The 57,671-nt window shown below is 72.4% G+C and carries 44 protein-coding genes and 2 pseudogenes (1 of these 46 running past the window's edge); 11 read left to right on the forward strand and 35 right to left on the reverse strand.

The genetic code is table 11. The annotated features are described in order from the left end of the window. From C2142_RS13175 to C2142_RS13185, 3 genes and pseudogenes are all read left to right on the forward strand, one after another. Positions 1 to 237 (forward strand): annotated as a pseudogene (locus C2142_RS13175) (roadblock/LC7 domain-containing protein); the annotation flags it as partial. 161 nt (positions 238 to 398) lie between these two features. After that, the gene (locus C2142_RS13180; protein ID WP_148642812.1) at positions 399 to 1,103 is read left to right on the forward strand and encodes a DUF742 domain-containing protein; all 705 of its coding nucleotides are present in this window, start codon (positions 399 to 401) and stop codon (positions 1,101 to 1,103) included. Then, on the forward strand, positions 1,084 to 1,668 hold the full coding sequence (locus C2142_RS13185) for an ATP/GTP-binding protein (protein WP_148642813.1): 585 nt from the start codon (positions 1,084 to 1,086) through the stop codon (positions 1,666 to 1,668). Before C2142_RS13180 ends, C2142_RS13185 begins: the two co-directional genes overlap by 20 nt. A gap of 131 nt (positions 1,669 to 1,799) precedes the next feature. On the opposite strand, the gene cimA is transcribed toward C2142_RS13185, so the two are convergent. The 5 genes from cimA to C2142_RS13210 form a co-directional block, all read right to left on the reverse strand. Continuing rightward, positions 1,800 to 3,419, reverse strand: a complete 1,620-nt coding sequence (cimA, locus tag C2142_RS13190; protein WP_148642814.1) for a citramalate synthase — start codon at positions 3,417 to 3,419, stop codon at positions 1,800 to 1,802. Between the two features lie 321 nt (positions 3,420 to 3,740). Beyond that, the gene (locus tag C2142_RS13195; RefSeq protein WP_148642815.1) at positions 3,741 to 4,310 is read right to left on the reverse strand and encodes a Uma2 family endonuclease; all 570 of its coding nucleotides are present in this window, start codon (positions 4,308 to 4,310) and stop codon (positions 3,741 to 3,743) included. A gap of 103 nt (positions 4,311 to 4,413) precedes the next feature. Next, positions 4,414 to 5,526: a branched-chain amino acid aminotransferase gene (locus C2142_RS13200; RefSeq protein WP_148642816.1), complete on the reverse strand. Its 1,113-nt coding sequence runs from the start codon at positions 5,524 to 5,526 to the stop codon at positions 4,414 to 4,416. A gap of 238 nt (positions 5,527 to 5,764) precedes the next feature. Continuing rightward, positions 5,765 to 6,802 (reverse strand): 3-isopropylmalate dehydrogenase, encoded by a 1,038-nt coding sequence (locus C2142_RS13205; RefSeq protein WP_148642817.1) that lies wholly within the window; start codon positions 6,800 to 6,802, stop codon positions 5,765 to 5,767. Between the two features lie 62 nt (positions 6,803 to 6,864). Next, entirely contained in the window at positions 6,865 to 7,431 is a 567-nt protein-coding gene (locus tag C2142_RS13210) for a Uma2 family endonuclease (RefSeq protein ID WP_241002554.1), read from the reverse strand. A gap of 165 nt (positions 7,432 to 7,596) precedes the next feature. On the opposite strand from C2142_RS13210, the gene C2142_RS41545 reads away from it, so the two are divergent. Then, positions 7,597 to 10,122: a YfhO family protein gene (locus tag C2142_RS41545; RefSeq protein ID WP_162002464.1), complete on the forward strand. Its 2,526-nt coding sequence runs from the start codon at positions 7,597 to 7,599 to the stop codon at positions 10,120 to 10,122. A gap of 87 nt (positions 10,123 to 10,209) precedes the next feature. Here C2142_RS41545 and C2142_RS13220 read toward each other — a convergent pair whose 3' ends face one another. The 25 genes and pseudogenes from C2142_RS13220 to C2142_RS13340 form a co-directional block, all read right to left on the reverse strand. After that, entirely contained in the window at positions 10,210 to 13,599 is a 3,390-nt protein-coding gene (locus C2142_RS13220; protein WP_148642820.1) for a S8 family serine peptidase, read from the reverse strand. Between the two features lie 244 nt (positions 13,600 to 13,843). Further along, complete coding sequence (locus C2142_RS13225; protein ID WP_153882777.1) at positions 13,844 to 14,005, reverse strand: hypothetical protein; 162 nt, start codon at positions 14,003 to 14,005, stop codon at positions 13,844 to 13,846. Positions 14,006 to 14,312: 307 nt separating this feature from the next. Then, positions 14,313 to 15,899 carry a phosphoglycerate dehydrogenase gene (serA, locus tag C2142_RS13230; RefSeq protein ID WP_148644757.1) on the reverse strand — a complete coding sequence of 529 codons (1,587 nt, stop codon included), beginning with the start codon at positions 15,897 to 15,899 and terminating at the stop codon, positions 14,313 to 14,315. Between the two features lie 253 nt (positions 15,900 to 16,152). Beyond that, positions 16,153 to 17,151 carry a ketol-acid reductoisomerase gene (gene ilvC, locus C2142_RS13235; protein ID WP_148642821.1) on the reverse strand — a complete coding sequence of 333 codons (999 nt, stop codon included), beginning with the start codon at positions 17,149 to 17,151 and terminating at the stop codon, positions 16,153 to 16,155. A 181-nt stretch (positions 17,152 to 17,332) separates the two neighbouring features. Next, positions 17,333 to 17,857, reverse strand: a complete 525-nt coding sequence (gene ilvN, locus C2142_RS13240) for an acetolactate synthase small subunit (RefSeq protein ID WP_148642822.1) — start codon at positions 17,855 to 17,857, stop codon at positions 17,333 to 17,335. A gap of 34 nt (positions 17,858 to 17,891) precedes the next feature. Next, positions 17,892 to 19,745 (reverse strand): acetolactate synthase large subunit, encoded by a 1,854-nt coding sequence (locus tag C2142_RS13245; protein WP_148642823.1) that lies wholly within the window; start codon positions 19,743 to 19,745, stop codon positions 17,892 to 17,894. A gap of 330 nt (positions 19,746 to 20,075) precedes the next feature. Then, entirely contained in the window at positions 20,076 to 23,006 is a 2,931-nt protein-coding gene (locus C2142_RS13250) for an EAL domain-containing protein (RefSeq protein WP_148644758.1), read from the reverse strand. A 470-nt stretch (positions 23,007 to 23,476) separates the two neighbouring features. Continuing rightward, positions 23,477 to 26,530, reverse strand: coding sequence for a helix-turn-helix transcriptional regulator (locus C2142_RS41550; protein WP_277347254.1), 3,054 nt, complete (start codon positions 26,528 to 26,530; stop codon positions 23,477 to 23,479). Between the two features lie 131 nt (positions 26,531 to 26,661). Further along, a complete protein-coding gene (locus tag C2142_RS13260) occupies positions 26,662 to 26,817 on the reverse strand; it encodes a hypothetical protein (RefSeq protein ID WP_153882778.1) in 156 nt (51 codons plus the stop codon). Positions 26,818 to 27,119: 302 nt separating this feature from the next. Beyond that, a complete protein-coding gene (gene gatB / locus C2142_RS13265; protein ID WP_148642825.1) occupies positions 27,120 to 28,631 on the reverse strand; it encodes an Asp-tRNA(Asn)/Glu-tRNA(Gln) amidotransferase subunit GatB in 1,512 nt (503 codons plus the stop codon). Positions 28,632 to 28,706: 75 nt separating this feature from the next. Beyond that, a complete protein-coding gene (locus C2142_RS13270; RefSeq protein WP_241002555.1) occupies positions 28,707 to 28,964 on the reverse strand; it encodes a hypothetical protein in 258 nt (85 codons plus the stop codon). Beyond that, positions 28,961 to 30,454: an Asp-tRNA(Asn)/Glu-tRNA(Gln) amidotransferase subunit GatA gene (gatA, locus tag C2142_RS13275; RefSeq protein ID WP_148642826.1), complete on the reverse strand. Its 1,494-nt coding sequence runs from the start codon at positions 30,452 to 30,454 to the stop codon at positions 28,961 to 28,963. Before gatA ends, C2142_RS13270 begins: the two co-directional genes overlap by 4 nt. A 5-nt stretch (positions 30,455 to 30,459) precedes the next feature. Continuing rightward, on the reverse strand, positions 30,460 to 30,756 hold the full coding sequence (gatC, locus tag C2142_RS13280; protein ID WP_148642827.1) for an Asp-tRNA(Asn)/Glu-tRNA(Gln) amidotransferase subunit GatC: 297 nt from the start codon (positions 30,754 to 30,756) through the stop codon (positions 30,460 to 30,462). A 228-nt stretch (positions 30,757 to 30,984) separates the two neighbouring features. Then, positions 30,985 to 32,835 (reverse strand): bifunctional diguanylate cyclase/phosphodiesterase, encoded by a 1,851-nt coding sequence (locus tag C2142_RS13285; RefSeq protein ID WP_148642828.1) that lies wholly within the window; start codon positions 32,833 to 32,835, stop codon positions 30,985 to 30,987. Positions 32,836 to 33,145: 310 nt separating this feature from the next. Beyond that, complete coding sequence (gene ligA, locus C2142_RS13290; protein WP_148644760.1) at positions 33,146 to 35,494, reverse strand: NAD-dependent DNA ligase LigA; 2,349 nt, start codon at positions 35,492 to 35,494, stop codon at positions 33,146 to 33,148. A gap of 23 nt (positions 35,495 to 35,517) precedes the next feature. Next, positions 35,518 to 36,528, reverse strand: coding sequence for a methionine synthase (locus C2142_RS13295; RefSeq protein ID WP_148642829.1), 1,011 nt, complete (start codon positions 36,526 to 36,528; stop codon positions 35,518 to 35,520). A 127-nt stretch (positions 36,529 to 36,655) separates the two neighbouring features. Further along, on the reverse strand, positions 36,656 to 38,890 hold the full coding sequence (locus tag C2142_RS39755; RefSeq protein ID WP_148642830.1) for a right-handed parallel beta-helix repeat-containing protein: 2,235 nt from the start codon (positions 38,888 to 38,890) through the stop codon (positions 36,656 to 36,658). A 244-nt stretch (positions 38,891 to 39,134) separates the two neighbouring features. Next, positions 39,135 to 41,453 (reverse strand): right-handed parallel beta-helix repeat-containing protein, encoded by a 2,319-nt coding sequence (locus C2142_RS13305; RefSeq protein WP_148642831.1) that lies wholly within the window; start codon positions 41,451 to 41,453, stop codon positions 39,135 to 39,137. A 351-nt stretch (positions 41,454 to 41,804) separates the two neighbouring features. Beyond that, on the reverse strand, positions 41,805 to 42,494 hold the full coding sequence (locus C2142_RS13310; protein ID WP_148642832.1) for an SDR family oxidoreductase: 690 nt from the start codon (positions 42,492 to 42,494) through the stop codon (positions 41,805 to 41,807). Between the two features lie 13 nt (positions 42,495 to 42,507). Then, positions 42,508 to 43,032: a TIGR00730 family Rossman fold protein gene (locus C2142_RS13315; protein WP_148642833.1), complete on the reverse strand. Its 525-nt coding sequence runs from the start codon at positions 43,030 to 43,032 to the stop codon at positions 42,508 to 42,510. 59 nt (positions 43,033 to 43,091) lie between these two features. Continuing rightward, entirely contained in the window at positions 43,092 to 43,682 is a 591-nt protein-coding gene (locus C2142_RS13320; RefSeq protein WP_346766434.1) for a Uma2 family endonuclease, read from the reverse strand. 30 nt (positions 43,683 to 43,712) lie between these two features. Continuing rightward, a pseudogene (locus C2142_RS13325) lies at positions 43,713 to 44,167 on the reverse strand (NUDIX hydrolase); the annotation flags it as partial. Further along, positions 44,160 to 45,182 (reverse strand): hypothetical protein, encoded by a 1,023-nt coding sequence (locus C2142_RS13330; RefSeq protein ID WP_148642834.1) that lies wholly within the window; start codon positions 45,180 to 45,182, stop codon positions 44,160 to 44,162. The pseudogene C2142_RS13325 and the gene C2142_RS13330, both read right to left, overlap by 8 nt. 225 nt (positions 45,183 to 45,407) lie before the next feature. After that, positions 45,408 to 46,226 carry a class I SAM-dependent methyltransferase gene (locus C2142_RS13335; protein WP_148642835.1) on the reverse strand — a complete coding sequence of 273 codons (819 nt, stop codon included), beginning with the start codon at positions 46,224 to 46,226 and terminating at the stop codon, positions 45,408 to 45,410. Further along, a complete protein-coding gene (locus C2142_RS13340; protein WP_162002465.1) occupies positions 46,223 to 47,545 on the reverse strand; it encodes a helix-turn-helix transcriptional regulator in 1,323 nt (440 codons plus the stop codon). Before C2142_RS13340 ends, C2142_RS13335 begins: the two co-directional genes overlap by 4 nt. A gap of 384 nt (positions 47,546 to 47,929) precedes the next feature. On the opposite strand from C2142_RS13340, the gene C2142_RS13345 reads away from it, so the two are divergent. The 6 genes from C2142_RS13345 to C2142_RS13370 all read left to right on the forward strand — a co-directional run bounded on the left by C2142_RS13345 (position 47,930) and on the right by C2142_RS13370 (position 51,463). After that, a complete protein-coding gene (locus C2142_RS13345) occupies positions 47,930 to 48,364 on the forward strand; it encodes an ATP-binding protein (protein WP_148642837.1) in 435 nt (144 codons plus the stop codon). Continuing rightward, positions 48,361 to 48,504, forward strand: a complete 144-nt coding sequence (locus tag C2142_RS13350; RefSeq protein WP_153882779.1) for a hypothetical protein — start codon at positions 48,361 to 48,363, stop codon at positions 48,502 to 48,504. Before C2142_RS13345 ends, C2142_RS13350 begins: the two co-directional genes overlap by 4 nt. A gap of 324 nt (positions 48,505 to 48,828) precedes the next feature. Then, a complete protein-coding gene (locus C2142_RS13355; RefSeq protein WP_174315642.1) occupies positions 48,829 to 48,978 on the forward strand; it encodes a hypothetical protein in 150 nt (49 codons plus the stop codon). Beyond that, positions 48,975 to 50,153 (forward strand): methyltransferase domain-containing protein, encoded by a 1,179-nt coding sequence (locus tag C2142_RS13360; RefSeq protein WP_148642838.1) that lies wholly within the window; start codon positions 48,975 to 48,977, stop codon positions 50,151 to 50,153. Before C2142_RS13355 ends, C2142_RS13360 begins: the two co-directional genes overlap by 4 nt. Positions 50,154 to 50,401: 248 nt before the next feature. Next, complete coding sequence (locus C2142_RS13365) at positions 50,402 to 50,869, forward strand: excisionase family DNA-binding protein (protein ID WP_148642839.1); 468 nt, start codon at positions 50,402 to 50,404, stop codon at positions 50,867 to 50,869. 3 nt (positions 50,870 to 50,872) lie between these two features. Further along, a complete protein-coding gene (locus C2142_RS13370; RefSeq protein ID WP_148642840.1) occupies positions 50,873 to 51,463 on the forward strand; it encodes a PIN domain-containing protein in 591 nt (196 codons plus the stop codon). 89 nt (positions 51,464 to 51,552) lie between these two features. Here C2142_RS13370 and mnmA read toward each other — a convergent pair whose 3' ends face one another. Together mnmA and C2142_RS13380 are read right to left on the reverse strand one after the other, a co-directional pair. Next, positions 51,553 to 52,689 carry a tRNA 2-thiouridine(34) synthase MnmA gene (gene mnmA, locus C2142_RS13375; protein WP_148642841.1) on the reverse strand — a complete coding sequence of 379 codons (1,137 nt, stop codon included), beginning with the start codon at positions 52,687 to 52,689 and terminating at the stop codon, positions 51,553 to 51,555. Between the two features lie 47 nt (positions 52,690 to 52,736). Continuing rightward, on the reverse strand, positions 52,737 to 53,918 hold the full coding sequence (locus C2142_RS13380) for a cysteine desulfurase family protein (protein ID WP_148642842.1): 1,182 nt from the start codon (positions 53,916 to 53,918) through the stop codon (positions 52,737 to 52,739). A 260-nt stretch (positions 53,919 to 54,178) separates the two neighbouring features. Here C2142_RS13380 and C2142_RS13385 point away from each other — a divergent pair, with 260 nt between their 5' ends. Continuing rightward, positions 54,179 to 54,934 (forward strand): IclR family transcriptional regulator, encoded by a 756-nt coding sequence (locus C2142_RS13385; RefSeq protein ID WP_148642843.1) that lies wholly within the window; start codon positions 54,179 to 54,181, stop codon positions 54,932 to 54,934. On the opposite strand, the gene C2142_RS13390 is transcribed toward C2142_RS13385, so the two are convergent. The 3 genes from C2142_RS13390 to C2142_RS13400 form a co-directional block, all read right to left on the reverse strand. Beyond that, positions 54,870 to 55,529 carry a trimeric intracellular cation channel family protein gene (locus C2142_RS13390; RefSeq protein ID WP_148642844.1) on the reverse strand — a complete coding sequence of 220 codons (660 nt, stop codon included), beginning with the start codon at positions 55,527 to 55,529 and terminating at the stop codon, positions 54,870 to 54,872. The genes C2142_RS13385 and C2142_RS13390 overlap by 65 nt on opposite strands. 106 nt (positions 55,530 to 55,635) lie before the next feature. Beyond that, positions 55,636 to 56,694, reverse strand: coding sequence for a dipeptide ABC transporter ATP-binding protein (locus C2142_RS13395; RefSeq protein WP_148642845.1), 1,059 nt, complete (start codon positions 56,692 to 56,694; stop codon positions 55,636 to 55,638). A 34-nt stretch (positions 56,695 to 56,728) separates the two neighbouring features. Next, on the reverse strand, positions 56,729 to 57,671 hold the 3' portion of the coding sequence (locus C2142_RS13400; protein ID WP_148642846.1) for an ABC transporter ATP-binding protein. It continues 125 nt past the right edge of the window; only the last 943 of its 1,068 coding nucleotides appear in the window; the start codon falls outside the window, past its right edge — the gene reads right to left on this strand; it ends in the stop codon at positions 56,729 to 56,731.

A 57,671-nucleotide genomic window follows, 5' to 3' on the forward strand; every position in this document is an offset into this window, starting at 1 on the left:
CCCTCACCTCCCAGCCGGATCTTCGAGGGTGGCGAGGTCAACCAGACCGTCGTCGAGATGGAGCGCGGCTTCCTCTTCCTGATGGCCATAAGTGACGGTTCCGCCCTCGCCGTACTCGCCTCGCCGGACTCCGACATCGGCCTGGTCGGCTACGAGATGGCCCTCCTCGTCGACCGCGCCGGCGCCGTCCTCACCCCCGCACTCCGCGCAGAACTCCAGGGCAGTCTCCTGCACTGACGGTTCGTCGGATACCGTCCTGGTATTCGAAGCACCTCCACGACCGTCCCGGGCCCGCTTCGGCGGGCTCGGGTTCGGACGTTGTACGGCCTTCGCAACACCGGCTGGGGACTCGTGCCCGAGCTCGCACCGCACCGCCGCACCTTGTGAGGAGAGGAACCGTGACACCGCCCGACGACCGCAGCGGCCAGTACGGCGTTCCGTACCCTGGCACGGGCCATGACGCCTTCGGAGCACCCGGCGTCGTCGGCCACGGTCAGCAGTACGACCGCCCGCACGGCCAGCAGTACGGCCAGCAGCAGTACGGCCAGCCCCAGCACCAGTACGGTCCGGGGCAGGGCCAGTACGGCCAGTACTCCCAGCCGCAACCCTCGTACGACGCGCCGCCGGCCGGATACCCGGCCCAGGACGGCCACCTGCCCGGCCGGCACTCCGGTCACGGCGTCCCCGACCAGAGCCCCGACCCCGGCTACGCGCCGGCCGAGGATCCCGGGCACGTCGAGGAGTTCGAGGACGACCACGACTCGGGCCCGCTGATCCGGCCGTTCGCGATGACCGGCGGGCGGACCCGCCCGCGCTACGAACTGGCGCTGGAGGCACTCGTCTCCGCCAGTGTCGACCCGCAGCGCCTGGCCACCCTGCTCCCCGAGCACCAGCGGATCTGCACCCTCTGCACCGAGGTGAAGTCCGTCGCCGAGGTCTCGGCGCTGCTCTCCCTGCCCCTGGGAGTGGCCCGCATCCTCGTGGCCGACCTGGCCGAGGCCGGCCTGGTCGCCATCCACCAGCCCGCTTCCGGCGGCGAATCCGGAAACCAGCCCGACGTCACGCTGCTCGAAAGGGTCCTCAGTGGACTTCGCAAGCTCTAACGCGGCCGCCCCCACCCGCGCCACCACCTCCGCGAAGATCGTCGTGGCCGGTGGCTTCGGCGTCGGCAAGACCACGCTCGTCGGCGCCGTCTCCGAGATCAACCCGCTGCGCACCGAAGCCGTCATGACCTCCGCGTCCGCCGGCATCGACGACATCAGCCACGTCTCCGGCAAGACGACCACCACCGTCGCCATGGACTTCGGCCGCATCACCCTCGACGAGGACCTGATCCTGTACCTGTTCGGCACCCCCGGACAGGACCGCTTCTGGTTCATGTGGGACGACCTCGTCCGCGGCGCCATCGGCGCCGTCGTCCTCGTCGACACCCGACGCCTCGCCGACTGCTTCCCCGCCCTCGACTACTTCGAGAACAGCGGCCTGCCCTTCGTCGTCGCCCTCAACGGCTTCGACGGACACCAGCCCCACACCGCCGACGAGGTCCGCGAAGCCCTCCAACTCGGCCCCGACACCCCGGTCGTCACCCTGGACGCCCGACGCCGTGACAGCGCCAAGAGCGCCCTCATCACGCTCGTCGAGCACGCCCTCCTCGCCCGCCTGCGCTAGGAGGGCCGACGGACGAACGGTGCGGCCCACGGACCCCTGGGGGAGTCCGTGGGCCGTGGGCGTGCGCCCGTTCCGCGGGGCGCCCGTTCCGCGGGGCGCCCGCCGGGTGTGGGGCGCCCGCCCGGTGCCCGTTACTCGGTGGGCTCCAGGCCCGCGCGGATCAGGCCGTAGGTGTAGGCGTCCTCCAGGGCCAGCCAGGAGGCGGCGACCACGTTGTCCGCCACCCCGACGGTGGACCAGCCGGCCGTGCCGTCGCTGGTCTCGATCAGCACCCGGGTCTTGGAGCCGGTGCCGTGCTGGCCCTCCAGGATGCGGACCTTGTAGTCCACCAGCTCCAGCCTGCCCAGCTGCGGGTAGATCCCGTCCAGCGCGGTGCGCAGCGCCTTGTCCAGCGCGTCGACCGGGCCGTTGCCCTCGCCGGTGGCGATCCTCCGCTCGCCCTTGGCCGAGAGCTTCACCGTCGCCTCGTTGCCCGAGAAGCCGTTGGGGCCCTGCTCGCTGATGGTCCGCCAGGACTCCAGCGTGTAGAAGCGCTCGCGGCTGCCGCGCACCTCGTCACGGAGCAGCAGCTCGAAGGAGGCGTCGGCGGACTCGTAGGTGTAGCCGAGGTTCTCCTGCTCCTTGACCCTGGCGACCACCCGGCCGGCGAGGTCCCGGTCGGTGGAGAGGTCGTAGCCCAGCTCCTTGCCCTTGAGCTCGACCGAGGCGCGGCCGGCCATGTCGGAGACCAGCATCCGCATGGTGTTGCCGACCGTCTCCGGGTCGATGTGCTGGTAGAGGTCCGGGTCGACCTTGATCGCGGAGGCGTGCAGGCCCGCCTTGTGGGCGAAGGCGGAGAAGCCGACGTAGGGCTGGTGGGTGGAGGGCGCCAGGTTGACGACCTCGGCGATGGCGTGCGAGATCCGGGTCATCTCGGCCAGGCTGCCGGGCGGCAGCACCCGGCGGTCGTACTTGATCTCCAGCGCGCCGACCACCGGGAACAGGTTGGCGTTGCCGACCCGCTCGCCGTAGCCGTTGGCGGTGCACTGGACGTGGGTGGCGCCCGCGTCCACCGCGGCCAGGGTGTTGGCCACCGCGCAGCCGGTGTCGTCCTGGGCGTGGATGCCGATCCGCGCGCCGGGCTTGTAGGTGTGGCAGTCCCGGAGGACGTCGGCGACGGTGTCGCGGACGCCGGCCGGCAGCATCCCCCCGTTGGTGTCGCAGAGCACCACCACGTCGGCGCCGGCCTCGTGCGCGGCGCGGACCACCGCGAGGGCGTACGCGCGGTTGGCCTTGTAGCCGTCGAAGAAGTGCTCGCAGTCGATGAAGACCCGACGGCCCTGGGCGCGCAGGTACGCCACGCTGTCCCGGACCATCTCCAGGTTCTCGTCCAGGGTGGTGCGCAGGGCCAGCTCGACGTGCCGGTCGTGGGCCTTGGCGACCAGGGTGACGACGGGCGCCCCCGAGGTGACCAGGGCGGCCAGCTGCGGGTCCTCGGCGGCCTTGCCACCGGCCCGGCGGGTGGCGCCGAAGGCGACCAGCCGGGCGTTCCTGAGGTCCAGCTCGGCGGCGGCCCTGGCGAAGAACTCGGTGTCGCGCGGGTTGGCGCCCGGCCAGCCGCCTTCGATGAAACCGACGCCGAACTCGTCCAGGTGCCGGGCGATCGCCAGCTTGTCGGCCACCGTGAGGTTGATGCCCTCCCGCTGCGCGCCGTCGCGCAGGGTGGTGTCGAAGACGTGGAAGCTGTCGTCGGTGCGGCTGGCCTCGGCCATGGGGACTCCTTGTGTCGAGTCGGGTGGTGCTCTGCCGGTTTCGGGGACCCGGCTCCACTGTCCAGCATCCCGCGCGCACCCGGTGTCCCTCGGCCCCTTGTGGGGGCTCCGGCCGGTCCGGGGCAAAACAAAAGACCCCTCGCGGGTGCGAGAGGTCTGCGCGCGGGTCTGGACGCTGGTGGTCGCTCCGCATCGGGTGGTGCGGGAGCGGTCACTGCGGACCGGCGCGCCTGCTGCTAATAATCAGCGAAAGCGAGGACACGCTCGCAGTCTGGCACACCGGTCCGGGATCCGGCCGCGGCGTCTCGGGATGCGGGACGCCTACTCGACGAGCTCGGCCGTGTCGAGCGTGAAGCCGAACGGCTCGGGGAGGCCCAAGGAGTCGCCGATCGGGACCACCGTGGTGGTGGTGTAGTCGCCGCGCGCGGGAACGCTGTGCAGAACGACCTGGTTCCTCTCGCGGTCGATCAACAGGTAGAGCGGGATCTCCGCGGCGGCATAGCCCTTGCGTTTGTCGATGCGATCCGTGTTCGGCCGACTGGAGGTGACCTCCAGGACCATCAGGACCCCCTCGGGCTTGGACCAGGATCCACGCCCGATCATCGCCCCACGAGTGGTGAACGTACCGTCCGGGATGAACCGCCCGGTGGGAACGATCAGCCCCTTGCCGGCCGCGAAGTCCAGGCCTTTGGGTGCCTGGCGGGCCACCTGCCAGCTGAGCCGACCGGTCAGCGTCTCGTGTTCACCGTCCGGCGGTGGGGTCACGACGATCTCCCCCTCGATGAGCTCGGCCTTGAAGCCTTCACGCAGCTCCAAGGCGAGGAAGGCCTCCAGCAGGCTCTTGCCCTCGTCACCCGAAGTCGCTGCGATCCCATGCGTCAACGCGGTCACAGCCCCTCCTTCTGGTCCACACGGCTCAACGAGCGGAACTCTCCGAGATTACGCGGCCGGGCGCCCCGCCGTCGCGGGGCGCCCGGCCGCGGTGCTCGCGCGATCAGACGATCTTGTGCAGCCAGCCGTGCGTGTCGGGGGCCTGGCCGCCCTGGATGGCCAGCAGGGACTTGCGCAGCTCCATGGTGATCGGGCCGGGCTCGCCGGTGCCGACCGTCCAGTCGCCGCCGGCCGACTTGACCGAGCCGACCGGGGTGATCACGGCGGCGGTGCCGCAGGCGAACACCTCGGTGAGGGTGCCGTCGGCGTTGCCCTGCTTCCACTCCTCGGTGGAGATCTTCCGCTCCTCGACGGCGTAGCCGAGGTCGGCGGCGAGCTGGAGCAGCGAGTCGCGGGTGATGCCGGGCAGCAGCGCGCCGGAGAGCTCGGGGGTGACGATCTTCGCGTCCTTGCCCTCGCCGAAGACGAAGTACAGGTTCATGCCGCCCATCTCCTCGATCCACCGGTGCTCGGCGGCGTCGAGCCAGACGACCTGGTCGCAGCCCTTGGCGGCGGCCTCGGCCTGGGCGACCAGGGACGCGGCGTAGTTGCCGGCGCACTTGGCGGCACCGGTGCCGCCCGGCGCGGCGCGGACGTAGTCCTCGGAGAGCCAGACCGAGACCGGCTTGACGCCACCGGGGAAGTAGGCGCCGGCCGGCGAGGCGATGATCATGAAGAGGTAGGAGTTGGCCGGTCGGACACCCAGGCCGACCTCGGTCGCGAACATGAACGGGCGCAGGTAGAGGCTCTGCTCCGGCTCGTTCGGGACCCAGGCCTGCTCCTGCTGGACCAGCAGCTCGACCGCCTCGACGAAGGTCTCGACCGGCAGCTCCGGCATCGCCAGGCGGCGGGCGGAGGCCTGGAAGCGGGTCGCGTTGGCCTCCGGGCGGAAGGTGGAGATCGAACCGTCGGCCTGGCGGTAGGCCTTGAGGCCCTCGAAGATCGCCTGGCCGTAGTGGAGCGTCATGTTCGCCGGGTCGATCTCCAGCGGCGCGTACGGCGTCAGCTGGGCGTCGTGCCAGCCCCGGCCCTCGGTCCAACGGATGGTGACCATGTGGTCGGTGAAGACGCGTCCGAAGCCGGGGTTGGTCAGCCGGGCCTCGCGCTCCGCGTCGGACAGCGGCTGGGCGGAGGGCTTGAGGTCGAACGTGATGGGCGCCTGGGTGGGCGTGCTCATGGCTGTATGTCCTTCACCGTGGGGTTGGTCCGGGCCGCCTCCGCCGGGATTCGTTTCGGCGAACGAACGCACGACGGCACGGCCCACTGTCGATACTCGCATCCAGAGGGCCGTGCCGAACAGTCGCGGGCTCCTTGGGGAGCTGCAAGCTGTGGTTATGCGGTCCGGCCCGTCGGGCCGGAACACGTTGTGTCGGTTCCGGCCGCCAAGCCGGAGACCGCTTCTCGGTTCCGGCCGCTCAGCCGGATACTCGGGCGGTGAGCGCGTCGCCGACCTGCGAGGTCGTACGGGTGCCCGTCCGCTCGGCCAGGTCCGCGGCGACCGCGGCCTCGACCTTGGCGGCCTCGGCGGCGAAGCCGAGGTGGTCCAGCAGCATGGCGACCGAGAGCACGGTGGCGGTCGGGTCGGCCTTGCCCTGGCCCGCGATGTCCGGCGCCGAGCCGTGCACGGGCTCGAACATCGACGGGAAGTCGCCGCTCGGGTTGATGTTGCCGCTGGCCGCCAGGCCGATGCCACCGGTGACGGCGGCGGCCAGGTCGGTCAGGATGTCGCCGAACAGGTTGTCGGTGACGATCACGTCGAACCGCTCGGGCTGGGTGACGAAGAAGATGGTCGCCGCGTCGACGTGCAGGTAGTCGGTGGTGACCTCGGGGAACTCCCGGCCGACCTGCTCGAAGATCCGCGTCCACAGGTGGCCGGCGTGCACCAGCACGTTGTTCTTGTGGACGAGCGTGAGCTTCTTGCGCGGACGCGCCTGGGCCCGGCGGTAGGCGTCCCGGACGACCCGCTCGATGCCGTAGGCGGTGTTGAGGCTGACCTCGGTGGCCACCTCGTGCTCGGTACCGGTGCGCAGCGTGCCGCCGTTGCCGACGTACGGGCCCTCGGTGCCCTCGCGGACGACCACGAAGTCGATGTCCGGCTCGCCGGCCAGCGGGGACTTCACGCCGGGGAAGAGACGGCCCGGGCGGAGGTTGATGTGGTGGTCGAAGGCGAACCGCAGCTTCAGCAGCAGCCCGCGCTCCAGCACGCCGGACGGCACGCTCGGGTCGCCGATGGCGCCGAGCAGGATCGCGTCGTGGGCCTTCAGCTCCGCCAGCACGCTGTCCGGCAGCGTCTCGCCGGTGCGGTGGTAGCGCCGGGCGCCGAGGTCGTACTCGGTGGTCTCCAGCTTCACGTCGGCGGGCAGCGCGGCGCCAAGGACCTTGAGGCCTTCGGCCACCACTTCCTGGCCGATGCCGTCACCGGGGACAACTGCGAGACGAATGGTGCGAGACATGATCGGACCCTACTCCGGTGTCCCAGAGGCTGACACCTCGTGTCCACTATCCGGACGAACGGTCAGGTCAGGTCGACGTCGACCGGGAACGGGCGTTCGAGCTTCAGCTGCTTGTGGTGGATGCCGGTCAGACCGTAGGACTGGGTGGCTGGGTCGAGCTCGTAGGTGTGGACGACCGGACGGCCCTCGTCGTCACCCTCGACGCGCCAGAAGTGGCGGACACCGGCTGCGGCGTACTTGCGCGGCTTCACCTGCCGGTCGCGCTCCCGGGACTCCTCGGACACGACCTCCACGGCGAGCAGGACGTCCTCGGCGTTGCAGTACGTCCCCTTGGGGCCGGTATCGGCGTGCTCGTCGACGACCAAGAGATCCGGTTCGGGACGATTCCGCAGGTTCAGCCTGACCGTCATCTCCCGCCACACCTCCCACCCCTCCGGAACAGCTGCCTCCAACGCCTGCTCCAGCCTGCGGAGCGTACGCATGTGGAAGAGCGTCTGCGGACTCACGAAGATCAGGCTCCCGTCGAGCAGTTCCGTATGCGGCGGGAGATCCGGCAGCCGGTCGAGATCCTCGGCGGTGTAGCCGCCGACCGGAGGGCGGAGCCAGTCGGGGTACGGCTCGGTGCTCATGATTCCTCCCATACAGCCACCCTGACGGACCATTTCAGGCTACTCGGCAGATCCTCCCGGGCGTCATTCCCACGAGGGAGCGCGTGCGACGCGCTCCACGCCGGGGGCGCGCTTATGCTCGCGGGCATCCGGTCCGGCATTCCTCGTAGAACGGGGCGTCTCACCATGGCCGAGCGGTGGCGGGAGGCACGGGTGTGCGGGGCGGCGGCCGGGCTGGGGATGGCCGCGTACGCCATCGCGGCCGGGCTGCGCGGGGAGTGGCCGCCGGGGGCGACCCAGACCGCGGTGCCGTTCCACGCCCACCTCTGGGACATGGTGCGCGGCGACTCCCCCGGCGACCTGCTGTTCAACTGGAACAGCGGCTACGGCGCGCCGTTCCTCGCCGACTTCTTCGCCTACCTGATGAACCCGTTCTCCTGGCCCACCGTCCTGCTGCCGCGCGACCAGGGCCAGTTGGCGGTGTTCCTGGTGGCCCTGTCCAGCATCGGGCTCGGCACCGGCCTGATGACCTACGCGCTGGGCCGGCTGCACCCGGGACCGCGCTGGCTGCGGGCGCTCGCCGCCCTCGGCTACGGGCTCTGCGCCTGGGTGCCGACCGTCGGCGGGACGGCCCCGATGTGGCTCTGGGGCCTGGTCTCGCTGCCGCTGCTGGTCGTGGCCGGCGACTGGTGCCTGCACGAGCGGCGCTGGCTGTCCGGCACCCTCTGCGTCGCGCTCGCCTGGTGGGGCAACCTGTACACGGCCGCGATGGCCACCATCACGGCCGGCCTGGTACTCGCCGTCCGGCTGCTGGCCGTCCGCCGGCCGTTCAAGACGCTCGTCCGGGTGGCCGGCCGGGCCGTCACCATGGCCACCGCCGGGATGCTGCTCGCCGCGCCCGTCCTGTTCGTCGCCGTCCGGGCCGCGCAGGAGGCCCAGCCGGAGTCCCCGGTGCAGCCGCTCGGCCCGTCCGGGCTCGGCGGGCACCTGGCCCAGCTGCTGCCCGGCACCCACGGCGGCCCGCCCGTCCCGGACGTCTCGATCGGCCTGTTCGGCCTCCTGCTGGTGGCCGGGCTGCCGTTCAACCGGCGGGTGCGGGCCCGCGAGCGGATCGTCTGGTGCGGGCTGCTGGTGCTCGTGGTGCTCAGCTTCGTCTGGACGCCGACGGTGCTGGTCTGGCACGGCCTGGCGATCCCGGCCGGCGGCCCCTACCGTGTCGCCTTCGTGCTCAGCGGCCTGCTGGTGCTGGCCGGCTGGGTCTCGCTGTCGCACCGTCCGGACACCGTGACCCTGCTCGGCGGGGCCGCGGTGGTGCTGGTGGTGGCCGCCGTCGCGGCGGGCCGGCACTCGGTACGGGCGTCCACCTGGGTGCTGCTGGTGGCCGGCGGCGCCGTCCTGCTCGCCGCCCTGTGGACGCTGGAGCACCGGCACACCGACCGACGGGCGGGCGCGGCGGCGACGGCGGTGCTCGGGTGCGCCGTACTGGGCGGCGCGGTCTGGTCCTCGTACGCGGCGCTGGGCACGCCGGCCACCGGCACCGCCTCGGGGGCGTCCGTCCGGGCCGGGTACGCGGCGATGCGGCAGGCCGCCGACTGGCCGCGCGCCCGCACCGACCCCGGTCCGCACGCCTTCACCCCGAACGACCCGCTGCTGCTCGACGGCCAGGGCGGCGGCTACTCCAGCGGCTACCTGCCCACGGTCACCGCCCTGCTCCTGCACGACCTCGGCGCGGGCTGGACGGCGGGTGGACGGCAGACCGCGAGCGTCACCGATCCGGTCGGGCAGGCGCTGTTCGGCGTGCACACCCACCTCGCCGACGGGCCCCCGCCGGACGGCTTCACCGTCGTCCGGGCGCCCGCTCCCCCGCTGGTCACCGTCCTGCCGCCGGGATCGGCCGTCGACACCACCTCGGTCTGGTCCCGGCAGGAGTCGCTGCTCGGCGGGCAGGTGTACGACGTACCCGTGCCCGTCCCGGCCGCCGGCCCGGCGCCCACCGCGCACGGCAGCAGCGGGTGGTCCGTCCCCGCCACCCCGGAGGGCACGGGCGGCACCGCCTTCACCGCGGTCTGCACGCCGGGCGGCACCGCGTACTTCCACGGGGTCTGGTTCAACGGCACGGTGAGCGGCCTCGGCACCACCTACCGCAGCGACGGCGTCCAGCCGACCACCGCGGTGCCCGTGCACCTGCTGGGGCCGGTGCCCGCCGACGGCGTCGTCCGGGTGGTGCTGCACGCGGACACCGTCACCCAGGTCCCGGCCCGGCCGATCGGCTGCCTGCGCCCCGGCGCCCTGGACGCGGCCCTCACCCGGCTCACCGCCACCGGCGCGACGCGGGTCACCGCGGGCGGGCACGGCCTCACCGCCGTCCTCCCCGCGGGCAGCACCGGAACCGCCCTTCTCTCCGTCCCGGCCACCACCGGGTGGACCTGCTCGGCCGGCGGCGGCCCGTACGCGGCGCCGCGGTCCGTGCTGGGCATGGTCGGTGTCCCGCTCGGCCGGGGCGCCGACCGGGTCGTCTGCTCCTTCCGCCCGCCCGGCCTCACCGAGGGCGAGACCTTCGCGCTCGCCTCCGCCGCCGTCACCGCCCTGACCGCCGTCTTCGGCCGCCTGCGCCACCGCCCCACCCGGACACCGCGCCGCGTCCGCCGGGCGGCGGCCGAGCGGGAGTGGCGGGAGGAGTGGCGGCCGCCGGGAGGCACGTGGGGCCTGTGAACCGCCCGGCGGTGCGGCCGACGGGCCCGGCACGCGACGGAGCCGCCGCCCGCTGCGGGGCGGCGGCTCCGGGTACGGGGCGCGGTGTCAGGGCAGGTTCAGGATCTGCCCGCGGAGGCCGTCGCGGTTGAAGTGGTGCAGGAGCAGCAGGCGCGACGTGTCCCCGTCGGCCCGGCGGACGTCGAGCACGGTGCCGGGCGGCAGCGGCGCCGCCACCGCGGCGGGGCCGCCGGGGCCGGTCCGGACGTCGACGGCCGGGTGCAGGACGTCGACGGCGAGGGTGGGCCGGGTGCCGCGCAGGCCGATGGCGGAGAACGCCTCGGCCGGGTCGGGCTTGCCGGCGGTGGCGACGCCGGTCCAGAGCCCGTAGCGGACGGTGCTGTGGCCCGCCTTCACGCCGGGGAGGGCGCTCAGCCGTACCGGGAGCACCAGCACGTCGCTGTCGAGCAGCGCGGTGTCGGTGTCACCCCAGCGGGCGTTGAGCGGCTGGACGTCCAGCTCGGCGCCGGTCCGGGCGTCCACGGTACGGGCGACCAGGACGTCGCTGCCGCGCTGCCGGTCGGCCTTGACGAAGACGTCCGTGCTGCCGTCCCCGTCGGTGTCGAGCGAGGCCCGGACGGCGAAGACGCCGACCGGCGTGGTGGCGGGCGCCCAGAACTGGGCAGCGAGGTAGAGCGTGCCCTGCCCGTCACCGACGGCGGGCGCGTCCGAGGCGGCGCCCGCGGCGCGCAGGTTGGCGGCCCGGTCGCCCGGGCGTTCGACGCAGACGTCCTCCGGTTTCTGCGGTTCGCCCCCCTCGGGGACGATGCCCGCGCCCGGGCCGACGGCGGCGCCGCTGCCGGGCGGGCAGTCGGGCCAGCGGGTCCCTTCGCCGCCGAGGGCGAAGGCGCTGAGCAGGCCGGGCTGTTCGGCGGGCGCCCGGGTGCCGCCGAGGACGACGAGCGCGCCGGCGCGGGGGGTGCGGACCGGGGTGGTGGCGCTGAGGTCGGAGGCGGGCCGGGGGGCGGCGAAGACGGGGACCCGCAGCGCGGGCAGGGCCGCGTCGGACTCGGGGGTGAGCAGCAGCCGGCCGGAGAGTTCGCCGCGGTAGCTGCGGGCCTTTCCGCCCTGGAGGGTGGCGATGGTCGGGTCGGGACTGCGGCCCAGCTGCCCGGGGACGGCCAGGGTGACCCGGACGCGGGCGGTGCCGCCGGCCGGGACCTCGACCCGGTCGGGGCTGATCTCGTAGCGGGCGCCGGGCACGTCGGTGGCGGCCGCGTAGCCGGTGCGGTAGGTCACCGCCGCGCCGGAGAGGTTGCGGACCTCCACCTCGCGGACCTCCGCCGGGCGGGCCGCGCCGGGCGCACCGCCGACCGCCACCACCCCGAAGGAGACGCCGACGCTGCCCTGCACCGCGCCCTCCCCCGCGGCGTACGCGACGGCGGGGGTGCGGACGGCGGCGTCGACCCGGGCCCGGCCGGCGCCGGTGCGCTCGGGGCCGTAGACCGGGCCGGTGCCGCCGTCCCCGAGCCAGGTGTCCCCGGCGGTGTTCATCAGCGCGGCCTTGAGCTGCTCGACCGTCCAGTCGGGGTGGGCGGCGCGGACGAGGGCGGCGAGTCCGGCCACGTGCGGGGTGGCCATCGAGGTGCCGTCCTCGCGCTGGCCCCCGCCTCCGCTGCCGGCCTTGGCGGACCAGATCGTCTCGCCGGGCGCGGCCAGGTCGGGCTTGACCACGCCGGGCACGCCGATCCCGCGCGAGGTGAAGTCGGCGAGGGTGTCGGTGCGTTGCGGCTGGTCCTGGGGGACGACGCCGTGCAGCGGGTTGCCGGGCGCGGCCAGCCGGACGTCGACCGGGCCGGCCGCCGCGCCCTGGCGGAGGCGTTCGCCGTCGGCGTGGGCGAGCAGGGCGACGGGGATGCGGTCGTTGCCGGCGATCTCGGCGAGGTGGTCGTCGCCGGCGGCGAGCAGGGCGCCGATCGCGCCGGCGTCGGCGGCGTGGTCGGCGCGCGGGCCGGAGCCGCACGCGCGCTCGGACTCGCGGGTGGCCCAGGCGAGTACGGCGATCCTGCCGGTGAGCCGCTGCTTGTCGGCGTCGGTGAAGGCGGAGCAGCCGTCGGCCTGGTCGACGGGCAGCGCGAGCCGGCCGGCGACGTCGGCGGTGGACCAGCCCTGGTAGCGGCCGCTCCAGTGGGCCGGGACGATGCCGGCGAGCGGCGCGGGGGCCAGCACGGTGAGGCCGTCGGCGTCGCTGTGCGGGTCGACCGAGGCGGCGACCGCGAGGGCCCGGGCGGCGGTGCCGGGGCTGCCGCCGATGCCGTAGACGTCACCCTCGTTGCCGGCGGCCGCGACCACCAGGGTGCCGAGGTCGGCGAGGTGGTCGACGGCGACGGCGTCGGCGTCGTCGGTGGAGCCGAAGCGGCTGCCGAGGGAGAGGTTGACGATGTCGAGCCGGTCGCCGAGGTCGCCGTCGCCGTCCGGGTCGGCGGCGACGTCGAGGGCCTGGGCGAGCTGGTCGGTGGAGCCGTCGCAGCCGAACACCCGGATCGCGTAGAGCTGGGCGCCGGGTGCGGCGCCGGGGCCGACCTTGAAGGCGGCCGGGTCGAGGCCGGGCCGGTAGGGGCCGGCGTACGGGTGGCCGTCGGCGGTGACGCCGAGGCCGGCGGCGGTGCCGGCGACGTGGGTGCCGTGGCCGTTGAGCGCGCAGTCGATCGGGTTGGCGTCGGGGTGCGGGTCGGGCTGGTAGTTCGGGGCGGACGGGTCCGGGTTGTAGGCGTCCCCGACGAGGTCCTTGCCGCCGACCACCTTGGCGTTGGGGAAGAGTCCGGCGGGGGCCGGCCTGGCGCCGTCGACCGCCTTGAACGCCTCCGCGGTGCCGGGGCCGCCGAAGTCGGCGTGGGTGTAGTCGATGCCGCTGTCGATGACGCCGATCCGCACGCCCTGCCCGGTGTTGCCGCCGGTCGTGCCGTCCGAGGAGGGGCCGGACCAGACCTGCGGCGCCCCGGTGAGCGGCACGGAGTACGCGTTGTCCCGCTGCTTGCGCACGACCGGGTGGACGGCCCGGACGCCGGGCAGCGCGCGCAGGGCGGGCAGCCGGTCGGCGGGCACGGTGACGGCGAGGCCGGTGAGCAGGGTGCGGGTGCGGTAGAGCTCGCGGGCGGTGGGCGCCGCGCCGCGGACGGCGTCGGCGAGCCGGTCGAGCGCGTCGGAGGCGCGGGACCGCTGCCCGCCCCCGGCCTGCGCGGCCTCCCGGCGGACGGCCTCCGGGGAGCGCCGGGCCCGCCGGGCCTCGGCGGCCGCACGCCGCCAGGCCGGGCCGGCGGCCTCGGTGGTGAGCTCCAGCAGGACGGAGGCCGGGCGCCCCGGCGGGGCGCCCTGGGCCGTCGGGCCCGGCGGCGGGCTGCCGGCCGCCGGGGCCGCGGTGAGCAGCACCGGCCCCGCCAGCAGGGCCAGGGTGAGTCCGATCCTGGTGACCGGACGACGGACGGGTGGCTGACGCACTGGGCCCTCTCCCCCGGCAAGGGGGACTGATCCGCACGCCGTGTCGCTGACGCCCGCCCGTGCGGACGTCGATCACCCCTCCGGGGCCCCACATATAGGAGACCCTGCCGGGGAGTGCGAGCAACATCCCTCCAACGGGCGCCACTTGCACTCGTCCGGGTGATCCGGCGTCAGTCCGGACGGCCCATTCGGCGGATGAACGCCACCGCCCGGAGACGGACTCGCAGGAGGGCCGGAGCGACCATCAGAGGTGCCCGGTCACGCCGCCGTTGTCACGGCGGTCCAGTGCGCGCTGCAGGGCGGCGGCCGCGAAGGGGCTCCGCTCGGCCGCACGGCGGCGGCGCGGGGTGCGGGCCGGGGTGGCGGCGGGGGCGGGGGTGGCGTGGCGGTCTGCGGCGGGGGGCATACCGGGCTCCTTGGGGCGAGCGCGCCGGGAGGGCGCAGAGTGCGGGGGGCACAGAGAGTGGGGAGGGGGTGCGCGGAGCAGGGGTCGCCTGCCCTCGGGGCGCACGGGCGCACACGGGCCGCAGTCCCTGGCTACAGGGGCGGCACGCCGTATGGCTCTTCCACGGTACGACCCGGCGCCTGCCGTGTCTGCACGAATACTTGGATTTCCTACTATCTGAGACGGGAGCCGCCCGGGGGCACGCAGCAGGGCCCGGGCCACCGGTGGAACGGTGGCCCGGGCCCTGCTGTCGGAGGCCGTGCGGTGCTCAGGCGCCCAGGTCGACCGAGCGGGCGAAGCGGGCGCCGATCTCGGCGGAGATGGCGGTGAGGACCTCCTGCGGGATCTGGCTGTCCACGGTGATGGAGGCCAGCGCGCCGCTGCCGTCGCGGGCCACCTGCATGCCGGCGATGTTGATGCCGGCGTCGCCGAGGTGGCGGCCGAGGATGCCGACCACGCCCGGACGGTCCTCGTACTTGAAGAACGCCATGTGGTCGGTGAGCGCGACGTCCACGTCGAAGGCGTCCACGCCGACGATCTTCTGGGTCTGCTTCGGGCCGGCCAGGGTGCCGGAGATGGCGATCTCGCCGCCGTCGGCCAGGGTGCCGCGGACGGTGATCACGTTGCGGTGCTCGGGGCTCTCGCTGGAGGTGGTCAGGCGTACCTCGACGCCGCGCTCCTGGGCGAACAGCGGGGCGTTGACGTAGGACACCGTCTCCGCCACCACGTCCTCGAACACGCCCTTGAGGGCGGACAGTTCGAGCACCTTGACGTCGTGCTGGGTGATCTCGCCGCGGACCTCGACGTCGAGCCGGACGGCCACCTCGCCGGCCAGCGCGGTGAAGATCCGGCCGAGCTTCTCCGCCAGCGGCAGACCCGGGCGGACGTCCTCGGCGATCACGCCGCCCTGGACGTTGACCGCGTCCGGGACCAGCTCGCCGGCCAGCGCCAGGCGCACGGACTTGGCGACCGCGATGCCGGCCTTCTCCTGCGCCTCGTCGGTGGAGGCGCCCAGGTGCGGGGTGGCGACCACGTTGTCGAAGGCGAACAGCGGGGAGTCGGTGCACGGCTCCTTCGCATAGACGTCCAGGCCGGCGCCGGCCACCCGGCCGTCGCGCAGGGCGGCGGCGAGCGCGGCCTCGTCCACGATGCCGCCGCGGGCGGCGTTGACGATGCGGACGGTCGGCTTGACCTTGTGCAGCGCCTCGTCGCCGATCAGGCCGATGGTCTCCGGGGTCTTCGGGAGGTGGACGGTGATGAAGTCCGAGACCTCCAGCAGCTCCTCCAGCGAGACCAGCTTGACGCCCATCTGCGCGGCGCGGGCGGCCTGGATGTAGGGGTCGTACGCGACGATCTTCATGCCGAAGGCGGACATCCGCTGGGCGACCAGCACGCCGATGCGGCCGAGGCCGACGACGCCGAGGACCTTCTCGCTCAGCTCGACGCCGGTGTACTTGTTGCGCTTCCACTCGCCCTGCTTGAGGGCGGCGTTGGCGGGCGCGATGTTGCGGGCGACCGAGATCAGCAGGCCGCAGGCGAGCTCGGCGGCGGTGACGATGTTGGAGGTCGGCGCGTTGACGACCATCACGCCGGCCTTGGTGGCGGCCGAGACGTCCACGTTGTCCAGGCCGACGCCGGCCCGGGCCACGACCTTGAGCTTGCGGGCGGCGGCCAGCGCCTCGGCGTCCACCTTGGTGGCGGAGCGGATCAGGACGGCGTCCACGTCGGCGATCGCGGTCAGCAGCTCGGTGCGGTCGGCGCCGTTGCAGTGGCGGATCTCGAAGTCGGGTCCGAGGGCGTCGACGGTGGCGGGCGACAGCTCTTCGGCGATCAGGACGACGGCTTTGGATGTCACAGTGCTCACGACAGTGTGGTCCTTAACTGTGCGGTTCTCCCCGGCACGAAGGTGGCGTGGAATGCGGGGGGAAGGTGGCATGCCGCGTAGGTAGACGCACGACGCTGTGGGCCTGACGCGCACTCGGAAGTGTATCGACGGGCTGGGTACCAGGCTGCTCCCGTCCGGCGAAATCACCCGGACGGGAGCAGCCTAGTTGTACAAGGGAGTTACAAAATCAGGCAGATCCGATCGGACCGGTGCCCGGAGAGGCTCAGGCCTCTTCCTTGACCCAGCTCATCAGCTTGCGGAGCTGCTTGCCGGTGGTCTCCAGCAGGTGGTCCTCGTCGGCCTTCTTGTACTCGTTGTACTTGGGCAGGCCGGCCTTGTACTCGGCGATCCAGGTGTTGGCGAAGGTGCCGTCCTGGATCTCGGCGAGGACCTTCTTCATCTCGGCCTTGGTGGCGTCGGTGATGATGCGGGGGCCGGTGACGTAGTCGCCCCACTCGGCGGTCTCGGAGACCGACCAGCGCATCTTCTCCAGGCCGCCCTCGTACATCAGGTCGACGATGAGCTTCAGCTCGTGCAGGCACTCGAAGTAGGCGATCTCCGGCTGGTAGCCGGCCTCGACCAGGGTCTCGAACCCGGCCTTCACCAGGGCGGCGGTGCCACCGCAGAGGACGGCCTGCTCACCGAACAGGTCGGTCTCGGTCTCCTCGGTGAAGGTGGTCTTGATGACGCCGGCCTTGGTGGCGCCCAGGCCCTTGGCGTAGGACAGCGCGAGGGCGAAGGCGTTGCCCGTGGAGTCCTGCTCGACCGCGACGATCGCGGGGACGCCGCGGCCCTCCTCGTACTGGCGGCGGACCAGGTGGCCCGGGCCCTTCGGGGCGACCATGCAGACGTCGACGTCGGCCGGGGGCTTGATGAAGCCGAAGCGGATGTTCAGGCCGTGGCCGAAGAACAGCGCGTCGCCGGCCTTCAGGTTCGGGGCGATGTCCGCCTCGTAGACGTCGGCCTGGATCGGGTCCGGCACCAGGATCATGATGACGTCGGCCTCGGCCGCGGCCTCGGACGGGGTGACGACGCGCAGGCCGGCCTCCTCCGCCTTGGCACGGGACTTGGACTCCGGCTTCAGGCCGACCCGGACGTCGGCGCCGGAGTCGCGCAGGGACAGCGCGTGGGCGTGGCCCTGGCTGCCGTAGCCGATGACCGCGACCTTGCGGCCCTGGATGATGGACAGGTCGGCGTCGTCTTCGTAGAACAGCTCGGCCACGGGGGCACATCTCCTTGCGTGATGGTCTTGCCGGGTACTGCGTTTCCTACGGTACGTCGACCCGGCGGGGGTGTGGGGCAGTGCTTCAGGGGGTGAGACAGGGCGCTCAAGGGGCGGTGTCGCGCGTTGCGCGCCGTTGGAAGGGTGGCGGCGGGCGACGGGCGGGGGCGCGTCGGGGGTGTCACGCGCTCCGGTCGAGGGCGCGCAGCGAGCGGTCGGTGATCGACCGGGCGCCGCGCCCGATGGCGACCAGGCCGGACTGGACCAGCTCCTTGACGCCGTACGGCTCCAGCATCCGGAGCATGGCCTCCAGCTTGTCCGAGCTGCCGGTGGCCTCGATGGTCACCGCGTCCGGGGACACGTCGACCGTCTTGGCGCGGAACAGCTGGACGATCTCGACGATCTGCGACCGGGTCTCGTTGTCGGCGCGGACCTTCACCAGGACCAGTTCCCGCTGGATCGCAGCGGACTGGTCGAGCTCGACGATCTTTATCACGTTGACGAGCTTGTTGAGCTGCTTCGTGACCTGTTCCAGCGGGAGGTCCTCGACGTTGACCACGATCGTCATCCGGGAGACGTCCGGGTGCTCCGTCGGGCCGACGGCGAGGGAGTCGATGTTGAAGCCCCGACGGGAGAACAGCGCGGCGATGCGGGCGAGCACGCCGGGCTTGTTCTCGACCAGGACGGAGAGGGTGTGCTTGGACATGGGTCTCTGTATCCCTAGGTCTTTGAGGTCGGGGTCAGTCGGTGTCGTCGCCGAAGTCGGGCCGGACGCCCTTGGCGAACTGGATCTCGTCGTTGCTGGTGCCGGCCGCGACCATCGGCCAGACCATGGCGTCCTGGTGGACGATGAAGTCGATGACGACCGGGCGGTCGTTGATCTCCATCGCCTGCTTGATCACCGCGTCCAGGTCCTCCGGGCGCTCGCAGCGCAGGCCGACGCAGCCCATCGCCTCGGAGAGCAGCACGAAGTCGGGGATCCGGGTGCCCTGGGCCGGCGGCTCGATGCCGTCGTGGCCGGGGCCCGCGTGCAGCACGGTGTTGGAGTACCGCTGGTTGTAGAAGAGGGTCTGCCACTGGCGGACCATGCCCAGCGAGCCGTTGTTGATGACCGCGACCTTGATCGGGATGTCGTTCAGGGCGCAGGTGACCAGCTCCTGGTTGGTCATCTGGAAGCAGCCGTCACCGTCGATCGCCCAGACCGACGTCTCCGGGCGGCCCGCCTTGGCCCCCATGGCGGCCGGGACGGCGTAGCCCATGGTGCCCGCGCCGCCCGAGTTGAGCCAGGTGGCCGGCTTCTCGAACTGGATGAACTGCGAGCTCCACATCTGGTGCTGGCCGACGCCCGCGGCGTAGATCGCGTCCGGGCCGACCAGCTGGCCGATCCGCTCGATGACCTGCTGCGGGGAGAGCTGCCCGGCCGGAGCCGGCTCGTAGCCCAGCGGGTAGGTCTTCTTCCACTCGTTGAGCTTGACCCACCAGTCCACGTAGTCGCTCTTGTGGCCGGCGTCGAACTCGGCCTGGACGGCGACGATCAGGTCGGCCAGCACCTCGCGGGCGTCACCGACGATCGGCACGTCGGCCGGGCGGTTCTTGCCGATCTCGGCCGGGTCGATGTCGGCGTGGACGATCTTGGCGTACGGGGCGAAGCTGTCCAGCCGGCCCGTGACGCGGTCGTCGAAGCGGGCGCCGAGGGTGAACAGCAGGTCCGACTTCTGCAGCGCGGTGACGGCCGGGACGGAGCCGTGCATGCCGGGCATGCCGAGGTGCTGCGGGTGGCTGTCGGGGAAGGCGCCGAGCGCCATCAGGGTGGTGACCACCGGGGCGCCGGTCAGCTCGGCGAGGATCCGCAGCTCGGCCGTGGCGTTCGCCTTGATCACGCCGCCGCCGACGTACAGCACCGGGCGCTTGGCGCCGACCAGCATCTTCGCGGCCTCGCGGATCTGCTTGGCGTGCGGCTTGGTCACCGGGCGGTAGCCGGGCAGCGAGGTCTCGGCCGGCCAGCGGAAGGTGGTGGTGGCCTGCAGTGCGTCCTTGGCGATGTCGACCAGGACGGGGCCGGGCCGGCCGGTGGCGGCGATGTGGAACGCCTCGGTGATCACCCGGGGGATCTCGGCCGGGTCGGTGACCAGGAAGTTGTGCTTGGTGATCGGCATCGTGATGCCGCAGATGTCCGCCTCCTGGAAGGCGTCGGTGCCGATCGCCTTGGAGGCGACCTGGCCGGTGATGGCCACCATCGGCACCGAGTCCATGTAGGCGTCGGCGATCGGGGTCACCAGGTTGGTCGCACCGGGGCCGGAGGTGGCCATGCAGACGCCGACCTTGCCGGTGGCCTGGGCGTAGCCGGTGGCGGCGTGGCCGGCGCCCTGCTCGTGGCGGACCAGGATGTGACGCACCTTGGTCGAGTCCATCAGCGGGTCGTACGCGGGAAGGATGGCCCCGCCCGGGATGCCGAAGACGGTGTCCGCGCCCACGGCCTCCAGCGAGCGGATGAGCGACTGGGCGCCGGTCATGGTCTCGACGACGTGCTGGGGAGCGGGAGCGTGGGCGGCCGGGGTGTCCCCGCGGCGGGGGGATGCGGCGTGCTCAGTCATCTGCCTGTCTCTTCTCGGTTTTTGCCGGCCCGGGTGGTTGCGGGCCCCGTCTGTCGAGGGTGGGGTCCCGGGGGTCGGGCCGATCGCCGGCTCTGCCCCAATCGTCCCCCTTTTCCCGGTGGATCGGGGTGGTTGGGGGCGGCCGGGGCCAGTGGTCTTGCGGAGTGGAACAGTGTCAGTGCAACAAAAAACCCCTCGTGCCTAGGGCATGCGAGGGGTGGCGCGTCGGTCTCTCACGAGTCGGGCATGGCCCGCTCAGCCGACGCGCCCGCCAAGTACGAGAATTCGGGTGCGCATGGCAACGACCTTCCTCCCGTGCGGGGCCGACTGTCAAGCAGGTGGGATGACAGTCTCGCCATGCGGACCATGCCCCGGACCGGCCACCGCGCGGTGTTCGGGCAGGTCGGAGCCGCCGTGGTGATGTACGACACGCCCTGCCGCGGACTCCCCGCAGCCACTCGTACGGGTGTCCGCGGCGAGGTACGAGCGGCGGGCCGAGAGCGAGCCGAGCGGTCTCGGCAGCGGGTAGACCCGGCGGACCAGCGCGCGGCGCAGCCGGGTCTCGTCCAGGGGCGGGGCGAAGGCCGAACCCTGGCCCTGCCGGCAGCCCAACTCCTGGAGCACGGAGACCTGGCGCGGCAGGTCCACCCCCTCGGCGGCGGTCACCAGGCCGAGGTCGCGGCCGAGCCGCAGGGCGTGCCCGGCCAGCGTCCGGCCGAGCCCCGACTCGCCGAGGTCCTGGACCAGCGTGCGGTCCAGCTTGAGCCCGTCGAACGGCAGCCGGCCCAGCGAGCCGAGCGAGCCGTGACCGGCCCCGAAGCCGGCCAGGGCGGTGGAGACGCCGAGCCGGCGCAGCGCGGCCAGCCGGCGGCCGAGCTCGTCGGCCAGCGCGTCCGGGCCCGTCCTGGCGACCTCGACCACCAGCTGGCCGGCCGGCAGCCCGCTGTCCCGCAGCGCGGCCACCACGGCCTCGTACATGCCGGGCGAGCAGAGCCGCTCGGCCGACAACCGGACCGAGACCGGGACGGGCGGCGGCGCCGAACGGGTCCTGACCGGCAGCCCGCGCCGCAGCGCCGCGGCGGTCACCGCCTCGTGGACCAGCCAACGGGAGAACCGGGTGGCCGCGTCACCGTGCTCGGCGGAGCGCAGGAACTCGGCGGGGGTGAGCAGCAGCCCCTGGGCCGAGCGCCAGCGGGCCTGGGCCTCGACGCCGGTGACGGAGCCGGAGAGGAGGTCCACCACGGGCTGGTGCAGCAGCGTGAAGCCGCCCTCGCGGACGGCGACCCGCAGCCGCTCCTCCAGCTCCGACCGGCGCTCCAGGTCGGCCCGCATGGCCGGGGTGTAGAGCACCACCCGGCCCTTGCCCTCGGACTTGGCCCGGTACATCGCGAGGTCGGCGTTGCGCATCAGCTCGTCGGCGGCGGCTCTGGGGTCGGCGGCGGGGCCGCGCTCGGGGGTGCCGAAGGCGATGCCGATGCTGGCCGCGACGGCGAGTTCGGCGCCGCCGATCCAGTAGGGCTCGGAGAGCGCGACCCGCAGCCGCTCGGCGAGCTCCTGGACCTGGAGCCGGCCGAGCGGGCCGCAGACCAGCGCGGCGAACTCGTCCCCGCCGAACCGGGCGACGGTGTCCCCGCAGCGCACGGCGCCCTGGAGGCGGCGGGCCGCCTGGACGAGCAGCTCGTCGCCGACCTGGTGGCCGGCGCTGTCGTTGACCGCCTTGAAGCCGTCCAGGTCGAGGAAGAGCACCGCGACCCCGGCGCCGGCCCCGCCCTGCTGTCCGCGCGTGGCGAGGGCCCCGCGCAGCCGCTGCGCGAAGAGCGCCCGGTTGGGCAGGTCGGTGAGCGGGTCATGGGAGGCGTTGTGCTGCAACTGGGCCTGGAGTATCACGCGTTCGGTGACGTCCCGGCTGTTCAGGATCAGGCCGTCGCGGTACCGGTTGACGGTCGACTCGACGTGCAGCCACTCGCCGCCGCCGGAGCTGATCCGGCACTCCACCCGGGCCGCCGACGGCTCGGCGGCGGTGCCCGACGAGCGGTGCGCCAGCAGCCGGCCGCGGGCCAGGAAGCGGCGTACCTCCAGCAGCACCCGGTCCACGTCCTCGGGGTGGACGAGGTCCAGCAGGTTGCCGCCGACCAGCTCCTCGGGGTCCCGCCCGTAGACGCCGAGCGCGGCCGGGGACACGTAGGAGAGCACGCCGTTGGCACCGGCGATCATGATGACGTCGCTGGAGCCCTGCACCAGGGAGCGGAAGTGCGCCTCCTTGTGGGCGAGTTCCTGCGCCAGCGAGAGGTTGTCCAGCAGCATCACGCCCTGCCGCAGGATCAGCGCCAGGCCGACGGTACAGGCGGCGGAGGCCACCACCCGGTCCAACGGCCGCCCGCCGAGGGCGTTGTAGAGGATGCCGGCCGTACAGACCGCGGCCGCCGCGTACGGGGTGAGGGCGCTGAAGGTGGTGGCCACCCGACGGCGCGGCAGGCCCCCGGCCGAGGGGTGCTCGCGCAGCGGGCGGCGCCAGCGCGGCGACCATGGCGCCCAGGCGAGCAGCAGGCTGCCGGCGAACCAGCCGGCGTCCAGCAGCTCCCCCGAGTGGTAGCTGTTGCGCAGCTCGGGGGAGGTGAAGAGGGCGTCGCAGAGCACGGTGACGGCCAGGCCGATCATCGCGGTGTGCACCGCGGCCCGGTTGCCGTCCCGGCCGCCGAAGCGCAGCCCGACCACCAGGCTGACCAGCAGGATGTCCAGCACCGGGTAGGCCAGGTTGAGGGCGAGGCACAGCGGGGAGCCGTCCTCCCCGGCGGCGATCCGGCCGAGCGCGAGGCTCCAGCTGAGGGTGAACAGCGAGCCGGCCACCAGCCAGCCGTCGAGCAGCAGGCAGAGCCAGCCGGCGGCGCTGCGCGGGCGCTGGGCGAGGACGAGCACGCCGGTGATGGCGAGCGGGGCGAAGAGCAGGAAGGCGTACTCGGCGAGCGAGTCCTGCGGCAGCGGGGTGCGCTCGACCAGCTCGTACCAGCCCCAGGTGCCGTTGCCGAAGGCGACCATGAGCGAGGAGAGGCCGAACAGCAGCCAGGCCGGGCGGGCGTGGCCGCCGACCGCGCAGCCGTAGGCGAGGCAGGACAGCGCGGCCGCGAGGGCGGCCGCGGCCAGGCCGAAGTCACCCATGAAGATCGCCAGTTGGCGGGAGCCCCAACCGGAGGCCGCGCCGGTCGCATAGGCCACGCAGAGCACGCCGAGGACTGCGCCGGGCAGGCCACGGCTGTGGAGCATCCGGCAGACCGGGCCGCGCCCGGTACACCGGGACGTGTCGGCGTCCGGCACGCCCGGCCGTCCGGCTCCGGGCAGCACCGCATCGGTGGAGCTCACTCGGCCTCTCCCCCTCCGACCCGGGGCGTTGCGCCCCGGCCACGGGCCACCGGCCGCGCACCTGGTGGCCGTACGCGGTGACCTGGCACCCCGTCAGGGCGGTGGCCCAGGGGGCGGACGGCCTGCCGGCCGACGCACCGCACCGATGTTCCCGATCGGGACCCTACACCACTTCGGTCACTCAATGACACGCACACTCAACTTAGAGTAATGGTGCAAGGGTGGGGAATTGCACCCGAATCTGCCAGAACGGGCCGGTTGGCGGGGGCGTGCGGCGAGGGGCTCACGCGGCGCGCACAGGAGCACGCGGAGGCGCCCGCCGACCGGGGACCGGTCGGACCGGTACGGTCGGCGGGCGCGGACGGCGGCCCGGCTCAGCGGCCGGCGGGCGCCAGGTCCTCCGGGAAGAGCCGCAACCGGTGGGCCAGCGCGGCGGCCTCGCCCCGGCCGGCCACCGCGAGCTTGCCGAGGATGTTGGAGACGTGGACGCTCGCGGTCTTCGGGGAGATGTACAGCTCCTCCGCGATCTGCCGGTTGGTACGGCCCCGGGCGAGCAACCGGAGCACGTCCCGCTCACGGGGGGTGAGGCCGAAGGAGTCTCCCCCCGACGGCGGAGCGGCGGCGACGGGGGCACCCGCCCCGGTACGCCCGGAGAGCGCCAGGCCCGCCCGCTCGGCCAGCGCCGTGATCTCGGCGAGCAGCGCGGTGTCGGAGCGCGCCCCCGCCAGCTTCCGCGCCTCGCGCAGCAGTTCGGCGCCCGCCTCGCGGTGCCCGGCCAGCACCTCGGCCTCGCCGGCCCGCAGCAGCGCCGCCGCCAGCGGGCCCGGCAGCCCGGCCGGCCGCAGCGCCTCGACGGCGGTGGCCCACTGCGCCGGGGTGTCCCGGTCCTCGGCCCGGGCCAGTTCGGCCTCCAGCAGCCGCGCCCAGCCGTGGTGGAGCGACGCCTTGGGGGTCAGCAGGGCGGCCACCGCGGCGATCTTCGCCAGCACCTCGGCACGGCCCGGCCCGGCCTCCGGCAGGCCCCGGCTGTCGGCCTCGGCCGCGGCGCCGTCCACCAGCAGCGGGTAGAGCGCGGCCTCGTTCCCGGCGGGGATCGGGTTGTCGATCACGGCGAGCAGCTCGGCCCGGGCCTCCAGCAGGCGCCCGCCACGGGCGGCGATCAGCACCGCGAGCCGGGAGATCGGTACGGAGTGCTGGAACTGGCAGACCCGGTCCGAGGCCCGGGCCTGGGCCAGCATGCCGGCCGCCGAGGGGAGGTCCCCGCTCATCAGGGCCAGCTCGCCCCGCAACCGGTCGAGGAACTCCGCGTGGCTGCCCGGCTGCTGGGTCCGCTCGGCGCCGGCCAGCGCCTCGGCCGCCTCCTCGGTCCGGCCGAGGTCCATCAGCGCCTCGGCGAGGTTGCCGACCAGCAGGGTGCCGATGTTGCGCAGCAGGCCGTTGCCGTCGGCGGTCTCCAGCCCCTCCCGGGCCAGCACCACGGCCTCCTCCGCGCGGCCGAGCGACTGCAGCAGGCTGGCCAGGTTGTTGAGCCCGCGGAGCATGAGGTCCGGCACGCCGAGCTCGCGGGTGGCGGCGACCGCCGCGGACAGCTCCGCGACGGCGGCCTCGGGGTCGTTCCCCAGGTCGTTGCGCAGGGTGCCGAGCGTCATCCGGGCGTGCTGCTCGACCGCGTGCGCCCCCACCTCACGGGCGATCGCCGCGGCCCGCTCGGCGAGCTCGACGCTCTCGCCGGTGGGGCTGTTCAGCATCGCGATGCCCGCGCTCAGCGCGAACACCTCGGCCTGGACCGCGGACGGCGGCAGCTGCTCGACCAGCCGCCGGGCGTAGGCCGCCTCGTCCTGGTCCTTGGACCGGTTGAGGTGGCCGAACATCCGGGCCCGGTTCATCCGGAACCAGGCGGCGCGGGCCGGGTCCTTGGTCTCGTCGACCAGCTTCAGCGCCCGCCGGGAGAGGCTCAGCCCGCGCTCGCGGTCACCGCTGCGCCGGGCCGCGACCACCGCCTCCGCGAGGACGTCGACCAGTTGCAGCCGCTCGCACTCCGGATCGTGCGTCACCACGTCGCAGGAGCACGGCGGGTAGGTCTCGGCCCAGTCGTACGGGCGCAGGGTGTGCGCCAGCACCTCCTCGGAGACCTGGTCCCACAGCTCCAGGGCGCGCTCCAGCATCCGCAGCTGCTCGGCGAAGGCGTTGCGCCGGCGGGCGGCCCGGGCGGCGTCCAGGGCGCTCGGCAGGGCGCGGGCCGGATCGTGCGCGTGGTACCAGTAGTTGGCCAGCCTGGCCGGGCGGACGTCGCTGCCGACCAGGTGCGGCTGCGCCTCCAGCGCGGTGGCGAAGCGGCGGTTGATCCGGTGCCGCTCGCCGGGGAGCAGGTCGTCCGAGACGGCCTCACGGACCAGGGCGTGCCGGAACCGGTAGCCGTCGCCGTCGGTGTCCGGGCGCAGGATGTTGGCGCCGACGGCCGCGCGCAGCGACTCGATCAGCTCCTCCTCGTCGTCCAGCACGGCCGCCAGGAGCGCGTGTTCGACGTACGAGCCGCCCTCGGCGGCGATCCGCAGCACCCGCTGGGTCTCCTCGTCCAGCGCCTCGACGCGGACCAGCAGGATGTCCCGCAGCGAGTCGGTGAGCCCGGCCGAACAGCCGTCCTGGAAGGCGGTCGCGAGTTCCTCGACGAAGAACGGGTTGCCCTCCGAGCGGCGGTGGATCCGGTCGACCAGCTGCCGGTCCGGGTCGGCGGTGCCGAGGATGCCCGCCAGCTGCGCGGCGACCTCGCCCGGGCCGAACCGCTCCAGCTCCAACCGCTGCACGGTGCGCAGCCGCTCCAGCTCGGCCAGGAACGGCCGCAGCGGGTGCCGCCGGTGCAGGTCGTCGGTGCGGTAGGTGGCGACCAGCAGGACGCGGGCCCGGTGCAGCGTGCGGACCAGGTAGGCGAGCAGCTCCCGGGTGGAGCGGTCGGACCAGTGCAGGTCCTCGACGGCGAGGACGAGGGTACGGTCCGTGCCGAGCCGCTCGAACAGCCTCGCGGTGTGCTCGAACAGCCGGGCCCGGCCGTACTCGTCGTTGGGTTCGCCGTCGGCCTCGCCGAAGTCGGGCAGCAGCCGGGCGAGATGGCCCTCCATGCCGGCGGCGGCCACCTCCAGCTCGGTGCCGAGACCGCGGTGCAGCCGGCGCAGCGCGGTGGCCAGTGGCGCGTACGGCAGGCCCTCGGCGCCGACCTCCAGACAGCCGCCGACGGTGGTCACCACTCCCCCGCCGTCGGCGTCGGCCCGGGCGAGGAACTCCTCCAGCAGCCGGGTCTTGCCGACGCCGGCCTCGCCGCCGACCAGCACGGCCTGCGGGCTGCCGGAGCCGGCCCGCTTCAGAGCATCCGTCAGCTCGGTGATCTCCGTTCCACGGCCGACGAAGACGGGACTCACCGATATCTGCTGCATGGAGGCGAGCATGCCATAAGCCGATCCGCCCGGCCGAGGGGTTATCCCGTCCTCGGAACGCCCGGAAGGGGAGGCGCTGGATCGCGCCTCCCCTTCCTTGTCCGCCCCGGCCGCTGCCGGGTGCCGGCCCGTCAGCACTCGCGCAGACGCGCGGCGCGCCGGTCGGCACGGGTGGTGACCAGGCGGCGCAGCCCCCGGCCGGCCTTGGCCTCACGGACCAGGCGCTGGTGGTCGGCCTCGGCGTGGAGTTCCCGCACCTGCTGCTGGATGAGCTCGTACTCGATCACGGTGTTTCCCCTCGTGGTGGTCTCTCGTTCTGAGGTAAAGACTCCTCTCCCAGGGGGGTGCACCACATCGGCAGCCTGCCGCATCTTCCGGGGACCGATCGCCTTAGGCGGGGTCCCGGAAACGGCGAAGGCCCGGATTCACCCCCACTTACGAGGGTGAATCCGGGCCCTAGACCGTACTAAGGCGCCTTAGAAGGCCTTAGGCGCCTTAGAACCTTAGGCGACTGGCAGCGCCGAGCAGGCGCCGAGGCGCTGCAGACCGTGCCTACTGTCCTTCCACGCCGAGGCGCTGCAGACCGTGCCTACTGTCCTTCCACGCCGAGGCGCTGCAGGATCAGGTCCTTCACGCGGGCCGCGTCGGCCTGGCCGCGGGTGGCCTTCATGACCGCGCCGACCAGCGCGCCCACCGCGGCGACCTTGCCGTCGCGGATCTTGGCGGCGATCGCCTCGTTGCCGGCGATGGCCTCGTCGACGGCGGCACCGAGCGCGGAGTCGTCCGAGACGACGGCCAGGCCGCGCTTCTCGACGACCTCGTCCGGCTCGCCCTCGCCGGCCAGCACGGCCTCGATGACCTGGCGGGCCAGCTTGTCGTTCAGCTTGCCCTCGGCGACCAGCGCGGTGACCCGGGCGACCTGCGCCGGGGTGATCGGCTGCTCGCTCAGCTCGGTGCCGGTCTCGTTGGCGCGGCGGGCCAGCTCGCCCATCCACCACTTGCGGGCCTGGTCGGCCGGGGCACCGGCGGCGATGGTCTCCTGGATCGGCTCGACCGCACCGGCGTTCAGCACCGACTGCATGTCCTTGTCCGACAGGCCCCACTCGGCCTGGAGCCGGGCACGGCGCACGCGCGGCAGCTCCGGCAGCCCCGCCCGCAGCTCCTCGACCCACTCGCGCGAGGGCGCGATCGGGACGAGGTCCGGCTCGGGGAAGTAGCGGTAGTCCTCGGCGTTGTCCTTGATCCGGCCCGAGGTGGTGCTGCCGTCGTCCTCGTGGAAGTGCCGGGTCTCCTGGACGATCGTGCCGCCGTCGGTCAGCACGGTGGCGTGCCGCTGGATCTCGAACCGGGCGGCCCGCTCCACGCTGCGCAGCGAGTTGACGTTCTTGGTCTCCGAGCGGGTGCCGAAGGTCTTCGTGCCGTTCGGGCGCAGCGACAGGTTGACGTCGCAGCGCATCTGGCCCTTGTCCATCCGGGCCTCGGAGACGCCCAGCGCCTTGATCAGCTCGCGCAGCTCGGCGACGTACGCCTTGGCGACCTCGGGGGCCCGCTCGCCGGCGCCCTCGATCGGCTTGGTGACGATCTCGATCAGCGGGATGCCGGCCCGGTTGTAGTCGAGCAGCGAGTGGGTGGCGCCGTGGATCCGGCCGGTCGCGCCGCCGACGTGGCTGGACTTGCCGGTGTCCTCCTCCATGTGGGCGCGCTCGATCTCCACGCGGAAGGTCGAGCCGTCCTCCAGCTGCACGTCGAGGTAGCCGTTGAAGGCGATCGGCTCGTCGTACTGCGAGGTCTGGAAATTCTTCGGCATGTCCGGGTAGAAGTAGTTCTTCCGGGCGAACCGGCACCACTCGGCGATCTCGCAGTTCAGCGCCAGGCCGATCTTGACGGCCGACTCCACGCCGATCGCGTTGACCACCGGCAGCGAGCCCGGCAGGCCCAGGCAGGTCGGGCAGACCTGGCTGTTCGGCTCGGCGCCCAGCTCGGTCGAGCAACCGCAGAACATCTTGGTCTTGGTGCCCAGCTCGACGTGGACCTCAAGGCCCATCACCGGGTCGTACGACGCGAGAGCGTCCTCGTAGGAGACCAGGTTCATGACGCTCACAGCGTCCCCTTCGCTAAAAGTCTGTGGAGGTACGGGCCCGGCCGCGCACAGGGGTGCGGGCCGGGCCGGGGCTGCTCAGCCCAGCAGGACGTCGTCGTCGCCGAGGCAGCGCAGTTCGCGCACGAGCAGGGCCGTGCCGGTGATCAGTGCGGCGGCGCCGACCAAGGCGTTGACCAGCTTCAGCGTGTCGTTCTCGGTGCGGGCCTTCTTGACGTCCTTGTACACGGAGATGGCGCCGAAGGCGCTGGTCCCGATGGACAGCCACAGGCCGGGCTTGCTGTGCTTCCACCCCTTGATGGAGCTCGGGGCCTTGCCCTTCTCGATCTTGCTCACAGTGCCGGTGCCTCCTCCAGCAGGGGGTGCCCCCACTTGTCGTTGAGCGCGGCCTCGACGGCGCCGCCCACGCGGTACAGGCGGTCGTCCGCCATCGCGGGTGCGATGATCTGCAGGCCGACCGGGAGATTGTCCTCCGGGGCCAGACCGCAGGGCAGCGACATGGCCGCGTTGCCCGCGAGGTTCGACGGAATCGTGCACAGGTCGGCCAGGTACATCGCCATCGGGTCGTCGGCACGCTCGCCGATCGGGAAGGCGGTGGTCGGCGTGGTCGGCGAGATCAGCACGTCCACGCCGGCGAAGGCGGCGTCGAAGTCGCGCGAGATGAGCGTGCGGACCTTCTGGGCCGAGCCGTAGTAGGCGTCGTAGTAGCCCGAGGAGAGGGCGTAGGTGCCGAGGATGATGCGGCGCTTCACCTCGGGGCCGAAGCCGGCCTCACGGGTGAGGGCGGTGACGTCCTCGGCCGAGCGGGTGCCGTCGTCGCCGACCCGCAGGCCGTAGCGCATCGCGTCGAAGCGGGCCAGGTTGGACGAGGCCTCACTGGGCGCGATCAGGTAGTACGCCGGCAGCGCCAGGGTGAACGACGGGCAGGAGACCTCGACGACCTCGGCGCCCAGCTCGCGCAGCAGCTCCACGGACTCGTTGAACCGCTGCATCACGCCGGCCTGGTAGCCCTCGCCGGCGAACTCCTTGACCACGCCGATCCGCATGCCGCGGACGTCGCGCAGCTTCGCCGCCTCGACCACGGCCGGGACCGGCGCGTCGATCGAGGTGGAGTCCAGCGGGTCGTGGCCGGCAATGGCCTCGTGCAGCAGCGCCGCGTCCAGCACGGTGCGGGCGCACGGGCCGCCCTGGTCGAGGCTGCTGGAGAACGCCACCAGGCCGTAGCGGGAGACCGAGCCGTAGGTCGGCTTCACGCCGACGGTGCCGGTGACGGCGCCCGGCTGGCGGATCGAGCCGCCGGTGTCGGTACCGATCGCCAGCGGGGCCTCGAAGGCGGCCAGCGCGGCGGCCGAACCGCCGCCGGAGCCGCCGGGGATCCGGCTGAGGTCCCACGGGTTGCCGGTGGCGCCGAAGGCGGAGTTCTCGGTGGAGGAGCCCATCGCGAACTCGTCCATGTTGGTCTTGCCGAGGATGACGACGCCGGCGTCCTTGAGACGCGTGGTCAGCGTGGCGTCGTACGGCGGGATCCAGCCTTCGAGGATCTTCGAGCCGCAGGTGGTCGGCACGCCCTTGGTGGTGAAGACGTCCTTCAGCGCCAGCGGGACGCCGGCCAGCGGGCCGAGCTCCTCGCCCTTGGCGCGCTTCTCGTCCACGGCCTTGGCGGCGCTCAGCGCGCCCTCGGTGTCGACGTGCAGGAAGGCGTTGACCTTCTTGTCGACGGCCCCGATGCGGTCCAGGTGCGCCTGGGCGACCTCGACGGCGGAGACCTCGCCCTTGGCGATGGCGGCCGCGGTCTCGGCGGCGGTGTAGCGGATCAGGTCGGTCATCTCGGTCAGTCCTCCCCGAGGATCTGGGGAACGCGGAAACGCTGCTCCTCGGCGGCCGGGGCACCGGCCAGGGCCTGCTCCGTGGTGAGCGACGGCCGCACCTCGTCCGCGCGCATGACGTTGGTCAGCGGGAGCGGGTGGGAGGTCGGCGGGACGTCCTGTCCGGCGACCTCGGAAACGCGGGCGACCGCGCCGATGATCACGTCGAGCTGCTCGGCGAAGTGGTCCAGCTCTTCGGCCTGCAACTCAAGACGCGACAGCCGAGCGAGGTGGGCGACCTCCTCGCGCGTGATGCCAGGCATGCAGCGATCCTCAGGGTGAGTTCTGGTGAGGCCCGGCGGTGCGGTGAGGCGGTGCCGGACCCGGGCGGGAGCAGCCGGCTCGGCGCTCCCGTCCTCTTGGTCTGTGGCCCCATCCTATGGGGCGCGGCCCTGCCACCGGCCAACGAGTAACGCCGGGGCCCGGTCACCGCGGCCACGGACGCCGGCCGGCCCGGCGTGCCGGAGGCGCCACTGCGGCCGGTTCGGGGGCTAGTTCGGCGTGCCGGGGGCCCGGATCTCCATCTGCGCGGCCTGCGCGGCCTGGATCACCGGCGGCAGGACGGACTGGCCGACCGGGTTGATCACCGGCTGGATGCCGGCCTGGAGCACGGGCTGGGCAGCCGCCTGGATGCCGGCCTGGACACCGGCCGGGAGCACCGGCGGGATCGCGGGCGCGATGGCCGGCTGGGCACCGGGCTGGAGCACCGGCGGCAGCCCCGGCTGGACGGCCGGCGGCAGCTGCGCGGCCGCGCTGAACCGTTCCACCGTCGGCGCGCCGGTGCGGTGCACCCGCAGCCAGGCGGTGGCCTGCTCGGCCGGCAGCGCCGCCGAGACCAGCCAGCCCTGGACGGCGTCCACGCCCATGCGGTGCAGCCGCTCCCAGGTCTCGTCGTCCTCGACGCCCTCGGCGACCACGGTCAGGCCGAGCGAGTGCGCCAGCTCCACCGAGCAGCGGACCACCGCCGCGTCGTGGTCGTCGGCGACCATCCGGGAGACGAAGGAACGGTCGATCTTCAGCTCGCCGACCGGCAGGCTGCGCAGCCGCACCAGCGAGGAGTGGCCGGTGCCGAAGTCGTCCAGGGACATCCCGACGCCGTAGCCGCGCAGCTCGGCCAGGGTGTCCGCGGCGCGCCGGGAGTCGTCCAGCAGCAGCCGTTCGGTGATCTCCAGCTGGAGCGCGTGGGCCGGCACCTGGTGGCGGACGAGGTGCCCGGCGACCCGCTGGGCGAAGCCCGGGTTGAGCACGTCGCGCGGCGAGACGTTCACGGCGACCTGCACCTGGAGGCCCTGGTCGCGCCAGTAGGCGAGCTGGCCGACGGCCGCCTCCAGCACGTAGTCGGTGAGCCGGGGCATCAGGCCGCTGGACTCGGCGAGGCCGACGAACTCGTCCGGCGAGACCTTGCCCTGGCCCGGCCGCTCCCACCGCAGCAGCGCCTCCAGGCCGACCACCCGTCCGTCGAAGGCCACCTTCGGCTGGTAGTGCAGCTGCACCTCGCCGGTCTCCAGCGCCCGCCGCAGGTCGCCCAGGAGCCCGATCCGGTAGGGCGTGTCGGCGTCCTGGGTCTCGTTGTACTGCTCGACGGAGGTGCGGCCGTGCTGGGCGTGACCCATCGCCACGTCGGCGCGGCGCAGCAGCGACTCGGCGTCCTGGGCGTGCTGCGGGTAGACGCAGACGCCGGCGCTGGCCTCCAGGACGAGCAGCAGCCCGTCCAGGCGGATCGGCGCGGCCAGCTCGGCGATCAGCGCCTTGGCGACCCGCTCCAGGGTGTCCGGGCAGCCGACGCCGGGGAGCAGGACGGCGAACTCGTCGCCGCCCATCCGGGCCACCAGCGGACGCCCGCCCCGGTAGTGCCGGGGCAGCCCGGCGAAGACGTCGTCTATCGACTCCCGGGTGGCGCTGCCCGCCGGGCCGCCGGAACGCAACGCCCGGTGCAGCCGGCGGGCGATGTGCACGAGTAACCGGTCGCCGGCGGTGTGCCCGAGCGTGTCGTTGAGTGACCGGAACCGGTCGAGGTCCAGCAGTATCAGCCCGACGCTGTACCCCTGCTCGTGCTCGGCGATCGCCTCCTGGGCCGCCAGCAGCAGCGCCTGGCGGTTGGGCAGGTCCGTCAGCGGGTCGGTGAGCTGGTCCCGGGCCCGGTCACGGGCGATCCGCCACGCCGCGACCAGCACGGCCAGCGGCACCGCGAAGAGCGGCAGCAGCTCGGGCTCGTACCGGTAGACCAGGACGGCCAGCGGGATGAGCGGCGCGGCGCCGGCCAGCAGCACGCCGAGCAGCAGGACCGCACCCGCCACCCCCTGCGGCGGGCGTGTGGGCGCACCGCCGGTCGTACGATCCATAAGCCCTGTCCTCCGTCGGGCCCGCCCCGTCAGGCCGCCTTACGGTGAGGCACCGTGCTGGTGCCGGCAGCTGCCGGGCATGGAGCGACCCCGCGGAGACCGGCTCAGCCGGTGCCCCCACCCCTGCTGACACTCTGTTGCGCTCCAGGGTATTCCGGGGTCCACCCGGCGGGCAGACTTTCGGACAACCGGGAACACGCCACCGAGTTCGGGTGCCGCGCAGTGACACAATGCCCGCTTTCACTGTGCGGCACCCGGTGACGTTGCATCAGGACGATAACAAGACGGATTCGGCGCTTCCGCGCGCGGGTCAGCCTTCGGCCGGGGCCTCCTCCACGGGCTCCTCGGCGGGTTCCTGCCCGTCGGCCTTCTTCGCGGCCCGCTTCCGCGCGGGCGCCGCCGCCACGGGCTCCGGCTCCTCCGGCAGGCCCAGGTGGAGCCGCGCCGCCCCCGGCCCCTGCTCAAGGAGAACGGCGAAGCCCGCGTCGTCCAGCACCGGCAGTCCGAGCTGAACGGCCTTGTCGTACTTGGACCCGGGGTTGTCGCCGGCCACCACGAAGTGGGTCTTCTTCGACACCGAGCCGGTCACCTTCGCTCCGCGCGAGGTCAGCGCCTCCTTGGCGCCGTCCCGGGTGTGCCCGGCCAGGGTGCCGGTGACGACGACGGTCAGGCCCTCCAGGGGGCGTTCGCCCTGCTCGTCGTCCCCGGCCTCCTCGGTGAAGCGGACGCCGGCCCGGCGCCACTTCTCCAGGATCTCCCGGTGCCAGTCCTCCTGGTGCCACTCCTTGATCGAGCGGGCGATGATCGGGCCGACGCCCTCGACCGCCGCCAGCTCCTCCTCGCTCGCCTCGAAGATCCTGTCCAGGTCGCGGAACTCCCGGGCCAGCTCCTGGGCGGCCACCGGGCCGACGTGGCGGATCGACAGCCCGTTGATGAACCTGGCCAGCGGGCGGTCCTTCGCCTTGCCGAGGTTGTCGAGAAGCGTCCCGAGCGACTTCTTCGGCACGCCCGTGGTGGTGGCGAAGAAGAAGACCTCCTTCTCCTTGCCGGTCTTGTCGTCGAGCTTCGGCATGCCCGTCTTCTGGTCGCGGACCAGCACCTTGATCGGCAGCAGCTGCTCCTCGGTGAGGCCGAAGATGTCGCCCTCGTCCCTCACCGGCGCCTCGGCCGGCTCCAGCGGCTGGGTCAGCGCGGTGGCGGCGACGTAGCCGAGGCCTTCGACGTCCAGCGCCGAGCGGCCGCCGAGGAAGGCGATCCGCTCCCGGATCTGCGCCGGGCAGAACTGCGCGTTCGGGCACCTGAGGTCGATGTCCCCCTCGGACATCGGCCGCAGCTCCGCGCCGCACTCGTGGCAGTGCGCGGGCATCACGAACTCCTGCTCGGTGCCGTCCCGCAGGTCGTAGACCGGGCCGAGGATCTCCGGGATGACGTCGCCGGCCTTGCGCAGCACCACGGTGTCGCCGAGCAGGACGTCCTTGGCCTTGACGACCTGCTGGTTGTGCAGCGTCGCGTACTGGACCATCGAGCCGGCCACCTTGACCGGCTCCGCCAGCACCGCGTACGGGGTGGCCCGGCCGGTGCGGCCGATGCCGACCTTGATCGCGGCGAGCTTGCCGGTCACCTCCTCCGGCGGGTACTTCCACGCGATCGCCCAGCGCGGGGACTTGGAGGTGGCGCCGAGCCGGCCCTGGAGGGCGATCTCGTCGACCTTGACCACCACGCCGTCGATCTCGTGCTCGACCGAGTGCCGCTGCTCGCCGTACTGCCCGATGAAGGCGCGGACCTCGTCGAGGGTGGCGACCACCCGGTTGTGCCGCGCGGTGGGCAGGCCCCAGTCGTGCAACAACTGGTAGGCGTGCGACTGGTTGTCGATGTCGAAGCCGACCCGGGCGCCGATGCCGTGCACCACCATGTGCAGCGGCCGGGAGGCGGTGACGTGCGGGTCCTTCTGGCGCAGCGAACCGGCGGCGGCGTTGCGCGGGTTCATGAACAGCCGGATCATCGCCCGGGGCCGCCTGCCCTCCTTGGCGCGCTCCTCGTTCTCCTGCCGGCGGCGCTCGTTCTCCTCCGCGAAGGAGGCGTTGAGCGCCTCGAAGGCCTCGGTCGGGAAGTAGACCTCGCCGCGGATCTCGACCAGCTCGGGGATGTCGTCGCCCTTGAGCTGGTGCGGGATCTCCCTGATGGTGCGGACGTTGGCGGTGATGTCCTCGCCGACCCGGCCGTCGCCGCGCGTCGCGGCCTGCACCAGCTGGCCGTTCTCGTACGTCAGGTTGACGGCCAGGCCGTCCACCTTGAGCTCGCACAGGTAGTGGTAGTCGATGCCGTGCAGCTCGCCGGCGACGCGCTCGGCCCAGGCGGCGAGCTCGTCGCCGTCCATGGCGTTGTCCAGGCTGAGCAGCCGCTCGCGGTGCTCGACCGCGGCGAACAGCTCCGTCGGGGCGCCGCCCACCCGCTGGGTCGGCGACTCCGGGGTGACGAGCGCCGGGTGCTCGGCCTCCAACCCCTCCAGCTCGCGCATCAGCGCGTCGAACTCGGCGTCGCTGACGACCGGCGCGTCCTGCTCGTAGTAGCGGGCACGGTGGTCCGTGATCTCGACCGCCAGCTCGGCGTGCCGTCTGCGCACCTCTGCCGGAACGTCCTCCCAGCCCTCGACAGCCACCACCGCAAGCCCTCCGTTGACTCTTACTCCGGGTTGTCCACCAGGCTCTGCGCCGCCCGCGCGCTGAGCGACAACGCCTGGCGCGCGTACGCCGGGGAGGCCCCGGCCAGCCCGCAGGCGGGTGTCACCAGCACGCGGCGGCCGAGCAGTTCCGGGGCGAACCCGAGCCTGCGCCACAACGTCCTGACACCCTGGACACTACCGGCCGGGTCCGACACCGCCTGGTCAGTGGCGGGGACGACACCCGCGAGGATCGCGGTGCCGCCCTCGACCGCCTCGCCGAGGTCGTCGTCCGTCCGGTCCGTCAGGAGCGAGAAGTCCAGCGAGATCCCGGCCACCCCGGCCCGGCGCAGCAGGGGGATCGGCACGTTCGGCGCGCAGGAGTGCACGATCACCGGCGCGTCCAGGCCGCGGACCAGCTCGCGCAGGGTCTCCTCCGCGACCTGCCGGTCCACCGCGCGCAGCCGCTGGAAGCCGCTGGCCGTCTTCACCGCGCCGGCCAGCACGGCGGGCAGCGAGGGCTCGTCGAGCTGGAGCACCACCTCCGCGCCGGGGATCCGCCTGCGGACGTCGGCGAGGTGGCGGCGCAGGCCCTCGGTGAGCGAGCCGGCGATGTCACGGCAGGCCCCGGGGTCGGCGAGCGCCTTCTCGCCGTGCTTCAACTCGACGGCGGCGGCCAGCGTCCACGGCCCGACCGCCTGCACCTTCAGCGCGCCCCGGTAGCCCTGGGTGAACTCCTCCAGGGCGTCGAGGTCCTCGCCGAGCCAGGAGTGCGCGCGCCGGGTGTCCCGGCCGGGGCGGTCGGTGAAGCGCCAGCCGCTCGGCTCGGTCTGGGCGAACAGCTCGACCAGCAGGCCGGCCCCGCGCCCGATCATGTCGGCGCCCGGTCCGCGCGCGGGCAGCTCCGGGAGGAACGGCAGGTGCTCCAGCGCCCCGGTGGCCGTCCTGGCGGCCTCCCGCGCGTCGGTGCCGGGCAGCGAGCCGACGCCGGTGGCGGCGCCGACCAGGTCGGGGAAGGGGTGTCCGTTGCTCACCCGTCCGAGCCTAGTGCGCCGGGCGGGCGCGGTCCGCACCTGGGCGCGGCCCCGCCGCCGGGCCGTGGGCTCGGGGGCGGGGCCGCCGGGGTGCTGCGGTACTGCCGGGGTAACGCCGAGGCCGGGATCAGTACGCCTGGTAGCCGAACAGGTCGACCGCCAGGTGCACGGGCCCGTCACTCGCGTTGTAGAACGACACCTTGCCGTCCTTCACCGGCACCACGACCTGGTTGGGGATGGTCTCCCCGCGCACGAAGTTGATGTTCGACGCGTCGGGTGCCGCGCCACCGTGCGGGTACACGGTGAGGTGTCCGTCGGCGCCGGGCTCGATGACCGTGACGTTCAGGGTCGCCGCCCCGATGCCCGCCACGTCGGCGAGGTCCACCACGACGGTGCCCCAGGCCGGCACGGGGCCGCCCGGTCCGCGGGTGTCCAGCTTCCGGGTCGGTCCGTTCGGGCTGTAGGTGAGCTTGCCCTCGGCCGTGTAGTAACCGGCCAGGTCGGCGATCAGCTGCACGGAGGCGCCGGAGGCGTTGTAGAACGACACCCTGCCGTCCTTCACCGGCACCGTCACCAGGTTGGCGATCGTCCTGCCCGCCGTCCAGTTCAGGTTCGAGGCGTCCGGCGCCTGGTCCCCGTGCGGGTAGACCGTCAGGTGACCGTCCTGCCCGGGCTCCGTGACGGTCACGTTCATCGTCACCGCCGTCACCCCGCTCGCCGGCACCCCGGCCAGGCCGGTCACCGGGAGGTCGACCGTGCCCCACGCCGGAACGGCCTGCGCCGGACCGCCGACACCGGTACGGGTGTCCAGCAGACGGGTCGGGCCCTGCGGGTGGAAGAAGTCGCCCTTGGGGCCGTAGTAGCCCGCGAGGTCGGCGATCAGCTGCACGGAGGCGCCGGAGGCGTTGTAGAACGACACCCTGCCGTCCTTCACCGGCACCGTCACCAGGTTGGCGATCGTCCTGCCCGCCGTCCAGTTCAGGTTCGAGGCGTCCGGCGCCTGGTCCCCGTGCGGGTAGACCGTCAGGTGACCGTCCTGCCCGGGCTCCGTGACGGTCACGTTCATCGTCACCGCCGTCACCCCGCTCGCCGGCACCCCGGCCAGGCCGGTCACCGGGAGGTCGACCGTGCCCCACGCCGGAACGGCCTGCGCCGGACCGCCGACACCGGTACGGGTGTCCAGCAGACGGGTCGGGCCGGCCGGGGTGAAGAGACTGCCGAAGTCCGGGTTCTCGTACGCGCCCCGGTCCCGGAAGCCCGTGCCGGTGCCCGTGTTGGGCACGGTCGGGTTGTCGACGGCCGCCATGCCGTACTGGTCGGCCGGCAGCATCCACGGCGCGTTCTCGTCGGCCGAGTCGATCGTGTGGTTGACCGGCGCGTCGGGGCCCTTCGGGACCCACGGCGGCGCGACGAAGTCGTGCGCGCCCTGGCCGCTGGCCGCGGTGAACGCCGGCTGGGCGGTGAAGGCCGTGCCGGCCCAGCTGTAGGCGGCGGCGCCACTGCTCGGGTCGACCACGTTGTAGTCCACCTTCGTACCGGCGGTCGCACCCTGCGCGACCGTGATCCCGGTGGCCCGGGCGGCGTCGTTCCCGCACGGCTCGCCGCTGCGGGCGGTGCTGACCACGTTGTTCTCGACGACGGCGCCGCTCGATCCGCCGTTCAGCGCCAGCGCGGGAAAGCACCAGGAGTGGACGCTGTTGCTCACCACGACGGTGCCGGGGGCGTCCTCGACCAGGATGCCGGTGGCGGGGCCGTAGGAGTCGCTGTTGATCCCGTTGGTGGTCAGGACCGTCCCGGTGGAGCCCCCGTCCACGGTGAACGGCGACTGCCCGCGCACCGCGGCGACCGTGCCCCCGGCGTAGACGACCTGGCTGGAGCCGCCCGTGACGTGGACGGCGCCGTTGGTGGTGACCCGCGAGAAGGACACGTCGTGCCCGCCGTCGACCAGCAGGACGCCCTTGTCGATGTTCGGCTCCACCAGGAGGCTCTCGAACCGGATGTGCGAGGCGCCGCGCACGGTGACACCGGTGTCCGGCGCGCTCCCCATGCCGATCGCCGCGAGCGAGTCGCCGCCGCCGCCACTGCGGAAGGTGATCGGCGCCTCGGCCGTACCGGAGCGGGTGAGCACCAGGGACTCGCGGTAGGTACCGGGCTGGATCTCCACGGTCTGGCCGGGCTGGGCCACGGCCGCGGCGGCCCCGACGGTGCAGTACGGCGCAGCCTGGGCGCCGGTGCCGCTGTCGGTGCAGGCGGCACCGGGCCTGTTGTTGACGTACAGCGTGGCGGGCGTGGCGGACGCGGTCGACAGACCGGCAGGCAGGCCGATCGCGCCGATCATCGTCGCACCGGCGACCAGCGCCATGCGGGTTCTGGAAATGGCTTCCCCCTGAGATGCAAAGGCACGGATCGTGCCGTTCGGCCCTGGATGTTCGAGGTGATCGAACGAAGGGCGAAGCGGATCATTCCACAGCGGAAGAACCTTCGACAAAGCTGTTTTGACGCCCCGCCAGAGCAGCTCGGGAGCGCCGGACCCGGACGACGGAAGACGGCCCCGGTGCCGAGCGCGGGGCTCGGCACCGGGGCCGCGGGTGGTGCGGGCGGGCCGGTCAGTACGCCTGGTAGCCGAACAGGTCGACGACGATGTGCACCGGGGCGTTGCTCGCGTTGTAGAACGAGATCACGCCGTCCTTCACCGGGACCACGACCTGGTTGGGGATCGTCTCCCCGGGCGTGAAGTTGAGGTTCGAGGCGTTGGGCCGGGCGTCACCGTGCGGGTACACGGTGAGGTGGCCCTCGGTGCCCGGCTCGGTGACCGTCACGTTCAGGGTCACCGCGGCGACGTTCGGGATGTCACCGAGCGGGATGTCCAGCGTGCCCCAGGCCGGGACGGGGCCCGCCTGGCGCTCGCTGGCCTCCCAGCGGGTGTACTCACGCGTGTCGATCTGCCGCCACGGCCCGGCCGGGCGGTAGCTCAGCTTGCCCTCGGCGGTGTAGTAGCCGGCGAGGTCGGCGATCAGGTGCACGGTGCCGCCGGAGGCGTTGTAGAAGGAGACCTTGCCGTCCTTCACCGGGAGCGTCACCAGGTTCGGGATCGTGCGCCCGGCGGTCCAGTTGAGGTTGGAGGCGTTCGGCGCCTTGTCCCCGTGCGGGTAGACGGTCAGGTGGCCGTCCGCCGTGGGCTCGGTCACCGTCACGTTCATCGTCACCGCGGTCACGCCCGTCGCCGGGACCCCGGCGACGCCCGCGACCGGCAGGTCGACGGTGCCCCACGCGGGCACGGCCTGCGCCGCCGGGACGCCGATCGGCTCACGGGTGTCCAGCAGACGGGTCGGGGCCTGCGGGTGGAAGAGGTAGCCCTTGGTGCCGTAATAGCCGGCGAGGTCGGCGATCAGGTGCACGGTGCCGCCGGAGGCGTTGTAGAAGGACACCTTGCCGTCCTTCACCGGGACCGTCACCAGGTTCGGGATCGTGCGCCCGGCGGTCCAGTTGAGGTTCGACGAGGTCGGCGCCTCGTCGCCGTGCGGGTAGACGGTCAGGTGGCCGTCCGCCGTGGGCTCGGTCACCGTCACATTCATCGTCACCGCGGTCACGCCCGTCGCCGGGATCCCCGCGACGCCCGCGACCGGCAGGTCGACAGTGCCCCACGCCGGGACGGCCTGCGCCGCCGGGACGCCGATCGGCTCACGGGTGTCCAGCAGACGGGTCGGGCCGGCCGGGGTGAACGCGCTGCCCACGTCCAGGTTCTCGTAGGCGCCGCGGTCGCGGATGCCGGTGCCGGTCCCGCTGTTCGGCACGGTCACGTCGTCCGCGGGGGCCCAGCCGCCGCGGTCGGACGGCAGCATCCCGGGGGCGGTCTCGTCGGCCGAGTCGACCGTGTGGTTCAGCGGCGCGTTCGGGCCCTTCTGGGACCACGACGGGGCGACGAAGTCGTGCGCGCCCTGGCCGGTGTTCGCGGTGAACTGGTCCTGGGTGGTGAACGCGGTGCCGGCCCACTGGTAGGCAGCGCCGCCGCTGCGCGAGTCGACGACGTTGTAGTCCACCTTGGTGTCCCGGGTGGAGTCCGCCCCGACGGTGATCCCGGTGGCCCTGGCGGCCTGGGCGTCGCACGACTTGTCGCTGTCCCGCGCGGTGTCCACCACGTTGTTCTCGACCACCGCGCCGGACGACGCGCCGTCCAGCACGATGCCCGGGAAGCAGCGCGAGCCGATGGTGTTGCTCACCACGACGGTGCCCGGGGCGTCCTTGACCAGGATCCCGGTCATCTCGTCGTTGTAGTTGGGCTGCACCATGTTGGTGGTCACCACCGTGCCGGTGGAACCGCCGTCCACGGTGATCGCCGGCCCCTGCGTGTAGATGTCGCCCCGGCCGAGGGTCACCTTGTCGGAGGCGTTGGTGATGTGCGCGCCGAGTCCGCCGGTGACGGAGACGTTGTCGAACGCCACGTCCCGGGCACCGTCCACCACGAGGGACGTCTTCTGGAAGGTCCCGACGATGCTCAGGTTCTCGAACCGGAGGTGCTCGGCGCCCTTGACGGTGAACCCGTTGATGGGCTTGTCCCACGCACCGAACCTGACGCCGCCGCCCGGGGTGTGGTCGTCGTTCTTCTTGGCGCGGAAGGTGATCGGTGCCTCGGCGGTGCCCGACCGGGTGATGGTCAGGCTCTCGCTGTAGGTGCCGTCGGCGATGTCGACGGTCTGTCCCGGCTGGACCACGGCCGCGGCGGCGCCGACGGTGCAGTACGGCGCAGCCTGGGTGCCGGTGCCGCTGTCGGTGCAGTTGGCGCCGGCCGCGTTGTTCACGTAGAGCGTGGTGGCCGCGGCGACCGCGCTGTTGGCTCCGACGGCCGGCAGGCCGACCGTGCCGAGCAGCGTCGCACCGACGGCCAGCGCTATGCGGGTTCTGGAAATCGAAGCCCCCCTGGGCATGACGAAGCGCTTTGGCGCATTCCGACCCTCGGACGTCCGAAAATGATCGAACGGAGGGCGGAGCGGATCATTCCACAGCGGACCCGGCCACGCCAGCAGGATTCAGCCACCCACGGGGACGGCCCCGGTGCCGAGCGCGGGGCTCGGCACCGGGGCCGTCGGGGGTACTGCCGGGAGCGCTGCCCGGGGTCCCGCCGGGGGTGCTGCGGGGGTGCTGCAGGGGTGGTCAGTACCGCTGGTAGCCGAAGACGTCGACCACGGGGTGCATCGCGGCGCCGCGAGACGCAACACCCGGCCGGAGTGGGAAGTCGGACCGGCCGACTTCCCACTCCGCCGCTCGACTGCTGCGCCTCAGCGGCCCGGGCGGACGGTGATCTCGGTGATCTCGGCGTCGCGCGAGGCGTCGAGCGCGGCGAGGACCGCCTTCGCCACCGACTCCGGGTCGATCCACCTGTCGGCGTCGTACGCCTTGCCCTCCTGCTGGTGCACCTTGACCTGCATCGCCGTGGCGGTGCGGCCCGGGTACACCGAGGTGACGCGGACGCCGTGGGCGTGCTCCTCCTGGCGCAGCGAGTCGGCGAGCGCCCTCAGCCCGTGCTTGCTCGCCGCGTACGCCGACCACTCGGCGTGGGCGTTGAGGCCGGCGCCGGAGTTCACGAAGACGACGTGGCCCTTGACCAGCCGCAGCGAGGGCAGCAGCAGCCGGGTCAGCTCGGCGGGCGCGACCAGGTTGACGTTCAGGGTCTCCTGCCAGGCCTTGACCGGCAGTTCGCCGACCTGGCCGAGCTCGACCACGCCCGCGACGTGCAGGAGGGAGTCCAGCTCGACGGGCAGTGCCTGGTGACCGAAGGCCCAGGAGAGCTTGGCCGGGTCCTTGAGGTCCCCGACCAGGGTGTTCGCCCCGGGGAAGCGCTCGCGCAGCTCCGCGGCCCGGCGGGCGTCGCGGGCCAGCAGCCAGAGGTCGTCCCCGCGCTCGGCGAGGCGTTCGGCGAGGACGGCGCCGATGCCGGAGCCCGCGCCGGTGATCAGATGTGCAGCCATGGTCCGGATCCTCTCAGGCCTTGAGCTGCTCGAAGACCTGCGCGGGGGTGTCGGCGAAGGTGATCAGGTCGCCGAGCGGGCGCGGCAGGAAGCCCTCGGCGTCCATGCGCTCCAGCTGGGTGCGCATGCCGCCGTAGAAGCCCTCGGTGTCGAGGACGACCACCGGCTTGTCGAACATCCCGTGCTTCTTGAGCTCCAGCACCTCGGTGACCTCGTCGAGGGTGCCGAGACCGCCGACCAGGACGACGATCGCGTCCGCCCGGGCCGCCAGCTCGGCCTTCCGCTCCGCGAGGTCCCGCGTCATGACCAGCTCGTCGGCACCGACGTACCCCTTGTGCTTCAGCATGTCGACCATGACGCCGACCAGCCGGCCGCCGGCCTCCTTCACGCCGTCCGCGAGCAGCCCCATCAGGCCGGCGTTGGAGCCGCCCCAGACCAGGGTGTGCCCGCCCTCCCCGAGCAGCCGGGCGAATTCGGCGGCAGGGCCGGTGTAGCGGTCGTCGAGGGAGTACGCGGAGCAGAAGACAGTGATGTTCATAGTGCGATCTGGTCTATCACGCCCGGACACCCCCGCCCACCGCCTTTCCGCTCGGAGCGTCAGTCACCGTACGGCACGAGATCCGCCAGGCTCAGCGAGAAGCCGAAGGGCTCCGGGATGCCGATCGCGTCGCCGAACTTCCGGTCGCTGCGGGTGTGGTACCGGTCGTGGTTCGGCTCGGAGAACAGCGTCACCGTCTGCTGGCGCGGGTCCACGATCAGATAGAGCGGGATGCGCATGACGGCGTAGTCGTGCAGCTTGTCCATCCAGTCGTTGCCCGGATTGGACGGCGAGACGATCTCCACGGCGATCAGGGCCTCCGCGGCAGGGGCCTTGTTGCCCGGCTGGGAGAGGACGTCCACGGGAAGGTAGGTCAGGTCCGGCTCGCGCCCCTTGGAGACGTCCGGGCTGACGATTTCACTCCGCTCGCTGGGGAGATAGCCGTCGGGGGCGTGCCGCTCGAACTGCCTGCGCACCTGGGCCACGTTGAGCTGGTGGATGTTCGACGGTGACGCCTGCATGATCAGCGTGTCACCGGACCATTCGATGCGGACGCCTTCGGGGGCGATCCGCTCCAGCTCCTCGACGAAGTCGCGGTGCTGCTCGTAGAAGGTCATGCCGTCCTCTCCGGAGGGTTCCTCGGACATCATCGGCGGTTGCGCATCCGACGGCCACCAGCCAAGCACGCGCCGGCCGTCGTGGGTACGGATGCGGATGCCCGGTGCGGCGTCGTCCCGAAGCGCGTCCAGCAGGCGCACGGCGTAGACCTCGGCCATGCGGTCGGACACCTCGGCCGGCGTGAGCCAGGCGACGGCGGTCGACTCGGCCGAGAGCTGCTCGGTCCCGCCCTTGGGGTGGCAGCGGAAGACCAGGGCGACGACTCCACGGTTGATGTTCTTGTAGACGCCGGTCAGCCGGTCGACTGCGACCTTGATCCCCGTCTCCTCGTAGACCTCCCGGCGCACCCCGTCCTCGATGGATTCGGTCAGCTCCAGCACTCCCCCCCCGGAGGCTCCCAGGTGCCGTTGTCGGCCCGGCGGATCGCCAGTACCCGGCCGTCCTCGCGCACCACCGCTCCCGCGACGGACACCGAGTGGAGCGGCGTTGACCGGGGCGGTCCGGCACGGTCACTCATGCGCAGCAGGATAGAAGCTCCGGGCCGCGCGGGCATGTCGGCCCGAGAGGTCACCCAGGACGGCCACCAGGCCGGCGGCGAGACGGTCCGCCGGGGTGGCAGCGCGGGCACTCTCCGACCGGTGGGACGCCAGGCGGGCGGCGAGCCAGCCCGGGGACGCCCAGCCGTCCCGGAGGGCCGTGATGGTGACCCGGCGCAGCAGGTCGTCCTCCGGGACGACGCGGGCGGGCCCCTGGAGGTCGGGCGGCAGGTGCTCGATCATCCGCTCCCAGGCCGTGGGGTCGGGCAGCGGCCGTACCGGCGCGGGCCGTTCGCCCGCGCGCGGAGTGGTACCTGTCACCACAACAGCAACCATCTGCCTTTCCTGGTAAGGGACTTCCTGGTTCTGTCCGCACATGCGGAGCTTCGAGCCTTCACGTGCGGACTCGCCCGAATCCGCAGGTGCGGACTTCCGCTCACCGCAGCACGGCCTCGGCAGCACCGCACGTGCGGACTTCACCGGCTCCGCATGTGCGGACTTACCGGCGTCGCAGCGGAGTTGCTCCTGCTTGACCCGCCGGGCGTCGGCGCGCAGGACGGCAAGGGCGGCATCCCAGTCGGGGACGCCGCCCAGGGGCATGGTGACGGCGTAGCCGCGCACGCGGGCGCCGGAAGGGCCGTGGACGAGGGCCAGGACCCCGGCGGCCTCGGCGGCGCGGTAGAAGCCGGGGACGGAGTCCTTGGAGACCCGGCAGGCGCGGGAGAACCAGAGGTTGGAGGGTGGGCAGTGGAGGTTGGTCCCGTCCGCGTCGGCCTTCTGCGCGGCGTGCATGAGGAAGAGGACGAAGGACGACCCGAGGGACTTCCAGGGCCCGCCGGTCGGGACGCTCTGCATCCACTGCCCGACGCGGATCCGGAACTCATTCGCGGGTGGGGTGCCGGTGGGCCGGGCGAGGGCAAGGGCTTCGGTGGTGACGACGTGCACGTTCAGCCTTTCGTGGCCGATATGCGAGCCGGACGACAGCCCTGCTGGCATACTGGCCGTGGTGATAAGTGCGTGCGCCGGAACCGCCAAGTTACAGACGCATGCAGGAATGGCCACCGCCCAACTGGGCGGTGGCCATTGCAGTTTACGCCGATAGAGCAGCGGATTTGACGGACAGTCATAGATTCACTGCGGTGAGTGCTCATGCGAGGAGCCAAGACCTCATCCCGCAGAAGCAGCGAAGCTCAGGAGCAGCGCCCCGCGGGCTCCCCCGGCCTACCGTCGGCAGACCAAGAGGCCACCGAGGCAAGCGATCTTGAATGATCCCTTCTCCGCGATCGTGTCGGCGGCGATGTCGTGCGCCCGGCCGACGGTTTCCCGGAAGGGGACGCCGCACTGCTCGGCCCACGCTTCATAGGAGGCCAGGTGGGCTACGAGCGGGGCGGGGTCGGTGACCTCGATGATGCCGGGCAGCTCTCGGACCCGGACCTCGCCGAACACCGCCCCGAGGTAGTCGGGTGCCTTCTCCAGGGAGAATCGTGAGCTGAGGGAGACCCGCTCTGGCCCCACCGGGATGCCCAGGACGTCACCTGCGGCTCTCTTCCAAAGCTGGTCGAGTTCGCGCTTGTCGGTGTCGCTGTTGGTCGATACGAGGAGCGTGCCCTCAGGATTGAGGACACGAGCAAGGTCGTTGATCGTGGCCTCGATGTCGCCAACGTGGTACAGCATGTGCAAGGCCAGGACGGCGTCGGCGCTGCCGTCCGCGAAGGGCAGCGCCTGGGCATCGGCGACAAGTGCAGGCTTCTCCACCTCTGCGAGGATGCCGGCCGAGATATCCACGCCCACGACCCGCAAGTCGGGACGATCCCTGTGCAGGCGGCTGACGAACTTGCCGTTGCCGCAACCGACGTCCAGCACGGTCCCACTGGCATCAGCCAATTCCTCGACAACTATCCCGGGCAGGTCGTACTGCGGCTGCTGCCATCGGTAGATCGACTGGCGTGCGGCCAGGTGGCGTCCATCGGCGTATGCACTGTGAGTGAGAACCGCCTTGTCGGCGATTGCGGCGTCCTGCTGTGCGGCATTGCTCGTCACGTGACCGGCTCCGAAGGGCTCGTGAGTGCTGGGCGAGAGCAGACTTCTCTGACATTCTCCCGGAGGCTCAGGATCAATGGGGAGCCCGCATAGACAGGCTGGGCGAGACGGGCACTCAGTGCGCAGAGACGAGTGGAGATACTTGCAGTCCGCCGGTCCGGTGAGGCATCGAGCACAACCGAGAGCTTCTCCTGGACCCCGCCGAAGTCCCCTTGCGCGAGATGGGCATTGGCAAGGTCGAGGCGGGCAGCCAGCAGGTCGCCGGAGGACTGTTCGCTCTGGGGTGCAGTCTCGTACAAGGCGATAGCCATGGACGATGCCTCAACGGCTTGGTCCACGTTCAGACGGCTGCCCAGGGCCAGGAAGGCGGTACCTGCGTAAGTCCACTGCTTGGCCTCAGGGAACGTGAACACGCCGGGGAGATCCACGACAGCTGAGGCCTCATTCCGTGCAGCCGCCGCTGCCCGAACCGCTCGCAACGCGCTTGCGTTGTCGCCCAACGCGGCGGCGGCGCGGGCTTCAAGGCTGAGCAGACGGGCCGCGATGGTCCCGCCATCCGCGTACGGCAGTCCGGATCTCGCAACCTCAGCGGCCTCGCGGTGGTTCTGCTGCCAGTAGGCGATCAGAGACTGGACGGATCTGACCCAGGCCCGAAGCCCGTTGTGGCCGGCGGATTCCGCGCAGCGCCACGCAGTACGCGAGTGTGTGGCTGCGGCCCCGTACTGGCCAAGGTCAAGGGCTACGTGAGTGGCCAGCCCGCAGAGGCGTCCAGCCTGCAAGTACAGGTGGCCTGCCTGGTAAGGCTGTTGGCGCCCTCCGAGTAACTCGAAGACCGCTCGCCGCAGGGATCCGATCTCGTGGAAGATCTCGGGGACGGGCTTGCTGACGTAGTCCGCCGCCAGTCGGGCAATGTCCGCGTCGATTTGTTCCAACAGTGTGTCGTCCACATTGGAAGCGCTCACACTGCGAAGAAAGATCGCGGACTCCTCCGCATCCGCCGCCACCGCGGCAATTATCGAACGATCATCTGGGCTGATGCGCTGGTTGGGCTCGCGGGCGGCGCCCTCGTCTGTCTCGCTGTGGGTGCGTGCGACTGCTTCAACCGGCGCCGGCGCCGCCGATAGCAGAGCCGCCAGCTGATCAACCGAGACCTTGAGCGCGCGAGCGAGCTTCGGCCGCATCCAGGGCTGCGGCGTGCTTCTGCCGGTCTCCCACCGTCCCACGGTCGTACGGTCGACCTGAACAGCTTCAGCCAGCGATTCCTGGGTATGGCCGACGGCCTCCCTGCGCTGGACGAACTGATGCCTCTTGGATGCCATCCGACCCCTCCCCGTATACGCAGGTTCGTCCGTAGCCAAAACTCGCCAGGTCATCCCCGGGGTTGCAGCATGGACGCCTCAGCGCCGCAGCAATTCTGCTCTGGTTCATCGTCTTTGAAAGCGGTTCTGTATAGCCCTGCCGGTGAATCCAGATGCGGATCGGCTCGCTGCCGTCCTCGCCCTGGTGAAAGGTTCGTACTCATGTCCGTCACCACTCGCCAAGCCATGAGGGCGGATACGAGCCAGGGCACGGCATGGCTCAGAAAATCGTAGTTCCGTCGCGCCTTCCCGTGGTCACGAACGGCCAGATCTCAGCCGTATCGGGGACTACATCCCCGTGACTCCGACCAGTGCACACGCCATATCTCCCCCTTTGGAGCCGTCATGTTGCGCGCGTTGCTGGAGGCCCACACGCCTCCCGAAGCCGGATCAACGTCGCTTCCAGCCGCGCAGGAAGCGCAGCTGCCCTACAAGCCTCAGTCGGTCGGCCAGGCCCGGCGGCTGGTTCGCGAGGCGCTGACGGCGTGGGGGTTGGGCCACCTGATCGACACCGCCGCGTTGGTCACCAGTGAGCTGGTGACCAACGCCGCCAAGACCGGCTGTCAGCTCCTCATGACCGTCACCGTCGAGCGCATCGCCAAGGCGACCGTCCGCGTCTCGGTGCGGGACGGGTCGCGGGCCCTTCCCGTGTTAATCCAGGCTTCCGACGACGACGAGGGCCACCGAGGCCTGAGCCTCGTCCATCGGCTCACCGGCGGCCGGTGGGGAGTCACCGTCGAGCCGCTCGGCAAGGTCGTCCATGCCGACATCGCTCGGTGACCGAACTGCCCGCGGCCCAGCGCCCCAACGATGTCGAAGCCGTCGAACCACTCCGTGTCTGGACCGCCTGCGCCGTGTCGGTGACCGCCCTGCTGCACCTCGCCGCAGCCGCGCTCGTGCTGACCACGCGCTCCCACTGAACTCCCGCCCGTGCCGCCGGGCCGGCGGCACGGGCGGGGCGCCACCACCCGACCAACCGAACGGATCACCACCATGGCCACCCCGCACCCCCGCCGCCCGCCCCCTCCTCCCGGGCAGGTCAACCCGGCAATAGGCAGTAGCCCTATCGGGTCCCGCCACCCGAGAACAGGCAATCCCCAGTGACAGCGGGACCATCCCCGCGGGCGGTCGCGCGCCCTCGGGGAGCCGCCGCCCGGCATTCCTCCCGGAGGATGCGAGAGGTGGCCATGCAACACCTCGGCAGGCGACCGCCTGCCGGCCAAACCAGCACGGAGGTACGGGACATGGGCAAGCGCGGAGGCGGCTCCGGCGACGGCAAGGGCGGCGGGCAGCAGGACGACAGCAACAAGGGCGCCGGCCACGGCGGCGGCGGTTCGGACGAGGGCGGCAACACCTCCGACGGCCAGAGCCCGGCGGGCGGCGGCGGTAAGTGACCGGCGAGACGCACGAGGAGGCGGGCCCTCTGGGGCTCGCCTCCGCGCTGGTGGCCGGCGGCGCGCTCTCCTCGGACTGGCTCCCCTCCTTCAGGGCGGTGCCCCGCGAGCTGTTCGTCCCGGACCGCATCTGGCCGGGCATCGCGGACGGCACCCGGCAGAACCCCGCCGTCCACCGCTCACAGGACCCCGAGGCGTGGCGGAGGGCCGTCTACTCGGACATCCCGCTCACCACCCAGTGGGACGACGGGGACCACGAAGGCGACGGGCTCGGCACGACGCCGACCTCGTCCAACTCCATGCCGACCATGGTCTTCTCGATGCTCCAGGACCTGGACGTGCACCCGGGTAACAGGGCACTAGAGATCGGTGCCGGGACCGGCTGGAACGCCGGCCTCCTCGCCCACCGCCTGGGCGGCCCCAACGTGGTGACCGTCGAGTACGACCCGGACGTCGCCCACCGCGCCCGGGAGAACCTGACCCGGGCCGGGCTCGGGCCGACCGTGGTCATCGGCGACGGGCGGGCGGGGTGGGCCGAGGGCGCTCCCTACGACCGGCTCATCGCCACGTGTTCCCTGCTGGAGATCCCTCCGACGTGGCTGGAACAGACGGCCCCCGGCGGGATCATCGTCGCCCCGTTCGGCACCGAGTACGGCGGCGAGCACATCGTCCGTCTGACCGTCCACGACGGCGGAACCTGCGCGAGCGGGCGGTTCACCCGGGGCTCCGCGTTCATGCGACTCCGCCAGCAGCGCACGGACCGGCCGCTCTTCGAGGCCTACCTACGGGGAAAGCCGTGGCCCGCCGACGGGGTGAGGAGCGCAACCGCCCTCGCCCCGCCGGACACCGGAGGGTGGTTCGAGCAGTTCGTCATCGGCGTCGGCGTGCCCGGCGCGTTCTGGAGGGTGGAGCGCTACGAGGACGGCGCGTACACGCTCTGGCTCTACAGCCGCGACACCCGGTCGTGGGCCTCCGCCGACTACGAGCCGGGCCGCACGGAGTACGAGGTGTACCAGTCCGGCCCGCGCAGGCTCTGGGACGAGGTGGCCGGCGCGTACCGGTGGTGGGCCGGCCGGGGCCGCCCCGGTTATGAGCGGTTCGGCCTGACGGTCACCGCGGGCGGGCAGTTCGTCTGGCTGGACTCCCCGAACAACCCCGTTCCGCAGCACCCGTGACATCCCCCAGGGCCCGGCCGCCCGGACGGCCGGGCCCTGAAAATCCGGACTCGCCCGTACCGGACGCCCCGGGGTGTCCGCGTCGGCGTCCTCCAGGACGGGGACAGAGGCTGCCAATGAACTTCAGGGCCCCGGAGGATGCAACCACTTGACCGCCGTCACACAGGGCTACCGGGTGAATACCGTTGCGCTTGCTTCGTTTGTTGCGGATACTTCGACTAGGCGACTCGATGGGAAGAGGGGACCCGATGGCCACCACCACGCAGGGCCGCAAGCTGGAACCGGGCGTCATCAAGGCCCAGGACGCCAAACGAGCACTACGCCGCATCAACGAGTACCTCTCCCTGACCGAGGGCAGCAACGAAGACATCCAGGTCCACCTGGAGATCGGCGCCCAGGATGAGGCGCTGATCCTGCCGCGACCGGCGGCCGAGCTGATCGCTGCCATGCTGGCAGCGCTCGCAAGCGGCAAGGGCGTGCAGATCATGCCCTTGGATACGGAGCTCACGACTCAGCAGGCAGCCGACATCCTCAATGTGTCGCGGCCCTACCTCATCGGGCTTCTGGACGACGGAAAAATCCAGTACCGCCGTGTCGGAAGGCACCGGCGTATCCGCGTCGAGGACCTCATGCGTTTCAAGCGTGAGGACGACCAGCGTCGACACGACGCAGCCAATGAACTGGCGCAGCTCGGACAGGATTTGGGGCTGGACTGACCGATGGCCTTCGTCGTCGCATATGACTCATGCGTGCTGCACCCGAACGTGGTCCGTGACCTGCTGATTCGAGTGGCACAAGCGGGCATGGTGCAGGCCAAGTGGTCCGAACAGATCCTGGACGAGATGAGCCGTGCCCTGCATGAGCAAAGGGGGACCGAGCCCGACAAGCTGCAGCGCTTACGGCAGCTCATGAATGACTCGATTCGTGACGTCTGCGTAACGGGCTACGAACCTCTCGTTGAGATGCTCAAGCTCCCCGACCCGGACGACCGCCATGTGCTTGCAGCGGCAATCAGGAGCAAGGCACAGGTGATCGTCACCGACAACCGCAAGGACTTCCCGCCCGCCACACTCGCAGAGTGGGGTGTTGAGCCGAAGAGTGCCGATTCGTTCTTCCTTGACCTGCTCGGTCTCGACGACCGGATCATCTACGCCTGCGTGCAACAGATCGCAGAGTCGCGCCGCAACCCTCCGGAATCGGTCGACGGCATCCTGGAGCACATGGAGCGATCCGGCCTACGCCGGACTGTCGCTGCCCTGCGCATGGGGCCAGGCTCAGTCTCCCAACTGACCGACGAGGCGGACGAATAGCCCTGAAGGCCCCGAGAAGCCCCGTGAGTGCCATGACGCGGGCGGGTCGGGGCGGGCGGTGCCCGCCCCGACCCGCCCGTACCGCCGGACTACGCGTTGACCGCCGGGCGCTCCGTCGTGGCGATCGTCGCGGAGCCGACGACGCGGGTGCCGTCGTACAGCACCACGGCCTGGCCGGGGGCGATGCCGCGCACCGCGGAGTCCAGGCGGACGTGGAGCTCGCCGTCGACCACCGAGGCGGTCACCGGCACCTCCTCGCCGTGGGCGCGCAGCTGGGCGGTGTAGCGGCCGTCGGCCAGCTCCTCGGTGCCGCACCAGCGGGGGCGGATCGCGGTCAGCGCGGTCACGTCGAGCCCCTCGACCGGGCCGACCGTCACCGTGTTGTTCACCGGCGAGATGTCCAGCACGTACCGCGGCTTGCCGTCCGCCGCCGGGCGGCCGATCCGCAGGCCCTTGCGCTGGCCGATGGTGAAGCCGTACGCGCCGTCGTGCTCGCCCAGCTTGGTGCCGTCGGCGTCGAGGATGTCGCCGGTGGCCGTACCGAGGTGCTTCGCCAGGAAGCCCTGGGTGTCACCGTCCGCGATGAAGCAGATGTCGTGGCTGTCCGGCTTCTTCGCCACCGCCAGGCCCCGGCGCTCAGCCTCCTCGCGGATGACGTCCTTGGTGGTGTCGCCGAGCGGGAAGAGCGAGTGGGCGAGCTGGTCGGCGTCGAGCACGCCCAGCACGTAGGACTGGTCCTTGGCCGCGTCCACGGCGCGGTGCAGCTCGCGCGAGCCGTCCGGCAGGTCGACGATCCGGGCGTAGTGGCCGGTGCAGACGGCGTCGAAGCCGAGGGCGATCGCCTTGTCGAGCAGGGCGGCGAACTTGATCTTCTCGTTGCAGCGCAGGCAGGGGTTCGGCGTCCGGCCGGCCGCGTACTCGGCGACGAAGTCGTCGATCACGTCCTCGCGGAAGCGCTCCGCGAGGTCCCAGACGTAGAACGGGATGCCGATCACGTCGGCCGCCCGCCAGGCGTCCCGGGAGTCCTCGATGGTGCAGCAGCCGCGCGCCCCCGTACGGAAGGACTGCGGGTTGGCGGAGAGCGCCAGGTGGACGCCGGTCACCTCGTGCCCCGCTTCGACGGCGCGGGCGGCGGCGACGGCGGAGTCGACTCCGCCGGACATCGCCGCGAGCACGCGCAGGCGGCCGGTGGACGGAGTGGTCGGGGCACCCGGGAAGTCAGTCATGATGCCAGTAAGCGTACGTGCTCGGCCGGCTGTTCCCCGAGCCGATATCAGCGCCGCACGGACGCCAGACCAGCGTTCCGCGCCCGCTGGACCACCGGGCCGATGGCCTCGGCGAGCGCGGTCACGTCCTCCCGCACCGAGGTGTGACCGAGCGAGAACCGCAGCGAGGCGCGGGCCAGCAGCGGGTCGACGCCCATCGCCAGCAGGACGTGGCTGGGCTGCGGGACGCCGGCCGAGCAGGCGGAGCCGGTGGAGCACTCGATGCCCTGGGCGTCGAGCAGCATCAGCAGGGCGTCGCCCTCGCAGCCGGGGAAGGAGAAGTGCGCGTTGGCGGGCAGCCGGCCCTCGGCCGCCGGGTCGCCGTTGAGGACGGCGTCGGGGACGACGGCCAGCACCGAGGCGACCAGTTCGTCGCGGAGCGCGCCCAGCACGGCCGCGTGCTCGGCCCGCCGCTCGACCGCCAGGGCCGCGGCGGCGGCGAAGCCCGCGGCGGCGGGGGCGTCCAGGGTGCCGGAGCGGACGTCGCGCTCCTGGCCGCCGCCGTGCAGCAGCGGGACGGGCCTGGCGCCGCGGGAGAGCAGCAGGGCGCCGATGCCGAAGGGGCCGCCGATCTTGTGGCCGGTGACGGTGAGCGCGGTGAGCCCCGACTCGGCGAACGCGACCGGGACCTGACCGAGCGCCTGGACTGCGTCGGCGTGCATCGGGATGCCGTACTCGGCCGCCACGGCGGCGAGTTCGACGACGGGCTGGACGGTGCCGACCTCGTTGTTGGCCCACATCACGGTGACCAGGGCGACGGACGAGGGGTCCCGTTCGATCGCCTCCCGCAGGGCCGCCGGGTGCACCCGGCCGAGCCCGTCCACCGGGAGGTACTCGACGGTGGCGCCCTCGTGCTCGGAGAGCCAGTGCACGGCGTCCAGCACCGCGTGATGCTCGACGGGGCTGCTGAGCACCCTGGTCCGGGCCGGGTCGGCGTCGCGGCGGGCCCAGTACAGGCCCTTGACCGCGAGGTTGTCGGACTCGGTACCGCCGCCGGTGAGGACGATCTCGCTGGGCCGGGCGCCCAGGGACTCGGCGAGCGACTCCCGGGCCTCCTCGACGACGCGGCGGGCCCGGCGGCCGGAGGCGTGCAGGGAGGAGGCGTTGCCGACGACCCCCAGGTGCGCCGACATCGCGGCGATCGCCTCGGGCAGCATCGGCGTGGTCGCCGCATGGTCCAGGTATGGCATAACCATCCGATTGTAGAGGGCCGCCCGCCACCGCCACGGCCACCGGCGCAATCCGGCCACCCTGGCGCACGGGACCGGGCACCGGCCGCGCACGGGACCGGAACACGGGACCGGGCACCAGCCGCCCACGGGACCGCACCGGTGGCACCGTCCCGCCCGCCGGACGCCCGCGTCCGGGCCCGGTTTGGCCGCCCGCCGGGGCCAGCGGTTAGCCTGACGACCCACCGCAAGAGGCCGTACGGGACAGGACTGGGGGCGGGATGTCGCAGTCGGTCGATCGCGCGCTGACCATTCTCGGCTCCCTCGGCGACGGCCCGGTGACCCTCGAACAGGCCGCGAACAGCATCGGCGTGCACAAGTCCACGGCGCTGCGCCTGCTGCGCACCCTGGAGGAGCACGGCTTCGTCCACCGCCTGGACGACCGGCGCTACCGGCTCGGCGGCCGGCTGCTGTCGCTCGCCCACCGGGCGCTGGAGGAGATCGACGTGCGGCGGATCGCGGCGCCCTACCTGGCCGCGCTCAACCGCCGCTTCGGGGTGACCGTCCAGCTGGCCGTGCTCCAGGACGACGAAGTGCTCTACCTGGACGAGCTGGCCGGCCGCTGGCACCCGGGGGCCGGCCGTCCGTCCCGGATCGGGCGGCGGGCCTCGACGACCGGCACCGCGATCGGCCGGGTGCTGCTGGCCGGACTGCCCGAGGACGGCACCCGCGAGGACGACCTGCCGGCCGAACTGGCCAGGGTCCGCCGCCAGGGCTGGGCGGCCGAGTCGGCCGAGCACCGGGAGCCGGTGGCCTGCGTGGCCGCGCCGGTCGCCGGCAGCGCGGGCCGGCCGGTGGCCGCGTGCGCGGTGAGCGCCCCGACGTACGAGATGGCCCCGTTCGAGCTGGTCCGGCTGCTGCCGGAGCTGCTCTGCACGGCCGAGGCGATCTCCCTGGCGTACGGGGGCTCGCCTACTCCTCGCTGGTGCGAGAACCGTTGCGGTGCCAGGCCCGCGGGGCACGCCAGCCGTACTTGAGGGCGAGCATCCGCAGCACGAAGGCGGTCAGCGCGGCGGCCGTGCCGGTGGCCGCGGTGAGCCGGTCGAGGCCGATCAGCACCACCACCAGCGCGGAGCCGACCAGGGCCGGGACGGCGTAGATCTCCCGGTCCCAGCGGAGCAGTGAGGGGATCTCGCCGGCGAGCACGTCGCGCATCACGCCGCCGCCGGCCGCCGTCACCATGCCGAGCGCGATGGCCGCCACCGCGCCGAGGCCGTAGTCGTGCGCCTTGGCCGTTCCGGTGACGCAGAAGAGGCCGAGTCCGAGGGCGTCGAGGGTCTGCACCGCGCGGTTGATCCGTTCGACCTCGGGGTGCAGGAAGAACACCACCAGGCCGGCCACGAGCGGGGTGACGAAGTACCCGAGGTTGGTGAAGGCGGCCACCGGCGTGGCCCCGATGACGAGGTCGCGCATCACCCCGCCGCCGAGGGCGGTGACCTCCGCCAGCACACAGATCCCGAAGATGTCCATGTTCTTGCGGACGGCGAGCAGGCCCCCGGAGAGGGCGAAGACGAAGATGCCGATCAGGTCCAGCGACTGCTGGACGTCGGAGGGGAAGATCTGCGAGGTCACCGCACAACTATGGACCCGCGGAACCTTCCCCTCCGATTCGGCTCAACCCGGCCGCCTCACGCCGGGGCGGGGGCCTTGCCCCCTCGACACCGTTCTCAGGGCCCTGCTAGTCGTTCCCCTCGCTCCGCTCGGGGAAGTGGCAGGCCACCTGGTGCCCGGTCTTGAGCGCGGCCAGCGGCGGCTCCTGTGTGGCGCAGATCTCCTGCGCCTTCCAGCAGCGGGTGCGGAACCGGCAGCCGGACGGCGGGTTGATCGGGGACGGCACGTCGCCCTTGAGCAGGATGCGCTCGCGGCGCTGCCTGCGGCGCGGGTCGGGCACCGGCACGGCCGACATCAGCGCGTTGGTGTACGGGTGCATCGGGCTCGCGTAGAGGGAGTCCCGGTCGGCGATCTCGACCACCTTGCCGAGGTACATCACGGCGACCCGGTCGGAGACGTGCCGGACCACGGAGAGGTCGTGCGCGATGATCAGGTAGGTCAGGCCCAGCTCGCGCTGGAGGTCGTCCAGCAGGTTGACCACCTGCGCCTGGATGGAGACGTCGAGCGCGGAGACCGGCTCGTCCGCGACGACCATCTTGGGCCGCAGGGCGAGCGCCCGGGCGATGCCGATGCGCTGGCGCTGGCCGCCGGAGAACTCGTGCGGGTACCGGTTGTAGTGCTCGGGGCTGAGCCCGCACAGCTCCAGCAGCTCCTGGACGGCCTTCTTGACCCCGCCGGCCGGCTCGGCCTTCTGCAGCTTGAACGGCGCGCCGACGATGGTGCCGACGGTGTGCCGGGGGTTCAGCGAGGAGTACGGGTCCTGGAAGATCATCTGGATGTCGCGGCGCAGCGGCCGCATCGCCCCGGTGCCCAGGTGGGTGATGTCGGTGCCCTCGAACTCGATCTTCCCGCCGGTGGGTTCGTCGAGCCGGGTGACCAGACGGCCCATGGTCGACTTGCCGCAGCCGGACTCGCCGACCACGCCGAGGGTCTCCCCCGCGTTGACGGTGAAGTCGATGCCGTCGACGGCCCGCACCGCACCGGTCCGGCGGCGCAGCAGCCCGCCGTGGATCGGGAAGTGCCGCGTCAGTCCGGTCACCCGGAGCAGCGGCTCGCGGTCGGGAGCGGGCGAGGGCGCCGGCACCTTCTTCAAGGGCTCGGGGGCTGCCGCCTGAGTGTCCGTCATCGGTTCTCTCCAGAAAGGTGGTACGAGGCCGGGCTCACAGCCGGGGCGCGATCTCTTCGGTGAAGATGCGGTGCCGGTCGGCGGTGGCGAGGTGGCAGGCCGCGTGGTGCCCGGGTGCCGCCTCGGTCAGGACGGGGGTCTCGCTGGTGGAGCGGCCCCCGGTCTGCCCGGCGTACGGGCAGCGCGGGTGGAAGGCGCAGCCGCTGGGCACGTTGATCAGGCTGGGCGGGGTGCCCTTGACCGGGACGAGCCGTTCCTGGAGCTCGCGGTCGAGGCGTGGCATCGAGCCCAGCAGGCCCCAGGTGTAGGGGTGTTCGGGCGCGTCGAAGAGGGCGTCGGCGGGTCCGCGCTCGACGCACTTGCCGCCGTACATGACCAGGATGTCGTCGGCGATCTCGGCGACCACCCCGAGGTCGTGGGTGATGATGATGACGGCCGAGCCGAACTCCTGCTGGAGGTCGCGGATGAGGTCCAGGATCTGCGCCTGGACGGTGACGTCCAGGGCGGTGGTGGGCTCGTCGGCGATCAGCAGCGAGGGGTCGTTGACCAGGGCCATGGCGATCATGGCGCGCTGGCGCATGCCGCCGGAGAACTGGTGCGGGTAGTCGTCGACGCGGCGGTCGGGCTGCGGGATGCCGACCCGGTCGAGCATCTCGACCGCGCGGGCCCGGGCCTGCTTCTTGGTGGCCTGCGGGTGGTGGACCCGGTAGGCCTCGACGATCTGCGCCCCGACCGTGTAGTAGGGGTGCATCGCGGTCAGCGGGTCCTGGAAGATCATCGCCATCTCGCGGCCGCGCAGCTGCCGGACCCGCTCGGGGCCGGCCGCGATCAGGTCCTCGCCGTCGAGGCGGATCTCGCCGCTGATCCGGGCCCGCTTGGAGCGGTGCAGGCCCATGATGCCCAGCGAGGTGACGGACTTCCCGGAGCCGGACTCGCCGACGATGCCGAGGGTCCTGCCCTTGTGCAGGTCGAAGCTG

The sequence above is a fragment of the Streptomyces sp. CB01881 genome (assembly GCF_002953255.1).
Classification (GTDB): Bacteria; Actinomycetota; Actinomycetes; order Streptomycetales; family Streptomycetaceae; genus Kitasatospora.

Bases quoted from the DNA above. Each gene is read 5' to 3' on its own strand.
- cimA (WP_148642814.1), bottom strand. From the start codon at position 3,419: ATGGCCGAGGCCAGCCGCACCGACGACAGCTTCCACGTCTTCGACACC.
- C2142_RS13200 (WP_148642816.1), bottom strand. From the start codon at position 5,526: ATGAGCACGCCCACCCAGGCGCCCATCACGTTCGACCTCAAGCCCTCC.
- C2142_RS13205 (WP_148642817.1), bottom strand. From the start codon at position 6,802: ATGTCTCGCACCATTCGTCTCGCAGTTGTCCCCGGTGACGGCATCGGC.
- C2142_RS13210 (WP_241002554.1), bottom strand. From the start codon at position 7,431: ATGAGCACCGAGCCGTACCCCGACTGGCTCCGCCCTCCGGTCGGCGGC.
- C2142_RS41545 (WP_162002464.1), top strand. From the start codon at position 7,597: ATGGCCGAGCGGTGGCGGGAGGCACGGGTGTGCGGGGCGGCGGCCGGG.
- C2142_RS13225 (WP_153882777.1), bottom strand. From the start codon at position 14,005: ATGCCCCCCGCCGCAGACCGCCACGCCACCCCCGCCCCCGCCGCCACC.
- ilvN (WP_148642822.1), bottom strand. From the start codon at position 17,857: ATGTCCAAGCACACCCTCTCCGTCCTGGTCGAGAACAAGCCCGGCGTG.
- C2142_RS13245 (WP_148642823.1), bottom strand. From the start codon at position 19,745: ATGACTGAGCACGCCGCATCCCCCCGCCGCGGGGACACCCCGGCCGCC.
- C2142_RS13250 (WP_148644758.1), bottom strand. From the start codon at position 23,006: ATGCTCCACAGCCGTGGCCTGCCCGGCGCAGTCCTCGGCGTGCTCTGC.
- C2142_RS41550 (WP_277347254.1), bottom strand. From the start codon at position 26,530: ATGCAGCAGATATCGGTGAGTCCCGTCTTCGTCGGCCGTGGAACGGAG.
- gatA (WP_148642826.1), bottom strand. From the start codon at position 30,454: ATGACCGACCTGATCCGCTACACCGCCGCCGAGACCGCGGCCGCCATC.
- gatC (WP_148642827.1), bottom strand. From the start codon at position 30,756: ATGCCTGGCATCACGCGCGAGGAGGTCGCCCACCTCGCTCGGCTGTCG.
- C2142_RS13285 (WP_148642828.1), bottom strand. From the start codon at position 32,835: ATGGATCGTACGACCGGCGGTGCGCCCACACGCCCGCCGCAGGGGGTG.
- C2142_RS39755 (WP_148642830.1), bottom strand. From the start codon at position 38,890: ATGGCGCTGGTCGCCGGTGCGACGATGATCGGCGCGATCGGCCTGCCT.
- C2142_RS13305 (WP_148642831.1), bottom strand. From the start codon at position 41,453: ATGCCCAGGGGGGCTTCGATTTCCAGAACCCGCATAGCGCTGGCCGTC.
- C2142_RS13310 (WP_148642832.1), bottom strand. From the start codon at position 42,494: ATGGCTGCACATCTGATCACCGGCGCGGGCTCCGGCATCGGCGCCGTC.
- C2142_RS13315 (WP_148642833.1), bottom strand. From the start codon at position 43,032: ATGAACATCACTGTCTTCTGCTCCGCGTACTCCCTCGACGACCGCTAC.
- C2142_RS13320 (WP_346766434.1), bottom strand. From the start codon at position 43,682: ATGATGTCCGAGGAACCCTCCGGAGAGGACGGCATGACCTTCTACGAG.
- C2142_RS13330 (WP_148642834.1), bottom strand. From the start codon at position 45,182: ATGCCAGCAGGGCTGTCGTCCGGCTCGCATATCGGCCACGAAAGGCTG.
- C2142_RS13340 (WP_162002465.1), bottom strand. From the start codon at position 47,545: ATGGCATCCAAGAGGCATCAGTTCGTCCAGCGCAGGGAGGCCGTCGGC.
- C2142_RS13345 (WP_148642837.1), top strand. From the start codon at position 47,930: ATGTTGCGCGCGTTGCTGGAGGCCCACACGCCTCCCGAAGCCGGATCA.
- C2142_RS13355 (WP_174315642.1), top strand. From the start codon at position 48,829: ATGGGCAAGCGCGGAGGCGGCTCCGGCGACGGCAAGGGCGGCGGGCAG.
- C2142_RS13365 (WP_148642839.1), top strand. From the start codon at position 50,402: ATGGCCACCACCACGCAGGGCCGCAAGCTGGAACCGGGCGTCATCAAG.
- C2142_RS13370 (WP_148642840.1), top strand. From the start codon at position 50,873: ATGGCCTTCGTCGTCGCATATGACTCATGCGTGCTGCACCCGAACGTG.
- mnmA (WP_148642841.1), bottom strand. From the start codon at position 52,689: ATGACTGACTTCCCGGGTGCCCCGACCACTCCGTCCACCGGCCGCCTG.
- C2142_RS13380 (WP_148642842.1), bottom strand. From the start codon at position 53,918: ATGCCATACCTGGACCATGCGGCGACCACGCCGATGCTGCCCGAGGCG.
- C2142_RS13385 (WP_148642843.1), top strand. From the start codon at position 54,179: ATGTCGCAGTCGGTCGATCGCGCGCTGACCATTCTCGGCTCCCTCGGC.
- C2142_RS13395 (WP_148642845.1), bottom strand. From the start codon at position 56,694: ATGACGGACACTCAGGCGGCAGCCCCCGAGCCCTTGAAGAAGGTGCCG.